Annotated in this window: 43 protein-coding genes; 13 read left to right on the top strand and 30 right to left on the bottom strand. The window is 63.9% G+C overall.

Features of this window, described 5'->3' with window-relative positions; translation table 11 throughout:
- Window positions 1-121: 121 nt before the first annotated feature.
- On the bottom strand, window positions 122-493 hold the full coding sequence (locus tag VF34_RS05305) for a hypothetical protein (protein ID WP_155289521.1): 372 nt from the start codon (window positions 491-493) through the stop codon (window positions 122-124).
- A 474-nt stretch (window positions 494-967) separates the two neighbouring features.
- Between VF34_RS05305 and VF34_RS05300 the strand changes: the two genes are divergently transcribed.
- A complete protein-coding gene (locus VF34_RS05300; protein WP_045841005.1) occupies window positions 968-1,549 on the top strand; it encodes a GNAT family N-acetyltransferase in 582 nt (193 codons plus the stop codon).
- Here VF34_RS05300 and VF34_RS05295 read toward each other — a convergent pair.
- From VF34_RS05295 to VF34_RS25490, 3 genes are all read right to left on the bottom strand, one after another.
- Complete coding sequence (locus tag VF34_RS05295) at window positions 1,522-1,824, bottom strand: WhiB family transcriptional regulator (protein ID WP_045841004.1); 303 nt, start codon at window positions 1,822-1,824, stop codon at window positions 1,522-1,524. The two genes, VF34_RS05300 and VF34_RS05295, sit on opposite strands and share 28 nt — an antisense overlap.
- 227 nt (window positions 1,825-2,051) lie before the next feature.
- Window positions 2,052-2,906: an IS3 family transposase gene (locus VF34_RS25495; protein ID WP_032373666.1), complete on the bottom strand. Its 855-nt coding sequence runs from the start codon at window positions 2,904-2,906 to the stop codon at window positions 2,052-2,054.
- Window positions 2,903-3,388, bottom strand: coding sequence for a helix-turn-helix domain-containing protein (locus VF34_RS25490; protein WP_032373665.1), 486 nt, complete (start codon window positions 3,386-3,388; stop codon window positions 2,903-2,905). Before VF34_RS25490 ends, VF34_RS25495 begins: the two co-directional genes overlap by 4 nt.
- Before the next feature lie 248 nt (window positions 3,389-3,636).
- Here VF34_RS25490 and VF34_RS05280 point away from each other — a divergent pair, with 248 nt between their 5' ends.
- On the top strand, window positions 3,637-4,530 hold the full coding sequence (locus VF34_RS05280; protein WP_032375050.1) for a glucose 1-dehydrogenase: 894 nt from the start codon (window positions 3,637-3,639) through the stop codon (window positions 4,528-4,530).
- A 79-nt stretch (window positions 4,531-4,609) separates the two neighbouring features.
- Here the strand turns inward: VF34_RS05280 and VF34_RS05275 are convergent, their stop codons facing one another.
- The 6 genes from VF34_RS05275 to VF34_RS05250 form a co-directional block, all read right to left on the bottom strand.
- The gene (locus VF34_RS05275) at window positions 4,610-5,368 is read right to left on the bottom strand and encodes an SDR family oxidoreductase (protein ID WP_027495292.1); all 759 of its coding nucleotides are present in this window, start codon (window positions 5,366-5,368) and stop codon (window positions 4,610-4,612) included.
- 68 nt (window positions 5,369-5,436) lie between these two features.
- Complete coding sequence (locus tag VF34_RS05270; protein WP_032374761.1) at window positions 5,437-6,174, bottom strand: 1-acyl-sn-glycerol-3-phosphate acyltransferase; 738 nt, start codon at window positions 6,172-6,174, stop codon at window positions 5,437-5,439.
- A gap of 57 nt (window positions 6,175-6,231) precedes the next feature.
- A complete protein-coding gene (locus VF34_RS05265; protein WP_032374760.1) occupies window positions 6,232-6,624 on the bottom strand; it encodes a hypothetical protein in 393 nt (130 codons plus the stop codon).
- 186 nt (window positions 6,625-6,810) lie between these two features.
- Window positions 6,811-7,566, bottom strand: coding sequence for an ABC transporter permease (locus VF34_RS05260; protein WP_045841003.1), 756 nt, complete (start codon window positions 7,564-7,566; stop codon window positions 6,811-6,813).
- On the bottom strand, window positions 7,563-8,546 hold the full coding sequence (locus VF34_RS05255) for an ATP-binding cassette domain-containing protein (protein ID WP_032374758.1): 984 nt from the start codon (window positions 8,544-8,546) through the stop codon (window positions 7,563-7,565). The genes VF34_RS05260 and VF34_RS05255 overlap by 4 nt, the downstream gene beginning before the upstream one ends.
- 96 nt (window positions 8,547-8,642) lie before the next feature.
- Window positions 8,643-9,608, bottom strand: coding sequence for a lysophospholipid acyltransferase family protein (locus VF34_RS05250; protein WP_094718981.1), 966 nt, complete (start codon window positions 9,606-9,608; stop codon window positions 8,643-8,645).
- 116 nt (window positions 9,609-9,724) lie between these two features.
- Here VF34_RS05250 and VF34_RS05245 point away from each other — a divergent pair, with 116 nt between their 5' ends.
- Window positions 9,725-11,128 carry a GntP family permease gene (locus VF34_RS05245; RefSeq protein WP_032374757.1) on the top strand — a complete coding sequence of 468 codons (1,404 nt, stop codon included), beginning with the start codon at window positions 9,725-9,727 and terminating at the stop codon, window positions 11,126-11,128.
- A 19-nt stretch (window positions 11,129-11,147) separates the two neighbouring features.
- Here VF34_RS05245 and VF34_RS05240 read toward each other — a convergent pair whose 3' ends face one another.
- The 5 genes from VF34_RS05240 to VF34_RS05225 form a co-directional block, all read right to left on the bottom strand.
- A complete protein-coding gene (locus tag VF34_RS05240; RefSeq protein WP_032369542.1) occupies window positions 11,148-11,852 on the bottom strand; it encodes a M50 family metallopeptidase in 705 nt (234 codons plus the stop codon).
- Between the two features lie 112 nt (window positions 11,853-11,964).
- Window positions 11,965-12,921: an acyl-ACP desaturase gene (locus VF34_RS05235; protein ID WP_045841002.1), complete on the bottom strand. Its 957-nt coding sequence runs from the start codon at window positions 12,919-12,921 to the stop codon at window positions 11,965-11,967.
- 130 nt (window positions 12,922-13,051) lie between these two features.
- Window positions 13,052-13,528, bottom strand: a complete 477-nt coding sequence (locus VF34_RS05230; RefSeq protein WP_045841001.1) for a GtrA family protein — start codon at window positions 13,526-13,528, stop codon at window positions 13,052-13,054.
- A 95-nt stretch (window positions 13,529-13,623) separates the two neighbouring features.
- Entirely contained in the window at window positions 13,624-13,791 is a 168-nt protein-coding gene (locus VF34_RS25195; RefSeq protein ID WP_197077433.1) for a hypothetical protein, read from the bottom strand.
- Between the two features lie 83 nt (window positions 13,792-13,874).
- Window positions 13,875-15,260 carry a maltokinase N-terminal cap-like domain-containing protein gene (locus VF34_RS05225; RefSeq protein ID WP_045841000.1) on the bottom strand — a complete coding sequence of 462 codons (1,386 nt, stop codon included), beginning with the start codon at window positions 15,258-15,260 and terminating at the stop codon, window positions 13,875-13,877.
- 156 nt (window positions 15,261-15,416) lie between these two features.
- Between VF34_RS05225 and VF34_RS05220 the strand changes: the two genes are divergently transcribed.
- Window positions 15,417-16,181 (top strand): pirin family protein, encoded by a 765-nt coding sequence (locus VF34_RS05220; RefSeq protein WP_032382365.1) that lies wholly within the window; start codon window positions 15,417-15,419, stop codon window positions 16,179-16,181.
- Between the two features lie 111 nt (window positions 16,182-16,292).
- Window positions 16,293-16,766 (top strand): DUF4190 domain-containing protein, encoded by a 474-nt coding sequence (locus tag VF34_RS05215; RefSeq protein ID WP_228139326.1) that lies wholly within the window; start codon window positions 16,293-16,295, stop codon window positions 16,764-16,766.
- Window positions 16,767-16,782: 16 nt separating this feature from the next.
- On the opposite strand, the gene VF34_RS05210 is transcribed toward VF34_RS05215, so the two are convergent.
- Genes VF34_RS05210 through VF34_RS05200 form a run of 3 tightly spaced genes read right to left on the bottom strand, consistent with a single transcriptional unit; the run spans window position 16,783 to window position 19,861 of the window.
- Complete coding sequence (locus VF34_RS05210) at window positions 16,783-18,366, bottom strand: ABC transporter permease (RefSeq protein ID WP_045840999.1); 1,584 nt, start codon at window positions 18,364-18,366, stop codon at window positions 16,783-16,785.
- Entirely contained in the window at window positions 18,363-19,241 is an 879-nt protein-coding gene (locus tag VF34_RS05205) for an ABC transporter ATP-binding protein (protein WP_045840998.1), read from the bottom strand. Before VF34_RS05205 ends, VF34_RS05210 begins: the two co-directional genes overlap by 4 nt.
- Complete coding sequence (locus tag VF34_RS05200) at window positions 19,238-19,861, bottom strand: TetR/AcrR family transcriptional regulator (RefSeq protein WP_156158492.1); 624 nt, start codon at window positions 19,859-19,861, stop codon at window positions 19,238-19,240. The genes VF34_RS05205 and VF34_RS05200 overlap by 4 nt, the downstream gene beginning before the upstream one ends.
- A gap of 45 nt (window positions 19,862-19,906) precedes the next feature.
- On the opposite strand from VF34_RS05200, the gene VF34_RS05195 reads away from it, so the two are divergent.
- Window positions 19,907-21,865, top strand: a complete 1,959-nt coding sequence (locus VF34_RS05195) for a M13 family metallopeptidase (protein ID WP_045840997.1) — start codon at window positions 19,907-19,909, stop codon at window positions 21,863-21,865.
- A 73-nt stretch (window positions 21,866-21,938) separates the two neighbouring features.
- Window positions 21,939-23,249, top strand: coding sequence for a cytochrome P450 (locus VF34_RS05190; protein WP_027495274.1), 1,311 nt, complete (start codon window positions 21,939-21,941; stop codon window positions 23,247-23,249).
- Here VF34_RS05190 and VF34_RS05185 read toward each other — a convergent pair.
- The 5 genes from VF34_RS05185 to VF34_RS05165 form a co-directional block, all read right to left on the bottom strand.
- On the bottom strand, window positions 23,227-24,309 hold the full coding sequence (locus VF34_RS05185) for an ABC transporter ATP-binding protein (RefSeq protein WP_045840996.1): 1,083 nt from the start codon (window positions 24,307-24,309) through the stop codon (window positions 23,227-23,229). The genes VF34_RS05190 and VF34_RS05185 overlap by 23 nt on opposite strands.
- Window positions 24,309-25,634 carry an ABC transporter substrate-binding protein gene (locus VF34_RS05180; protein WP_045840995.1) on the bottom strand — a complete coding sequence of 442 codons (1,326 nt, stop codon included), beginning with the start codon at window positions 25,632-25,634 and terminating at the stop codon, window positions 24,309-24,311. The genes VF34_RS05185 and VF34_RS05180 overlap by 1 nt, the downstream gene beginning before the upstream one ends.
- 27 nt (window positions 25,635-25,661) lie before the next feature.
- Complete coding sequence (locus VF34_RS05175) at window positions 25,662-26,552, bottom strand: carbohydrate ABC transporter permease (protein ID WP_045840994.1); 891 nt, start codon at window positions 26,550-26,552, stop codon at window positions 25,662-25,664.
- Window positions 26,549-27,481, bottom strand: coding sequence for a carbohydrate ABC transporter permease (locus tag VF34_RS05170; protein WP_176457186.1), 933 nt, complete (start codon window positions 27,479-27,481; stop codon window positions 26,549-26,551). Before VF34_RS05170 ends, VF34_RS05175 begins: the two co-directional genes overlap by 4 nt.
- 133 nt (window positions 27,482-27,614) lie before the next feature.
- Entirely contained in the window at window positions 27,615-28,529 is a 915-nt protein-coding gene (locus tag VF34_RS05165; RefSeq protein ID WP_045840993.1) for a L,D-transpeptidase, read from the bottom strand.
- Between the two features lie 278 nt (window positions 28,530-28,807).
- Here VF34_RS05165 and VF34_RS05160 point away from each other — a divergent pair, with 278 nt between their 5' ends.
- The 4 genes from VF34_RS05160 to VF34_RS05145 are packed head-to-tail and all read left to right on the top strand — an operon-like array spanning window position 28,808 to window position 31,908.
- Window positions 28,808-29,527 carry a glycosyltransferase family 2 protein gene (locus VF34_RS05160; protein ID WP_045840992.1) on the top strand — a complete coding sequence of 240 codons (720 nt, stop codon included), beginning with the start codon at window positions 28,808-28,810 and terminating at the stop codon, window positions 29,525-29,527.
- Window positions 29,524-30,522 carry an acyl-CoA dehydrogenase family protein gene (locus VF34_RS05155; protein ID WP_052061719.1) on the top strand — a complete coding sequence of 333 codons (999 nt, stop codon included), beginning with the start codon at window positions 29,524-29,526 and terminating at the stop codon, window positions 30,520-30,522. The genes VF34_RS05160 and VF34_RS05155 overlap by 4 nt, the downstream gene beginning before the upstream one ends.
- A complete protein-coding gene (locus VF34_RS05150; protein WP_032375658.1) occupies window positions 30,516-31,265 on the top strand; it encodes a PIG-L deacetylase family protein in 750 nt (249 codons plus the stop codon). The genes VF34_RS05155 and VF34_RS05150 overlap by 7 nt, the downstream gene beginning before the upstream one ends.
- 13 nt (window positions 31,266-31,278) lie before the next feature.
- A complete protein-coding gene (locus VF34_RS05145; RefSeq protein WP_032375659.1) occupies window positions 31,279-31,908 on the top strand; it encodes a class I SAM-dependent DNA methyltransferase in 630 nt (209 codons plus the stop codon).
- Window positions 31,909-31,926: 18 nt separating this feature from the next.
- Here the strand turns inward: VF34_RS05145 and VF34_RS05140 are convergent, their stop codons facing one another.
- The 7 genes from VF34_RS05140 to VF34_RS05110 form a co-directional block, all read right to left on the bottom strand.
- Window positions 31,927-32,667 carry a GAF and ANTAR domain-containing protein gene (locus VF34_RS05140; protein WP_082079148.1) on the bottom strand — a complete coding sequence of 247 codons (741 nt, stop codon included), beginning with the start codon at window positions 32,665-32,667 and terminating at the stop codon, window positions 31,927-31,929.
- A 133-nt stretch (window positions 32,668-32,800) separates the two neighbouring features.
- Window positions 32,801-33,823, bottom strand: a complete 1,023-nt coding sequence (locus tag VF34_RS05135; protein WP_032375660.1) for a zinc-binding metallopeptidase family protein — start codon at window positions 33,821-33,823, stop codon at window positions 32,801-32,803.
- A 122-nt stretch (window positions 33,824-33,945) separates the two neighbouring features.
- Window positions 33,946-34,611, bottom strand: coding sequence for a PAQR family membrane homeostasis protein TrhA (gene trhA / locus VF34_RS05130; protein ID WP_032375661.1), 666 nt, complete (start codon window positions 34,609-34,611; stop codon window positions 33,946-33,948).
- A 544-nt stretch (window positions 34,612-35,155) separates the two neighbouring features.
- On the bottom strand, window positions 35,156-35,938 hold the full coding sequence (locus VF34_RS05125; RefSeq protein ID WP_196249617.1) for an alpha/beta fold hydrolase: 783 nt from the start codon (window positions 35,936-35,938) through the stop codon (window positions 35,156-35,158).
- A gap of 294 nt (window positions 35,939-36,232) precedes the next feature.
- Entirely contained in the window at window positions 36,233-37,579 is a 1,347-nt protein-coding gene (locus VF34_RS05120) for a lipase family protein (protein ID WP_032375680.1), read from the bottom strand.
- 101 nt (window positions 37,580-37,680) lie between these two features.
- Complete coding sequence (locus VF34_RS05115; RefSeq protein ID WP_308102637.1) at window positions 37,681-38,616, bottom strand: MBL fold metallo-hydrolase; 936 nt, start codon at window positions 38,614-38,616, stop codon at window positions 37,681-37,683.
- Window positions 38,613-40,277: an FAD-binding dehydrogenase gene (locus tag VF34_RS05110; protein ID WP_032375682.1), complete on the bottom strand. Its 1,665-nt coding sequence runs from the start codon at window positions 40,275-40,277 to the stop codon at window positions 38,613-38,615. Before VF34_RS05110 ends, VF34_RS05115 begins: the two co-directional genes overlap by 4 nt.
- A 224-nt stretch (window positions 40,278-40,501) precedes the next feature.
- Here VF34_RS05110 and VF34_RS05105 point away from each other — a divergent pair, with 224 nt between their 5' ends.
- Together VF34_RS05105 and VF34_RS05100 are read left to right on the top strand one after the other, a co-directional pair.
- Entirely contained in the window at window positions 40,502-41,131 is a 630-nt protein-coding gene (locus VF34_RS05105; RefSeq protein WP_032375683.1) for a TetR/AcrR family transcriptional regulator, read from the top strand.
- A gap of 437 nt (window positions 41,132-41,568) precedes the next feature.
- Window positions 41,569-42,852 (top strand): lipase family protein, encoded by a 1,284-nt coding sequence (locus VF34_RS05100; protein WP_052061718.1) that lies wholly within the window; start codon window positions 41,569-41,571, stop codon window positions 42,850-42,852.
- Window positions 42,853-42,910 lie beyond the last annotated feature (58 nt).

Raw genomic sequence — 42,910 nt, 5'->3', positions numbered from 1 at the left:
CCCCCCCGCCTGCGACTGAGCGTGCAAGAGCGTCGAGCGACGCAATGGAGATACTGCCCTAGTGCGCGATCCGCCACCGAAATTGTGAGATCAGTAGCTCGCAGTACCGCGGAATCGGAAGTCATACAACATTGAGAAGCTCGTTGATCTCCGCGACGCGTTCATTCAGCGCATCACCCTCACTCCGCACACGGAGTACCACGGCAATCGTGTCTCTCAATGTCACTGAAACTGAGGGCTTTTGGTCCCTGACATCAATCGAGACGGCAATTGGCAAGTTACGCCGCCCGAGAGCTAGCGATGTTCCCAACATTCGGTAAATGGCTATGTTGCCGGCGTCGATCCGGGCTGACGTCTCGCTTACACGCGTCACTTTCCCGTCCAGAGGCTCCAGCACAGCAATGATGCGATCTATCGAGGTGCCTTGTGGTATCCGCGACCCGACCTTGATCGGGGCAGGAATTTGCGATGAATTGATCAGTGGTGCTGCCATCTCGCATCCTCTCGCTTGTACACCCCGCCGCCAACACATCGGCCGTTGTCATTGCCCACCACGCAACCGTTTTCGTGGAGTGGAAGGCGAATGTGCCTGGCGACAGAAGCGGGCGTTTGCGGTTGCGGCTGAATAGGTTCAGCCGAGGCTCATTGCACTCCCGCCATGGCCAGTGCGGGAACGGCAACCCCGATTAATACTCCCCCGATAGCTCGTCTGACCTGCATGTTTACTCCTCGAGAAACATGAGTTGTTTCGTGCTTCTGGACGCTTCGAACATAAAACGGCACATACGTCCAAGACAAGGGTTTGAGCCAAAATAGTTCGCCAAGGTATCGAAAGTTTGAAACCTGAAGCACATCGCTTGCCGCTCAACTCCCGTTTCGGCTTCGACTCGAGCGGCGTTGTGCTCGACCTAATCGTGGACCGAGAATGAAAGGCTGATCGGCGGGAAAGAGTGGAAAGGTCTCGCCAATGACTATGACAAGTGCCCCGTGGCGTCATCCCCAGCCCCACCTGTCACGACTTCGCCTGGACGCAATTCCCGCGGAGATGCTGCACGCCTTGGCCGCGGGACAGTCGATTCCCGCATCACACCACTGTGTTTCGCCCTATCTCGCCGGGGTCGAATGCCGCAGCCTGTGGCGGAGGAGAAGCGAGCAGATCATCGACATCCCCGGTGATGCATCGTGGATCACGCGGCTGATGGTCGACCCGAACGTCGCCATGCCAGTCGGCGTGGCCGGCTTCCACGGAGCTCCCGACGAGACGGGGATGGTGGAGATCGGGTACCGAGTCGATCCTGAGTTTCGTCGACGAGGCCATGCCAGACGTTCGGTAGAAACCCTTCTCGCCGTTGCACGGCAACACAAGGAGGTGCGTAGTGTTCGCGCCACAGTCAGCCCGAACAACACGCCCTCGCTGGCCCTCATCGAGAGCTTCGCGTTCATCGAAGTGGGTGAGCAATGGGATGACGAGGACGGCCTTGAGATCGTCTACGAAGTCTCCGCAGCACCGGTACAGCAGGATCAAGCGGTACGAACGGCTCCGCGGTAGAAGTCTGCGCGATCGTGTGCAGACATTCCGCCCCACACGCCGTACGGCTCGTTCGCTTCGAGTGCGTGCTGACGGCATTGCTCCAGCACCGGGCACCGGCCGCAGACCTGCTTGGCGGTTTTCTCCCGAGTGGCGCGGGCACGGCCTCGCTCCCCTTCGGGATGTAAGAACACGGACGAGTCGAGACCACGACACAGACCGTCGAGTTGCCAGTCCCAGACATCTGCATTGGGAACGGGAAGTTGGACCGGCCTGGCGGGTGCGCCTCGCACCATGAGCTGTCTCCTCACTGAAAAGTGAACAAGCTCACCTTCTCGCATTCGTCGTACTTTTACAAGTCCTTTCGGTCATTCGTAGTACTTAAAATCAAGCGCGCTTGCTTGGAATATGCACTTACCGGACACTCCGCCCCGGACCTCTGCCCTGTTTCGGCCCCCGGGTGTGGATCAATGTCCCATTGCCGTGCACTGGACCCCGTGGGTTGGACCGGTTAATGGAAATCCTAGGCTGCGAGGGCCTGGGCTCGGTATTGCACCGGGCTCAGGCCGTCGAGTCGTAGCGAGATGCGGTCGTTGTTGAACCAGTCGATGTAGTCCTCGATCGCGGTGTGCAAGGCGTCGAGGTTCAGGTATCGGACGTGATGAAACATCTCCTCTTTGAGGTGACCGAAGAAGTTCTCGATGATCGCATTGTCGTAACAGTTCGCTTTGCGGGACATCGATTGGATGGCTCCCGCATCGGCCAGCAACCGCCGCCACGACGAGTGCTGATAGTGAAAACCCTGATCCGAGTGCACAATTGGATAATCCTGTTCGCCGAGGGTGCCCAACGCGGCCCGCAAAGAACGGTTGGTGAACTCCGTCGTCGGGGACCGACCGATCGAATACGAGATGATCTGGCGGTCGAACAGATCCATCACCGGCGACAGATACAACTTCGCCTCCCCGACCCGGAACTCGGTGACATCGGTGACCCACTTCTGATTCGGGGCCGCCGCCGTGAACTGACGGTCGAGGATGTTCGCCGCGACCGCCCCGACCTGACCCTGATACGAGACATACCGTCGACGGCGCCGCACACGGCACGCCAACCCGAGCTCACGCATCACCGCGAGCACGGTCTTCTTCGCCACCCGCCACCCCGCGTCGACGAGGACTCGGTGCACGCGTCGATGCCCGTAGCGTCGGTGGTTTTTCTCGAACGCCCTGGTCACCGCCGCTTTCAACGCAGCCTTCGGATCGGGCCTGCGTAACTGCGCTTGACGGTAGAAGAACGTCGACCGAGCCAACCCGGCGACGTCGAGTAACACATCGAGACGGTACTGCGCCTTGAGGGCGATGACAGCGAGAACCTTCACCGTCGTCCCTGTTCCCTCAAGGCCCGCAATTTTCCCAGGTACGCCACCTGCGTGCGCAGCCGCTCGTTCTCCTCACGGAGGCGGTCCAGTTCGCTGGCCTCCCCGGGATCAACTCCCGGTGCCGGTCGACGTCCCGCCCGCTTCGGCCGTAGCGCCTCGTCGCCGTCGCGGCGGTATCCGCGGACCCAGGGCTCGATGATCTTCGCCGACGACAGTCCGTACTCGCGAGCGAGCTCGATCTTGTTCTCGCCAGCCAAAACACGTTGCACCACAGCAAGTTTGAACTCGAACGAGAAGTGTTGTCGATCCGGTTTCTCCACCAACGCATTCCTCCCTCGAACCCGCCAACGGTCGTAGAGCAAGATCACTGGGCCCGCCCCGCCACCGACCTTCGCAGCAGCCGAGACGGCACCGACACCATCCTCGAACAACGCTACCGCCGCGACCCGCTGATCCTCGGTAAGTGAACTTCGTGCACGCATACAAAACTCCCCGGTAGTCGGAACTGAATTACTCAGTCCAACTTCCGGGGAGCTGTGCAAGCTACTCCAAGTAGCTGAATGCCGCATTCATCCGTTGGTGGGGATGGTGTGGAACTTGGGGGATGGCGTGGACCAGGGAGAGACCCGACTCAGTTTGTTTGCGGGCGACTCTGGGCATTCGGCGTGAACACGGAATCGAGCAGCAGGTTCCCCACGCAACGAATACCAGGTTCGGAGACGACCCCATCGTGAGTGATCAGTACACCTTCACCAATCCCGTCACGCAGTACCGCCAGGACGGATTCCCTGAGCAGCACCAGGATCCGCCCGGTCTCGCTGCCGATCTACAACCCCTGGCCGACCACGGCGAGCAGACGTACCGCGGGTCCGGACGGCTGACCGGCCGTAAGGCCCTGATCACCGGTGCCGACTCCGGCATCGGGCGTGCGGCCGCCATCGCCATCGCCCGCGAGGGTGCCGACGTAGTCCTGAACTATCTGCCGTCGGAGGAGAAGGACGCGCAGGACGTCGCCCAGCTGGTTCGCGACGCCGGTCGCACCGCCGTCCTGGCACCGGCAGATCTCACCGACGAGAAAGCTGCGCGTGCCCTCGTGCATACCGCCGTCGACGAGCTCGGCGGCCTGGACCTGTTGATCAACGTTGCAGGCAAGCAGCAGTTCGTCGAGGATCTGGCGGATCTCACGTCGGAGCAGTTCGACCAGACCTTCAAAACCAATGTGTACGCACTGTTCTGGATCATTCAGGAAGCGGTGCCGCACATGCCTGCCGGCTCGACGATCGTGAACACCAGCTCCATCCAGGCGTACACCCCCTCGCCCGGACTGGTGGATTACGCGACGACGAAGATGGCCATCAACACCATCAGCAAGGCTCTCGCGCAGCAGTTGGCACCGAAGGGGATTCGGGTCAATGTCGTTGCACCGGGCCCATTCTGGACTCCACTGCAGGCCGCGGGCGGGCAGCCGACGTCGGCACTGCCGGAATTCGGCAAGGAAACCCCACTGGGCCGGGCCGGTCAGCCGGCCGAGATCGCCGGCGCGTACGTGTACCTGTCCTCAGCGGAATCGGGATACGTCACCGGCGACACCCTCAACGTCAACGGCGGAATGCCGACGCCGTAGTCGCCTTCGCGCTCTGCGTGAATGGACCATTCACACCCGTCTGGGCTCGTGAATGGTCCATTCACGCGTTCGGGAGACGTCAGTCCTTCGGGCCACCGGCTGCGTAGACGACCTGACCCGAGATGAAGCCGGCACCCTCGCTGACGAAGAACGACGCCAGGTGGGCGATATCGTCGGGATGTCCGACGCGATTGACCGGGATCTGCGACGCCGCAGCAGCTTTGAAGTCGTCGAACGACATTCCGACCCGCTCGGCGGTGGCTGCCGTCATCTCTGTTTCGATGAATCCGGGGGCGATGGCGTTGGCGGTGACGCCGAACTTGCCGAGCTCGATGGCGAGAGTCTTGGTGAATCCCTGCATGCCGGCCTTGGCCGCGGAGTAGTTTGCCTGGCCGCGATTGCCCAGGGCCGAGGTGCTCGACAGGTTGACGATGCGGCCCCACTTGGCGTCGATCATGTGCTTCTGCACTGCACGCGTCATCAGGAACGAGCCGCGCAGGTGTACGCCGAGCACGGAATCCCAGTCCTGCACCGTCATCTTGAACAGGAGGTTGTCGCGGGTGATGCCAGCGTTGTTGATCAGTACGGTCGGTGCACCGAACTCGCTCGCGATGCGGTCGACTGCAGTCTGCACCGACTCCTCGTCGGCCACGTTCGCGCCGATGGCCACGGCCTGCCCGCCTGCGGACTCGATCGCACCGACGGTGTCGCTGCATGCGGCCTCGTCGAGGTCGACCACCGCGACGCCGAAACCGTCCTTGGCCAGTCGCTTGGCCACTGCTGCACCGATGCCCCGGGCACTACCGGTAACGATGGCCGTCTTGATCTGATCGCTCACGAATATCTCCTGACACAACGCCGAATCGAATTATCTGTCATCTGTTTCTACCAACCCCGGCGGCGCAGTCAGTACGCAGCCACCGCTCCGTCGAGTGCTTTCTGCATTCCCCCTGCCACCACCCGGGTGATGTCGATCGGTTTCTGGGGCAGATCGGTGATGGGCGTATCGAAGTAGACGCTCGCCTGCTTCACTTTCGCCGAGCCGGGGCCGTAACTCAGTCCGATGCAGATCAACGTCGGCTCGACGCCGAGTTTGCGGGCCCGCATCGCGATGTGGCCGATTCCGCTGCCGACGTGTTGCACCGTCGTCGGGTCCTCGAGGTTGCAGGTGCCTTCCGGGAACACCGCGAGGTCGTCGCCGCGCTTCATTCTTTCGGCACTGATGTCCATCATGCGGTTGCCTGCCGCGCTGACTGCCCGCATCCCGTGATTCTTGCCGCGAAAGACGGGAATGCCGCCCATCATGTCGATTCGCTTGCGCTGCTTGGGGTCCTGGAACAATTCGTCCTTCGCGAGCACTCTGGTGCGCCCGATCACCGGACGCAGCGGCGACGCCCAGGCCGCCGCTGCGAGGGTGTAGGGATCACTCTCGGTGAGGTGATTGACCGCGATGAGCAGACGCGTGTTGTCGTACACCAGACGCCGCAGCTCCTCCTGGGCACCGTCGGAGTACGACACCCGCGGGCGGAAGCGTCGGGCGAGGGCGGCGTACGCCAGCCTCGCAACCTGACGATTCTGCTGATGACGCAGATAGAAGTCGTACACCGTCTCGTCGTTCTCGAGAATTACCGCAGGCCGCTCCATGAGCCGAGCCTAATGGTTCGAGCTGTGCCGCCGAGGCCGAGGCCTCATTCATACCGCCTACCCCATGATCGCCTTGTATTCGGTGAAGATCGGCGCGTACTCGGGGCCGCAGTTCGCGATCGACCAGTCTGTGAGAAGGGTGAGGTTCTCGAACACTCCATTCATTGCGTCGAAGTCGCCGGCCGCACCCTTGGCGTCGGCCACTTCAATGGCCTGCAGCCACGCCAACGGTTCCGGTGGGGCAACGGCTTGCAGCTCCGACTGGGTCACCGGGGCCTTCGCAGCGAGTTCTTCGGCAATGGATTCGGCCGTTTCGACACCACCGGCCTCTACCTCCCGCAGGTTGGTCAGACCCTGCGCCACCTGTGTGGCGTACAGCGTGCAGAAGTCCGACCCACCCGAATCCACTTCCACCGACTCCACGGATTCTGCGGCCGACGGCTCAGCCATGGTGGACGGGCTCTCTTCAGTGGACGAACACCCCGCGAGAGCGAAGAGAATTACCGCGCATCCCAAAGTCGATCGACTGTTCATCGGCGTTGCACTCCTCGTGAACCCTGCCTGGACGACCGCCAGTCTGCGCCTGTGTGCTCGGTTGTGCAGCGCTGTGAGCACCGCGAACGGTTCGAGCCTGCCTCACACCCGCGAGGAACCCATTGCCCGGATCCCGACGGCAAGTCCGACCGCCGCAGTGGCCGCGGCTGCGACGACACCTGCCATCACCGTCGAACTCGCGAAGTCTCCGGCGAACAGTGCACGTTCGGCGTCGACGAGATATCCGAGCGGGTTGATGTTCACCAGGAACTGCATCCACACCGGTGCGGCCGTCAGCGGCAACATCGTGCCCGAGAGGATCAGCAGCGGGAACATCAACGTCTGCTGAATGGACCAGAACACCCAATCCTGTCCGCGCACAGCCAAAGCCAACGCGTAGGACAGCGCGCCGAGCCCGACGCCGAACACCCCGAGCAGCACGATTCCCACAGCGGCACCGATCGGATTCACGGACAACCCCAGCGGCAATGCGACCAGAACGATCAACACGGCCTGCGCAGCGAGCGGCACCATTTCCTTGAACGCCCGCCCGACGAGCAGGGCAGATCGCGGCAACGGGGTCACCAACATTCGCTCGTGAGAACCCTGCTGCAACTCGGCCAGCAGATTGGAGCCCGTCATGGAAGTGCCGAAGATGGTGATCATCGCGAGAACACCCGGCACGAACCAGTCCCAGACACTTCCGTCGCCGAGACCGGGGACATCGGTGAGCAGTGGGCCGAACAGAGCGAGCAGGATCAGCGGTTGGACGAGACTGAAGATGACGGTGAACGGATCGCGCACCATCGGCCGCAATTCCCGACCCATCACCAGAGTGCTTCCGGAGAGAACGTTCATCGGAGTTCTCCTGCCACGCTCGCGTTGTCGAGGGCTGCGGCACTTTCCCGAAGACTACGGCCGGTCAGTCCGAGGAACACGTCGTCGAGAGTCGGTCGGGTCATGTCCGCAGTATGGACGCGGATACCGTGTAACTCGCTCCGCCGCACCACTTCCGGGAGAACGACTTCGGCGCGTCCGACACGCAGGTTCAGCCGCGAACCGGATCTCGTGACGTCTCTGATGCCGTCGATGCCGGCGAGAAGCGGAAGGAGCGCCGACGCGTCGGACACGGTGAGAACGATCAGATCGCCTGCCAGTTCCGATTTCAGCGACGCGGCGGTGTCGTCGGCGATGACGGTTCCGCGGTCGACGACGATGACCCGCTCGGCCATCGAATCGGCCTCGTCGAGGTAGTGGGTGGTCAGAACGATGGTCGTGCCCATCTCGCGTCGTAGCCGGAGGATGTGACCCCACAGGTTGGCCCGACTCTGCGGGTCCATTCCGGTGGTCGGCTCGTCGAGGAACAACAGTGCCGGTCGGTGCACCAGCCCCAGGGCGATATCGAGTCGGCGACGCTGTCCGCCGGAGAGCGTCGAGACGGTGCGCGAGCGCAGTTCGCCGAGCTCGAGTGCGTCGATCAATTCGTCTGCGCGAGTTCGTGATCGCTGACGAGTCATGCCGTAGCACAGGCCTTGCACGACGAGTTCGTCACGCACGCGCTGGTTGTGTCCCGCGCCGTTTCCCTGCCCCACATAGCCGAGACTGCGCCGGACACTGTCCCGGTCCCTGCCCACGTCGAACCCCGCGATCCGGGCCGAACCCGACGTCGGTGCCAGCAGCGTGGTGAGCATTCGCAGCGTGGTCGACTTGCCTGCACCGTTGGGGCCGAGGAGAGCGACCAGTTCTCCCTCACCGATCGTCAGATCGATGCCGCGCACCGCCTCCACGGTCTTCTTGCCCTGCCGAAAAGTCTTGGTCAATCCCGATGTTTCGATCATCTCGTGCGCCCCTCGTCGTATCGGTGAATCCGTACGAGAGGAGACGCTAGAAACGATCGCGGTCAGCTACGGTCCGCGATGCTCGGCGCGAGCGAACTAGCCGAACACCGGGAACTTGCGCTTGCTGGCGAGCTCGTCCATGCCGGCCTGAATACTGGCGCGGACCTCGTCGTATTTCGCGTCGACGTAGGCCTCGTCGTCACAGCGCGACGGATCGTGGTCGAGCTCGACCGGAGGCATGAACCGGGTTCGGATCTTGGCCGGCAACGGAATCTGCGGCAGCGCGGCAGGCGCGATGATCCACGGCAGCGAGATGGCGATGGGAAAGACCTTCAGGCGCGCAAACCTGTCCAGTCCGAGCGCTTTTGCGAGCTTGTCGCCTCGAATGAGCACCGGCATGGCGTCGGCCCCGCCCACGGTCGCCACCGGCACGATGGGCACACCCATCCGGATCGCAAGCTTGACGAAACCGGTACGACCACCCAGTGTCGCCTCGTCACGCTTGCTCCACGGACGCAGCGAATCGACCTCACCACCGGGCCACACGATCACGTCTCGGCCCTCGGCCAATGCGGTCGACATCGAGTCCGGAGCCGCCGGCAACACACCCATGGATCGAAAGACCTTGCCGATCAACGGAAATGCCATCAGCGCGTCGTGCGCAGTGCCGTGCAGGATTCGCTTGTCGCCGAAATGCCGCCACCACTGCGCACCCACCGTCCACGCGTCCCACACGAACGGCGCACCCGAATGCACTCCGACGACCAGAACCGGCGACTCGGGAATCGTCTCCCAACCGTCGATCTCCATCCGGAAGTAGCGATCCATCACCCCGTTCCAGAGCTTCTGCTGACGGTCCATCGCCACGGTGTTCTGATCGTCGAGATCCCAATTTCCTGCACGGTCGGCGACCACGGACCCGAGGCCCCCCGACGCCTTCTCGCGTCGCTCCTTCATCTTCAGCCGAGCCGCTGCGGCATAGCGCTGCGCTTGCTCGCGTAGAGCGTCCTTCGAAGGCTTGTCGGAGCTGTCCCCACCCACTACGTGATCCCCATCACTCATACCCGCACGGTACTCCACCACGAACTCCAGGTCCGACGACCGTGCTCGGTATCCCCGCGCGGGCACCGAGCTGTCCGTTATGGTCGAATCTCCAGCCGAGTGAACGAGGTACACAGATGGATCCGATCGAACCGGCGTACGGGACGACTCCCCTACTCCTGATCGCCGCAGCAGCCGTCGCAGTTCTGCTGTTCCTGATCATGAAGGTGAAACTGCACGCCTTCGTCTCGCTGGTTCTGGTCAGCGCCGTCACCGCCGTCGCAGCGGGCATTCCACTGGCAGACGTGCCGTCGGCATTGCTCTCGGGCTTCAGTTCCACCCTCGGTTCGGTCGCTCTACTCGTCGCCCTGGGTGTGATGGTCGGCAGACTGCTCGAAATCACCGGTGGCGCTCAAGTATTGGCCGATACCCTGATCAACCGATTCGGAGCCAAGCGCGCACCGCTCGCCCTCGGTGTCGCCGCGCTGATCTTCGGCTTCCCCATCTTCTTCGACGCCGGACTCGTCGTCTTCCTACCGATCATCTTCACAGTCGCCAAGCGCTTCGGCGGGTCGGTGCTGCTGTACGCGCTGCCGACCGCAGGCGCGTTCGCCGCGATGCACGCCATCGTTCCCCCGCACCCCGGCCCCGTCGCCGCCACGGAACTCCTCGGCGGAGATATCGGTTCGGTGCTTCTCGTCGGAGTTCCCGTCGCCGTCGTCTCCTGGTTCGTCGGCTCCTACCTCGTCGGTACCCAGCTCGGCAAACGATTCGTCACCGCGCCTGCCGACCTCTTCGCAGCCGGGTCGCAGAACTCCGAAGAACACGACAAGGAGATGGCCGCACTCCGCGACCCCGCCCCCAAGTTCGCTGCGGTGCTGCTCATCCTGCTGACGCCGTTGGTCCTCATCTCGCTCAACACCGTCGTCAACACGCTGACCACCTCGGGTGTGCTGACCGGAGACGAAACCTGGGCAGCGGCCCTGACTCTCATCGGTCAGACGCCCATCGCGCTGCTCATCACCTTGCTGCTGGCTCTGTTCATCCTCGCGCCGGGACGCTTCCCCGTCGCCGACGGTGCCAAGTACATGGATCAGGCCCTCGGGCCGATCTGCTCGATCATCCTGATCACCGGTGCCGGCGGCATGTTCGGCGGAGTACTTCGGGCCAGTGGCATCGGCCAGTCTCTGACCGCCTCGTTGTCCGATCTCGGACTGCCGATCCTGTTGCAGGCCTTCCTGATCGCCACCGCGCTACGCGTGGCGCAGGGTTCGGCCACCGTCGCCTTGACCACCACCGCCGGGCTGATCTCGGTCCAGGTCGCCGAGCTCGATCTGAGCAATTTCAAGATCGCGCTGTTGGTGTTCGCACTGGCTGCCGGAGCCACCGTGCTCTCCCACGTCAACGACTCCGGCTTCTGGCTCGTCAGCCGCTTCTTCGGCATGGACGAGAAAACCACCCTCAAGACCTGGACGGTCATGGAAACGACACTGGGACTGGCGATATTCGCCCTCGCATCACTGCTGTGGGTGGTGTTCTAGCGCTTCATCCAAGCCGCCGTCACTGCACCGGAACGAGGATTCTCCACGCCCCCAGTGCGAGTGCGCCGACGGTGACGACGAGGAACAGTCCGACCCAGACGATGCCGGGCAGGAAGGTCAGCCGAGCCAGCTGATCGGCGTCGGAGTCCCGCGCCCGTCCGGCACTTCGGGATTTCTGCAGTTCGAGAACGGGGCGCGGACCGGCGATCAGCAGGAAGAACGTGATGAAGTACGCCGCAGCGACCTGTTGTTCCCCGGTACCCCACCAGGACACGACGAACAGCAGCCCTCCGACGGTGACGAGAGACAGCAGTCCGTAGATGTTGCGAATCATCAACAGCATCAACGCAATCGAGATGATGCCGATCCACAGCACGGCCGAGGCTCGCTGTGTACCCAGCACCAGAGCGGCTCCGAGTCCGAGAAGCGACGGCCCGACATAGCCCGCGAAAGTCATGGCGATGACCCCGAGACCGGTGGGCTTGCCCTTGGAGATCGCGACGCCGGACGTATCCGAATGCAGCCGAAGACCCATCAACTGACGCCCGGTGATCAACGCGACGAACAGGTGCGCACCCTCGTGCGCGATGGTCACCACGTTGCGTGCAATCCGCCAGGTCTGCGGCAACACGACGATGACGAGCGCCGCCAGGGCAGCCACTTGGACGATCCACACGGGTGGATCAGGACTCACCGCGGAAATGCGGTCCCAGAATTCGTTCACACCACAGTATGCGGCTTCGCCGCAGTGGTGCGGCTATGTGCCGCTGGGGGCACATGGGAGTGGAGCCTGCGGAACGATCCGCAGGCCTTGTCGCACCACTGCCGCAGGCACCTCAGGACGCGCGCGCCTCGGCCTTGGCGCGTTCGCGGGCCAGCGAGCGATCTCGCATCTCCTCGAACTTGGTGGCCTGACGTTCGAGGTCTTCGAGGAACGCGGCGAGTTCCTCGCGCTTGTTCTCACCGCGTGCGGTGAAGTCGTTGCGCTCGAACACTTGCCACTTGCGCAGCACGGGCCAGACGACGTCTTCGAGGTGCTGACGCAGGTCGTAGATGCCGTGCTTGGCCATCAACACACCGTTGCGGCGGAAGTTCGGCATGCCTGCACCGGGCATGACGAAGTTCGTCACGATGTCCGAGACGGCCTGCAACGTCTGATCCGGCGAGATGTCCATCGCTGCGCCGGTGATGTTGCGGTAGAAGATCACGTGCAGGTTCTCGTCGGCGGCGATGCGCTGGAGCATGCGGTCGGCGATCGGGTCGTCACAGACCTTGCCGGTGTTGCGGTGCGAGACACGGGTCGCGAGTTCCTGGAATGTCACGTACGCCACCGAGTGCAACAGACCGACCCCTGCGCCGGCGGGCGACGCGTAGCCGTTGGTCATGTGGATCATGCGGGCTTCTTCGAGGGCGACGGGATCGACGCCGCGGGTGACGACGAGGTAGTCGCGCATGACGATGCCGTGACGGTTCTCTTCGGCGGTCCAGCGGCCGACCCACGTTCCCCAGGCACCGTCCTGGGAGAAGTTCTCGGCGATCTCACGGTGGTAGGACGGCAGATTGTCCTCGGTGAGCAGGTTGGTGATCATCGCGGCCTGCGCGACGTCGGAGAGCTTGGACTGCCCCGGGTCGTAGTCCGTACCGCCGAGGGCGGCGAAGTTACGGCCTTCGTCCCACGGCACGTAGTCGTGGGGATGCCATTCGCGCGCCATCGAAATGTGACGGTTCACGTTGTCCTCGGCAGTGGGCACCAGCTCCTGCAGAAGCTCGAGCTGTGTCAGATCCCTGGCCATTCGACATGCCTCCTCGCATTGACGTCAGCTCACGAGCCTAGGTCGATACGGGCGACTATCACGAAGCCTCGCCGAAACTCTGTTACAGGTAGCAACCGATCTTCGAGACCGGTCGTGCTCTGTCACAGCATCACGAATGAGCCGCTTCCATCCCGGGGAGGCTCGGCGAACGGAATACCCATCCGCGAAGGGCGAGGAATCGAGCGGCACCGACCAGACCGCTGACGGCGATCACAGCCAGAACTTGCACGTACGTGGCGGCGGCGGGAACGAGGAGGTGGACTGCGGCCAACGCGGCGGTACTCAGACCCAGCCCGATCAGTGCGAGTCCTCCCGCTTCCCACTGGGTCTGGAACCAGCCGACGCGGTCGGCGGCGTGGAAGGTGTGGCGACGGTGCAACTCATTGGCGAGAACGGTGCTCGCCGACGCTCCCGCCAGATTGGCGGGGAAAGACCCGAACGACGCGAGAGCGACGAACAGCAGTGCATAGACGCCGTTGCTCGATACCCCGACGATCACGAAACGAGCGAACTGGGCCGGCACAGTCTCACCGAACAGGCGCGCCCTGCAGTCGGGCTCCGTAGGCGCTGACAGTGCTGTGCTCACGAGGTCTCCAGTTGTAGAACCGGAAGCGTCGACCGACGCTTCGAATCGATACAACTCCGCGTCTGCGCGAATCGGTGCCAGAGGTGACCGAGGTCTCAGACCTTCGAGGAACTTTCTTCCCGTTCACGCTTCTTGCGACCGAGGTCGATGTTCAGCTTGTCGGGCTTGATCGACGCGACGAACAACACCGCGACGAGCACGACCACGACCACGATGGTGATGACTACCACCACGATGCCGAAAATTGCCAAAATACCGTTCATGTCCTGCCTCCCGTGTCAGGCAATACGGTACTTGTCGTAGACGGGCCGGTCCACGCCCGCCCCTACAGCCCGTTTCCCGGCCGTCAGCTGACCAACCGTTCGACCGCGCGCATCGGCAGAGAGAGCCAGGTCGGTCGATTGCGCGCTTCGTACAGAACCTCGTAGACCGCTTTGTCCAGTTCGTATGCGCGCAGCAGATCGGCTTCGTCGCGTGGATCGTGGCCGGCCACCGATGCGTACCCATCGAAGAAGGCCGTGATGCTCCGCGCAGCCCACTGCTCGGCGCGTTCCCGTCTAGCCGGGTCCTCCGGCAGGTCGACGAGGAGGTGGTTGGCGGCATAGTCGAACGACCGCAGCATTCCCGCGACGTCGCGCAAAGCACTGTCCATTTGTCTGCGCTCGTCCAGCGTCTTGGCCGGCTCTCCCTCGAAATCGATGAGCAGCCACCGTTCGGGGGTCCCCAATACCTGCCCTAGATGCAGATCGCCGTGAATGCGTTGGACGGTGGTACTGCTCGACGCCTCTGCCCGTGAGATCAGGGCCGTCGCGGCGGGGATGTACTGGGCGATCTCCGGAACCACTCGCGCTACTCCGGAGATGCGCTCGAGGATCTCTTCGACGGCCGTTGATTCCACGGAACGTTCGGCGGTACCCATAACCGAAGCGAGGTCGTGGTGTACCTGCGCGACGGCAGCGCCGAGTCGATACGCGTGGGGAGCGAAATCGGCGGACAAATCCTCGATCGGTGTGTCGGGGGAATCGAACACCTCGCGCACGCTGGCCAGCGCAGTGGTCCATCCCTCGGCAGAATTCGCGGCGAAGTCCTGGATCATCCCCAGCGTGGTCGTCTCACCGCCGACCTGGGCTTCGAGCCACCCTCGCAGCGGTGCCACGTTGACGCTGCCGGCCTCGGCCAGCGCACGGTGCAACTCGACGTCCGGACTGATTCCGGGCGGTACCTGACGAAACAGCTTGAGCAGCAGCAGATCACCGAGGATCACCGACGTGTTGGACTGCTCAGCACCCAGAACCCGACCGCGCATGCCCTGCGGCACGCTCGAACCGCCGACGACCTTGAATTCGATACTGCCCGTGGGGTTCTCATCGGAGAACGCGTCACCGTACAGGGCGATGATCTCCGGATCACGTAACCCGTCGAACACTGCCACCTCACCGGGCACCGGCAACAGCCACGGGCGTAGTTCCTCGGGTACCTCGGTGCGGAAACCGAGGGGCACCTGATAGGTCTGGGTCACCGACGTGCCGTCTTGGACGAGGTCCACCTCGACCAGCAGGTGCTCGGCGGCGAAATGCGGCTCGTCGTGCAGTACGTCCCGAGCGACGATCCGCACGGCACCCACCGTCGAACCCTTTGCGCCGAACCATCGTTGACCTGGCAACCACGACACCAGTGCGTCCTCGAGCAAGTGTCGAACAGCGTGTGCCGCGCTCGAGCTGGAACCGACCATGAGTATCTCTCGCCGCCTTCGGGGAGTTGCAGAGCGTGTGACCGTACCGTGTCCGAACCTACCCACTCGGGGCCGCCGTCACACCCCGGCGGCAAAGACACCCGAACGTTATGCAGGTCGTACGCCGGTGCATCGACATGCTCGTACAGTGGGGACATGTCCGCTCCACTGACCGCCCACATCGACGTGCATCGTGCCGGTGATCGACTGAAAACCCGTGTGTCCTGGCTCGACTCGAAGCACTCGTTCTCTTTCGGTCAGCACTACGACCCCGAGAACACCCACCACGGCCTGTTGTTGGTGAACAACGACGACATCGTCACCGCCGGGCAGGGATTCGAGACGCATCCGCACCGCGACACGGAAATCATCACGTGGGTGGTGCAGGGCTCTCTGGTGCATCAGGATTCGATCGGGCACTCCGGCATCATCTATCCCGGACTGGCGCAACGGATGAGTGCGGGCAAAGGCATCATGCACTCGGAGAAGAACGACTCCTGGAGTATCGACGGCAATCGGCACACCGAACCCGTCCGCTTCGTACAGATGTGGGTGATGCCCGACAGCCCCGGCACCGCACCGGGCTACGAGCAACTCGAGATCGACGACGAACTGCTGCGCGGCGGACTCGTCACCGTCGCGTCGGGAATGAACCGACACCGTGGTCAGGCGGCCATCGGCATCGGCCAGAAATCGGCCGCGTTGCACGCTGCGCGACTGACACCGGATTCGACCGTGACCGTTCCCGACGCACCGTTCGTGCACGTGTTCGTGGTCCGCGGCACCGTCTCGATGGAGGGTGTCGGAGAACTGTACGAGGGTGACGCGGTACGCATGAGTTCCACTGGCGGACAGCGAATTACAGCCTCGGAACCAGCCGAGATCCTGATCTGGGAGATGCACTCGCGACTGGGCGGCTGACAGGAACGCTCGATGACAAGTTGATCACGGGGGCACGTGGCGTCTGCGCGCACGACTGAGATCTGCATACACTCCGAGCGTTCACGATCGCCGATCTCGGAGGTATCAGACGTGTCGAATGACTATCCCCCGCCCGGAAACTACCCTTCACCCGGCGAGTACCCCCAGCAGGGTGGATATCAGCAGGGTGGATACGAGCAACAGCCGGTAGCGCCGAAGAACACCATCGGCACAGTGGCTCTGGTTCTCGCGATTCTCGGTGTGCTGTTCTCCTGGACCATCGTCGGCGGCATTGTTCTCGGCCTGATCGCGATCGTCCTCGGCTTCATCGGTCGGTCGAGGTACAAGAAGCGCGTCGCCACCAACGGCACCGTGTCTCTCATCGCGATCATTCTCGGTTTCGTGGCGGCGGCTTTGTCGATCGTTCTCGTCGTCGTCGGCGTCGGCCTGTTCAATGCAGTCGGTGGACAGGACTTCACCGACTGCATGACCAACGCAGGCAGCGATACTGCAGCGCAACAGCAATGCGCCGACGAATTCCAGCAGAACGTCGAGAACCAGTACGGCGACTCGACACCGAACTGAGTCGCGGCCGATTCACTCAGCCGCGGACGTCCCGTCGGCGCAGCGCGATGCTTCCGGCACCGCCTGCGGCGGCGGCGACAGCGACGAGCCACAGCGAGGGCAGCACCGAGAACTCTCCACCCGGCAGCTTGGGCAGGTGGGTGAACGGCGAGATGTCCTGTGACCACTGGGGCAGCCCGACCACCGCCCCGATCTGCCCCAGGGCAACGAAGCCGCCGAGGACCGCCCACAGGACGGTCGCGAATCGAGGGACAGCGCCGAACAATGCCACGCCGATGGCCGTCACCACCCACACGGCCGGGAGCTGAGCCAGAGCGCCGACCACGGCGGACGGCAGTTCGCGCGACATGTCGCCGGTTGCCGACCCGTACGTCAGCCCGATGGTGTGGCCGACAACCAGCAGTAGCCACACCGGGCCGAGGACGGCGAAGAGTAGATACCCCGCCGCCCACCGACGGCGCGACATACCGGTGGCCAGCACGATCTCGGCCAGACCCGACTCTTCCTCGCTGTGCAGACGTAGCACGGCCGACGCGGAATAGGCCGCCACCATGATGCCGACCATGCTCAGCACGACGGCGATGAACGACTGTTCGATCGTGGTGCCGCCGAACTTGCCCAGTGCGTCGCTGATGGCGGCGCTGCTGCCGAGTTGATCGCCGATGCCGTCCGTGGACGATCCGATCGCGATACCGAACAGGGCGAGGCCGACGGTCCAGACGACGGTGGTTCCGCGAGAGAGTCGCCACGCGAGGGCGACGGGACCGGACAGTGACGGAACGGCAGCCACCCGGCCGCGGCGTTCGGCCCGCAGACCACTGCCGAGATCGCGTCGATTCGCTGCCACGAACGCTGCGGCGACGAACGCCGTAGCGGTCGCCAGCGACAGCAACAGCGGCCACCACCGTTCGTCGGCGAACGGTCGCACCTGCGCCGACCACCCGATCGGCGAGAACCACGACAGGGTTCCCGAACCGATGTCTCCGATCGCTCTGAGAACGAACGCTGCGGCCAACACGCCGAGGGCATAGCCGCGAGCCGCGCGAGCCCCGGACGCCACCTGTGCTGCCAGCCCCGCGCAGCCGACGAACACGGCACCGACGACGACGATCGAGGCCCCGAACGCGACGCTCCCGGCCACCGGCAGACCGAATGCCCACAGCGAGACGAACGACAGCATTCCCGTCGCCACCACGCCGCCGCCCGCCAGCAGCACGGCCGCTGTCAGTCCTGCGAATCTGCCCACTGCAGTCGACCCGACCAGCTCGACACGGCCCGCGTCCTCCTCACCGCGGGTATGCCGAACGACAGTGAGGATCGCCGCCAACGGAACGAGGGTCAGCATCAGTCCGGCGCGCCACGACACCAGGGCACCGAGGTCGCTACCGAAGATCGGCCCCACGAGAGCCGCTTGCGCCGGCACTGCCTCGGTGCTGAGATAGAACGCTCGACGGTCTGCCGCCGTCGGATACAGCCCCTCGAAGCTGACCGCGTACAGCAGCGGGAGCGCTCCGAGCAGAACGACCCAGATCGGCAACACGAGTCGGTCGCGGCGTAGATACAACCGCAGCAATGCCGCTGTGCCGCTCAGGCTGTTCATGCGTAGTACCTGAGGAACAGCTCTTCGAGAGTCGGCGCGGAGCTGATCATGCTCTGCACGCCTGCGTCGGCCAGGACGTGCATCACCGCAGCGAGCGCCTCGTTCTCCACCGTGCAGGTAATTGTGGACCCGTCCACGGTCACCCCACTGACCCCGGTGAGCCTGTCGAGATCGCCGGGTACTCGATCCACAGTGATGGTCATCGTCGTGCGGGTGAGGTGCCGCATCGACGCCAGGGTCCCGGTGTCCACCGTGCGCCCGTCCCGGACGATGGTGACCGAACTGCACAACGCATCCACCTCGGACAGGATGTGCGAGGACAGCAGCACCGTGACTCCGCGTCGCGCAGCATCTTTCACGCATTCGGCGAACTGCTGCTCCATCAGCGGATCGAGACCGGAAGTCGGCTCGTCGAGGAGCAGCAGCTCCACGTTCGATGCCAGGGCCGAGATCAGAGCGACCTTCTGGCGATTGCCTTTCGAATAGGTGCGACTCCGCTTTCCTGGGTCGAGGGAGAACCGTTCGATCAGCTCGGCCCGGCGGCCGGAGTCGATACCGCCGCGCATCCTGGCGAGCAGATCGATCACCTCCCCGCCGGTCAACGACGGCCACAGCGTCACATCTCCGGGAACGTAGGCCAGCCGTCGATGCAGTGCGACGCCGTCGGCCCACGGATCACCGCCGAGCAACCGGACCGTCCCCGACGTCGCGCGCACGAGACCGAGCAGGACGCGGATCGTGGTCGATTTACCCGACCCGTTGGGGCCGAGAAAGCCGTGCACATCACCGGTCTCGACGTGCAGGTTCAGGCCGTCGAGGGCCCGGACCGAACCGAACATCTTCACCAGATCGTCGACTGCGATGGCGTCGGTCATTGCTCGGCCTCCAGATAGGTGTCCAAGATTCGGGAATCGGTGAACAATCCATCGGTGTACAGCTCGAGTGCCGGCAACATGACCTCGTCACCGAGCGCGCTCAGAGCCGCACGGAAATCGACGTCCGGGCCGGCCATCTGCACGTACAACAGCAGACCACCCACGTTCTGGCGCGTCAGGAACCGGGCGCGCGCCGCGGGGTCGCGGCTGGGTGTGAATCGGCCGTCGCGCACTCCGTCGTCGAGGTACCGGACCGCGTCGTCGACCATGTGCTCGAACAACTCTCGGGCCAGCGCTCCGCCCGAGGAGAAGCTGCGCACGATGTAGGCGACGAGCGGTGCGTACTCGTCGATGCGAGCAAGCTGTTCCATCACCCCGGTAGGACCGGCCGAGGCGGCCTTCGATTCGCGGATCGTACGCAGGACGTACTCGTCGCACGCCGCGCGAAGTCCGTCCTTGGACCCGAAGTGGTGGTTGAGCAGCCCGGGTGAGACGCCGGCGGCGCTGGCGATGGACCGCACACCGGCGGTGAAACCCTGCACGCCGAAGACGTCGATCGCGGTGTCGCGGATCCGCGCGCGAGTGGTCAGATCCTCGGATGCTGAACGCATGTACAGCATATTAAACACCCGTTCAATCGAGCGCAAGAGTGTAAAGATGGATACATGACTTCAGTAGTGAACTCGGGCATCGATCTCAGCTACCAGGACGAGAACACACGCGCGCAGGACGACCTCTTCGTGCACGTCAACGGCAAATGGCTGGAGGACTACAGCATTCCCGCCGACCGCGCCGTCGACGGTGCGTTCCGGACGTTGTACGACCGCGCCGAGGTCGATGTACAGACCATCATCGAAGAATCGGCGGCCGCGAATCCGCCCGCCGGTAGCGACGCACAGAAGATCGGCGACCTGTTCTCGAGCTTCATGGACGCCGACCGGGCCGAACAGCTCGGCACCACCCCGATCGCCGACGAGCTCGCCGCCGTTGCCGATGCGACCGACTTGGTCACGCTCGCAGGCGTTCTCGGCTCTCTGCAACGCACCGGAGTCGGCGGCGGTATCGCTCACTACGTCGACACCGACGCCAAGCGATCCGACCGCTACCTGGTGCACTTCAGCCAGTCCGGAATCGGCTTGCCCGACGAGTCGTACTACCGCCAGGACGAGTATGCCGACATCCGCGCGAGCTACATCGCGCACATCGCGAAGATGTTCGCGCTCAGCGGCGTCGAATACGACGCACAGACGGTGTTCGATCTCGAGCACAAGATCGCCGCGGGCCACTGGGACGTCGTCGCCCGGCGCGACGCCGAGAAGAGCTACAACCTCGTCCAGTTCGACACTCTGGTGCAGAACGAGCCCGGATTCAATTGGACCGCATGGATTTCCGGCCTCGGCGGCACCACCGAACAGTTCGCCGAGATCGTCGTGCGCCAGCCACCGTTCGTCAACACGTTCGTGTCCCTGTGGACGTCGGAGGACATCGAGACGTGGAAGGCGTGGCTCGCGTGGCGCGTCGTCCATGCTCGGGCTCCGTTCCTGACCAGCGCACTCGTCGACGAGAACTTCGCGTTCTACGGAACGACGCTGACCGGAACCGAGGAGAACCGCGAGCGCTGGAAGCGCGGCGTCTCGCTCGTACAGGACGTCCTCGGCGAGGCCGTCGGCAAGCTCTACGTCGAACGCCACTTCCAGGCGGACTCGAAGGCACGCATGCAGGTGCTCGTCGACAACCTCACCGAGGCCTACCGCCGCAACATCTCCGAACTCGAATGGATGAGCCTGGAGACGCGCCGCAAAGCCTTGGACAAGCTGGACAAGTTCACTCCCAAGATCGGCTACCCCGACCGCTGGCGCGACTACTCGAGCGTCGACATCACCGCCGACGATCTGCTCGGCAACTACCGCCGCGGCTACGAAGCCGACTATCAGCGTGATCTCGACAAGCTCGGAGGACCGGTCGATCGCGACGAATGGTTCATGACGCCGCAGACCGTCAACGCCTACTACAACCCCGGGATGAACGAAATCGTCTTCCCCGCAGCCATTCTGCAGCCGCCGTTCTTCGACGCCGAGGCCGACGACGCAGCCAACTACGGCGGGATCGGAGCCGTCATCGGGCACGAGATCGGGCACGGATTCGACGACCAGGGTGCCAAATACGACGGCGACGGCAACATGGTGGATTGGTGGACCGACAGCGACCGCACCGAATTCGGTAAGCGCACCACAGCCCTGATCGAGCAGTACAACGAATTCGAGCCGAAGGCACTGCCCGGCCACAAGGTCAACGGCGAATTCACCATCGGTGAGAACATCGGCGATCTGGGTGGCCTGTCCATCGCCGTCGCCGCCTACGAGATCTCGCTCGAGGGCAAGGACGCACCGGTGCTCGACGGCCTGACCGGGTTGCAGCGCGTGTTCTTCGGCTGGTCGCAGGTATGGCGCACCAAGGCACGAGACGCCGAAGCGATCCGTCGTCTCGCCGTCGATCCGCACTCGCCGCCGGAGTTCCGGTGCAACGGAGTCGTGCGCAATCTGGACAGTTTTCACGAAGCGTTCGACGTTCAGCCCGGTGATGCGCTGTACTTGGACCCGGGGAAGCGCGTCAAGATCTGGTAGCACGTGAGTGGAACTTCGTAGTCTGCTACGAGAAACCACTCACATAGGGCGGGACAACGGGGAGGACAGTCGGATGAGGGAATTCGTACGGTGGATCGCGGCACACGGGGTCATCAGGTTCGGAGCCAAGCGTGCTGCGGCCGCCGGTGACCGGCAGGCCATGCTGGTCGCCGATCCCGCGACGCGGGCAAATCCGACGCCGGTGTACGAGGAACTTCGGGCGACGGCACCGCTGGTGAAGACTCGGATCTCCAACATCACCGTGCATCACCGGGTGGCGTTCGCGCTGCTGCGCTCCGACGATTTTCGGGTCACCCAGCTGGGCGGCACGCTGCCGGCACCGCTGAAGTGGGTGGAACGCCACACCCGCTCCGGTGCCCTGCATCCGATCCTTCCGCCGTCCCTGCTGTCGGTCGAGCCGCCCGATCACACCCGCTACCGCAAGCTGGTGTCCTCGGTCTTCACCGCCCGGGCGGTCGCGCAGATGCGAGATCAGGTGCAGGAAACCGCGGACGCGCTACTCGACGAATTGTCCGACGGCAGCCCTGTCGTCGACATCGTCGACCGATACTGCGCTCGCCTTCCCGTCGCAGTCATCGGCCGCATCCTCGGCGTTCCGGAGAAGGACAATCAGCGCGTCCTCGAATTCGGCGAAATGGCGGCACCCAGCCTCGACATCGGTATCTCGTGGAGCCAGTTCAAGCAGGTGGAGCGTGGCCTCATCGGTTTCGACGCGTGGCTCTCGCAGCACATCGCCGAACTTCGCCTCAACCCCGGCGACGACCTGATGAGCCAACTGATCGCCGCCGAGGACGAGGGCATCGGCCTGAACGACGAAGAGCTCAGGGCTACAGCAGGATTGGTATTGGCGGCCGGGTTCGAGACAACCGTCAATCTGCTCGGCAGCGGCATCCAACTCCTGCTCGATCATCCGGATCAACTGGCTGTGCTGCAACAGGATCCATCGCACTGGCCCACCGCGATCGACGAGATGTTGCGGATGGAATCTCCCGTTCAGCTGACAGCTCGGGCGGCCAAGCACGACGTCGTCGTCGAGGGTGTGCCGATCACGAAGGACTCACTGGTCGTCCTCGTGCTGGCCGGTGCCAACCGCGATCCGCTGGTGTTCGAGGACCCCGACCGGTTCGACGTCACCCGCGACAACGCGGGTAAGCACCTGTCGTTCTCCGGCGGACGCCACTACTGCCTGGGCGCAGCGCTGGCGAAGGCAGAGTCGGAGGTGGGTCTGAAGACGTTGTTCGACAGGTTCCCCCACCTGCGTTCGGCAGGCGAGGGAACCCGTCGCGACACGCGCGTATTGCATGGGTGGGCAACACTTCCGGTGGATCTGGGTGAACCCGTCAGGACAACCGCAGGCCGGTAGCGGAGTCGAAGAAGAACAGTTCGTCGAGCACCGGCTTCAACCGGACGGTCTCGGCGAGGGCGACCGACAGCTTGCGATCCACCCTCACCGAAATACGTCCCGGGGGCGTCGTCCACTGACCGTCGGCGTTGGGCGCCGAGGCGTACACGAACGACTCCGCACCCAATTCCTCGATCAATTCGACGGTGAGCCGGAGTCCACCCGCATGTTCGCCGACGAGCTCCCACGATTCCGGCCGAACCCCGACGACGACGCGGTTGCCCGCCGACGACGGAACAGGGATCCGAACGTCTCCGAGGACCGCAGCGCCCTCGTGCACGGGAGCGTCGACGAGGTTCATGCCGAGAGACCCGATGAACCCGGCGACGAAGGTGTTGACGGGGTTGTCGTACAGCTCCCGCGGTGCGGCGATCTGCTGTAACTTGCCGTCCCGCAACACCGCAACCCGGTCACCCATTGTCATCGCCTCGACCTGATCATGGGTGACGTACACGGTCGTGGTACCCAATCGCTTCTGCAGTCCGGCGATCTGGGCCCTCGTCGACACTCGCAATTTGGCGTCGAGGTTGGATAGCGGCTCGTCCATGCAGAACACCTTGGGTTGACGAACGATTGCTCGCCCCATGGCCACTCGCTGCCGCTGCCCACCGGAGAGCTTGCCGGGCTTGCGACCCAGCAGTGGCTCGAGTTCGAGCATCCTCGCCGCGTCCAATACGCGAGCCGCTGTGTCGGCCTTGCTCATTCCCGCGTTTCGCAGTGCGAAGCCCATGTTGTCGCCGACGGTCATGTTGGGGTACAGCGCGTAGTTCTGGAACACCATCGCGACGTCCCTCGCCCGTGGGGCGAGCGAGGTGACGTCCACTCCGCCGATGTCTATGTGGCCGCTCTCGACGGATTCGAGGCCGGCCAACATCCGCAGACTTGTCGACTTTCCACATCCGGACGGTCCCACCAGCACGATGAACTCGCCGTCCGCTATGTCGAGTTCGAGCGTGTCGACAGCGAGAGAGTCCGCGCCCGGGTACCTGTGCGAGACACCCGCATAGTGAACGGTCGCCATTACTTCGGCAGCTTCGGGGTGATCTGACGGTCGATGATCTGCTGCAATTGATCCGAGACGGACGCGAATGTCGTTGCGACGTCGGCATTCTGCAGAGCGATCTGCTCGAGACCGCTACCGATGATCTTGTCGCCGCCGGGCACGAACACGCGGGCAGCGTCCTGGGATCGGGTACGCGCCAACTGGTCGACGGCTGTCTTCGCGTTCGGGTTGGCCTCGAGGAACGCGATTTCCGACGGGTCCTGCTGCGCCGACTTGCGGACCGGCATGTACCCGGTGTTCTGCGAGAAGTACGCAGTGTTGGCACCGTTGGTCACGAAATCGATGAACTTGAGCGCGTTCACCTTGCGCTCGTCGGAGATCTTGGCCGGGATGGCCAGACCCGCGCCGCCGGTGGGGCATCCGGGCGCACCGTCGGTGGCCGGCAGGAAGGCCGTACCGAAATCGAACGCGGCACCCTTGGTGATGGTGGACAGGTCTCCGGTGGAGGCGATCGTGGAGGCGAGGATGCCCGCGGCGAAGTCGTTGGCAATGTCGTTGGAGACCGCCGCGTACTTCTTGGTGTGGATCATGTCCTGCAGGAACTTGCCTGCCGCAATGGTATTGGGATCGTCGAACTTAAGCTCGAACTGATCGGAGTACGATCCGCCGAACGTCCAGATCGGTCCCTCGAACGTCCACCCGAGATAGTCGACGGCGTTGCCCCAGCCATGGGCGAGCTTGCCGTTTCCGACGACGGCCTGGATGCGCGGGCCCCACTCGTCGAATTCCTGCCACGTGGCCGGTCCGCGATCGGGCAGGCCGGCTGCCGACCAGACAGCCTTGTTGTAGTAGAACAGCGGGGTCGAGCGAGCGTACGGCAGAGCCCAGTGGCTCCCGTTCCAGTTGTAATCGGCAAGAAGTGAATCCACGTAATCCGACTGGTCGACCCCGGCCGCGGAGAAGTGCTTGTCGAGGGGCTCGATCGCACCGGTGAGTGCGTAGTTGAACCACCAGACATCCGAGAGTACGACGACGTCGGGAACATCGTTGCCCGAGAGCGCCGCATTGAACTTCTGCGACACCTCCTCGTAGTTCTTGCCGCCGTCGATGAGATTGACCGTCAGTCCGGGGTTCTGCGCCTGGAACCGCGAAATCAGCTCCTTCTCGAACTCCTGGGACTTGCCCGGGTGGTTCGACCAGAAGTTGATGGTGTTCGCATCGCCTTCGACACCGCCGCCGCCGGACGAGCCCGATCCGGGACCGCTGCACGCTGCGAGGGCTGCGGCGGCCGCAGCCGCACCGGTGAGCGTGAGGAAGCCACGCCGATTGATGATGTGTGCCATGGTGTCGACTCCTGATAGTGAGGTGAATCAGCCCTTGACCGCACCGGAGGTGAGGCCCTTGATCATGTGGCGCTGCAGGACGAGGAAGACGAGAAGAATCGGCAGAATGGTGAGCACTGTCGCGGCCATGACCGCTCCCCAGTTGGTGTAGCCCTCACTGTTCTGCAGCAGCGTCAAGCCGACCGGGAGCGGAGCAACCGACGAGTCGTCGGACATCAGGAACGGCCAGAGGTATTCGTTCCATTCGGTGACGATGGTGATGATCGCGAACGCCACCATCGTCGGACCCGACAGCGGCAGGATGACGCGGAACATCAACCGCACCGGATCCGCGCCGTCCATGCGCGCGGCCTCGATGATCTCCGGCGGCAGCGACAGGAAGTGGTTACGCATCAGGAAGGTACCGAATGCAACGCCGGCCAGCGGAATGATGATCCCCTGAAACGAGTTTCGCCAACCGAGCTCGGAGATGAGCGAGTAGTTGGAGATGACCGTGATCTGATTGGGCACCATCAGCGCGGCAATGATGACGAGGAAGACGACGTTCTTGCCCGGGAAGCGCAGGAAGACCAGGCCGTACGCACTGAGCACACCGAGGATGAACTTGATCGACGCGACCGCCGTGGTGATGACGATCGAGTTGCGCAGGTACGTGAAGAACGGCACCTCCGTCGTCGCCTCGTCGTAGTTCTGGGGATGAAAGCTGCTGGGCCACCACGTGACCGGCTGAACGTAGATGTCCGGGCGGTCCTTGAACGAGGTGACCAGAATCCAGAACAGTGGCAGGCCGATCATCAGCAGGACGGCAACCATCGCCGCGTAGCCGAGGACATTCGCGCTGCGACGCGTGCGCTGCGGGTCCCGACCGAGCGAAGGCTTGTCCGGCACTGCAGCATCGGGCTTGCTCACCAAGGTCATCGCTGATCGTCCCGATCCATGATTCGTACCTGTACGAGAGTGACGATCAACAACACGAGGAACAGGATCGTCGCGACGGTCGCCCCGTAGCCGGCCCGGAAGTTGCGGAACGTTTCCTCGTAGACCTGGTAGACCATCGTGGTGGTTCCGGTGCCCAGTGGGCCACCGCGCGTCATGACATTGATGATGTCGAAGACCTGAAGGGAGTTGAGCAACACCGTGATCGAGAGGAAGAACGTCGTCGGACGCAGTTGCGGCAGAAGCACTTTGCGGAACGTGGTCCAGCGGCCGGCCTGGTCGATCTCGGCCGCTTCCATCAATTCCTTGCGCACACCCTGCAGCGCCGCGAGATAGATGACGAAGGTGTAGCCCAGGTTCTTCCACAAGTAGGTGACGGTGATCATGACCATCGCCCATTTCGGATCCTGATAGAAATCCGGGACCGCACCGAGGCCGAATCTGCGCATCAGGTCCTGCACGAGCCCGAAGTTGGGATCGAAGACGAACTGGAATGCGATACCGATCGCGGCACCGGAGATCACGTAGGGCGCGAACACCGCGGAGCGAACGAAGTTGCGGCCCCGCAGTTTACGATCGAGCAGCAGCGCGAGAATCAGGCCGAGCACCAACGAGCCGACGACCGCGGCCACGGTGAACACGACGGTGTTGCCGACGATCTGCCACGTGTCGTCGCGGGAGGCCCACTCGCGGTAGTTCTCGAATCCGACGAACGTGGACGTGGGCGAGGACAGGTTCCAGTCGAAGAACGAGAACTGGAAGTTCTCCACCAACGGGCGGTACGTGAACACCGCCAACAGAACCAGGTTGGGGCCCACGAGAATCAGGAACAGTGCGTAATCGGTCCACGGCCGCGAGAAGAAGCTCTTCTTGCCTGCCGTGGGCAGCACTCGTTCGGTTGTCGCACTCACCGCGAGGACTGTGCTCAGTCGCGGCTAACGAATGGTGAACGCGGCCCCAACTGGTGCCGTCACGCAGACCAACCTATGTGAGTGGAACTTCGTAGCAGGGGTCGAAGTTCCACTCACATGCGGCGAAGCCGCTCTAGCGGTTCCAGTCTCCGAGGCCGTCGGATCCGCTGAGGGTGCCGCCGTCGGTGTTGACGACGATGACGGGGTCGCCCTTCTGGGCGTTCTCGAAGAACCACTTGCCGTCTTCGGTGCTGACGTTGAGGCAGCCGTGCGAGGAGTTGGAGTAGCCCTGCTGCGACTCGGACCACGGTGCGGCGTGGACGAAGATGCCGCTGTAGGAGATGCGCGTGGCGTACTCGACGTACGTGCGGTAGCCCTCGTCGGAATCCACCGGCACCCCGTAGGTGGAGGAGTCCATGTACATGTCGCGGAAGCGCTCGCCGACGATGTAGGTGCCGTTCGGGGTTTCGTGGCCGACCTTGCCCATGGAGGTGGGCATCGTGCGAACGACCTCGCCGTTGCGGGTGACGGTGATCTGCTTGGTGTTGTCGTCGGCCGTGGTGATGATCGAGTCGCCGGTGGAGAACTCGGCTTTCGCTCCGCCTGCTTCGACGGTCACCTGGGTGTGCGCCGGGTAGAACTCGTTGGGCAGCCACCGCACCTGGGTGTCGTTGATCCAGTAGAAGTGGCCTTCGACGGACGGGTTCGTGGTGACGCGGATGGCGCGTAGTGCGGCGTCGCGATCTCCGATGGCCTCGTCGAAGCGGATCGCGATGGGTTGCGCCACTCCGACGACCTCGCCGCCGGACGGGCTGATGCTGGGATCGGCGAAGTTCGCGGGTGCCAACGGGGCCACCCGCTGCTGCGGGGCGGGTGCCGGTGCCGCCGGGTCCGAGGATCCGGGCACGCCGGGGATCGACACGTCGGGGCCGCCCGGCCACAGCGGAGCCGCCTGGGCAGACCCGAATGCTGCAGAGGCTGCGAGCGCCGTACCTGCGAGAATTGCCCCGATGCGGGCGAACCTGCGTGTGCGAACCTGTGTTGCCATGTGACCCGACCATCCTTCGTACTGCGTCGTGATGCCCAGTAGCAGTGCTGCCGCGGGGCAACGCCCATTAACACATACCACCCGGACTTTTGCTAATCGGATATTGCCGAAAACGACGACGGAATCCACGGATACGAGTAGCTTCCCGCCACCCGAGCCCCTTCTTCGAGCCGTAGGTGTCGATCGTCTGCGAACGGGTATGTCGCATGCAACGTACTCCGTCCAGCCACCGGCGGTTCCGCAACGGGCTCGAGGCCCGGTGTCCGAAAGGGTGGCTCGTGACTGTCGATACCAGCACTCCAGTCCGTCGCATCGTCGTCGTCGTGCCCGCACACGACGAACAGGATCTGCTCGACGCCTGCTTGGATGCCCTGGCGAAGGCCGCACGTCGGGTCGCCGACGTCGCCCCGGTGACGGTATCCACGACGGTCGTTCTCGACGCGTGCACGGACGATTCGGCGCGTGTCGCGGCGCGTCACCCGTCGGTCTCGGTCGTGACGGTGGCCCATCGCAACGTGGGAGCCGCGCGGGCGGCCGGATTCGCAGCGGACCTCAACGGCGGTCTGGGCCGCGCCGACACGTGGTACGCCACCACCGACGCCGACTCGACGGTGGGCGAGCAGTGGCTGGTGGGGCATCTGCGGCACGCCGCCGAGGGTGCCCGGGCCGTGGTCGGGACGGTGTCGGTGCGATTCGAGGACCACATCGTCGACAACGAAGCACTGCGCTCCTCCTATGACGCTCAGTACGTCGACGAGGCGGGCCATCCCCACGTCCACGGCGCCAACCTGGGTGTTGGCGCGACGGACTACTGGGCGGTCGGCGGGTTCGCGCCGCTCGCCACCGGCGAGGATCACGACCTGGTCCGTCGTCTGGAGCTCGGCGGCACCGTGTGCCGCAGGGTGTGTGACATTCCGGTCGATACTTCGGGCCGCCTGCGCGGCAGAGCCCCCGACGGTATGGCCGGCTTCCTTCGTTCTCTGGAGCCTTCTGCATGACCGACACCGGATTCGTCGACACCCCCGATCGCACCACCGATCTCGAGTCGGCGTTGCGCGCGCAGTTTCTCGCGTTCGAGGCGGATGGGCGGTTGGATCTGGCTCTCCCCGGCTCGGGAAACACAGACCACCGGTGGCAGTCGCTGGCTGCGCTGGGTCGGCACGACACCGTTCTGGGCCGCTGGGCCGAGGCACACACCGATGCGATCGCGATTCTGCACGAGCTCGACGGCCCGACGCCCGAGCGCGGCCAGATCTGGGGCGTGTGGGCTGCGGAACCCCCGGCTCCGATTCTCGAAGCGGTACGCAGCGATTCGGGGTGGCTCCTGTCCGGGACCAAGCCGTGGTGTTCGGGGGCGTCCGTCTGCACCCACGCACTCGTGACCGCTCGCGTCGACGGCGAGCCGCGATTGTTCGCAGTGGATCTGACGCATCCGGGTGCTGCCCCGGTGCCGAACACGTGGCATGCCGTCGGAATGCGCGAGAGCGACTCGGGCTCGGTGGCATTCGATCGTGTCCCCGCGGTCGTGGTCGGTGGTCCGACGGACTACCTGACCAGGCCGGGCTTCTGGCATGGCGCGATCGGAGTGTCGGCCGTCTGGTTCGGTAGCGCCTGCGCGGTGGCCGACACCCTGCATGCGGCCGTGCGCTCGCGCCCCGACCCACATCGCGCAGCTCACCTCGGTGCCATCGCATCGGCTCTCGGAGCCGCGTCGAGTGCCCTGACGACCGCGGCGGCCGAGGTCGACGCAGATCCGTTCGACCGCTCCGGCCGCGCTCGGATCCGTGCTCGCATCGTGCGCGCCGTCGTCGAGGATGCCGCAACGCAGTGCATCGACCGCGTCGGGCGAGCGCTCGGTGCCGGCCCGCTGTGCGCAGATGCGGAGCATGCTCGACGCGTTGCCGACCTCACCGTCTATCTGCGACAGAGCCACGCCGAACGCGACCTCGAAGCCCTCGGACACGACATCGCACAGGAAGACAACCCTTGGTAGAGAACGTATTCGACGCCGAAGTCGACCTCGGTACCGCCGAATCGGACTGGCTGTCCGCAGATTGGTCCATTCCCGGTCTGCACTGGAGCGACGTCGTCACCATGGTCGTCGTGGCACCCCATCCCGACGACGAAGTACTGGGCGTCGGCGGGTTGCTGTCGATGGCCGCAGCTGCGGGCGTCGACGTGCGGGTCGTCGCGGTCACCGACGGCGACGGTTCGCATCCGGGATCTCCGACGGTGTCGGCCGAGGACCTGCGCGCCCTGCGGCCCGTCGAGTCCGAGCGTGCCCTCGCCGAACTGGGCATCGTTCAGCCGCCGACGCGGCTGCAGTTCACCGACGGCGAGGTCGAAAAGCACGAGGACGCTCTGGCCCGCGCGCTGGTACCGCTGCTCGACGCCACTCCGGGTACCTGGTGCCTGACGCCGTGGCGCGGGGACGGCCACCCCGATCACGAAGCCACGGCGCGTGCCTGCCTCACCGCGGCCGCCGTCGTGGGGATACCGGTGGTGGAATATCCGATCTGGATGTGGCACTGGGCAACTCCCGAACACCGGGCGGTGCCGTGGTCACGCAGTCGCCGCATCGACCTGCCCGCGCACGCCGTCGAGGCGAAACGGGCGTCGATCGAGCGTTTCGAATCTCAGATTCGACCGCTGTCCGATCACCCGGCGGATCGCGCAGTGTTGCCACCGCACATCCTGACGCGGTTCCGACGTCCGTTCGAAGTCGTCTTCGCATGAGTAGGCTGTCCGCATGAGCTTGAGTCCGGAATACTTCCGCGATGTGTATGCCGCGCACGAGGATCCGTTCATGCTCGACAGCAAGTGGTACGAGCGTCGCAAGTATGCCCTCACCCTGGCATCGCTGCCCAAGCCGCACTATCGACGCGGCCTCGAACCCGGTTGCTCCATCGGTGTGCTCACCGAACAGCTCGCTGCCCGCTGCGAGCATCTGGTGTCGACCGACGTGGTGCAGAGCGCACTGGATACGGCTCGCGCGCGCGTAGGCGAGAGTGCTGCAGTCGATTTCGCACTGTGGTCCCTCTCCGACGACGTATCTGCGTTACCGAATCCCCACGAGAAGTTCGATCTGATCGTCGTCAGCGAGGTGGGCTATTACCTCGACGACGACGACCTGGCGGCCGCCATGAGCCGCATCGTCGGGCAGCTGGAGGCCGGAGGCACACTGGTGGCCGCGCATTGGCGTCACGACGTGGACGACTATCCCATCTCGGGCGACCGGGTTCACGAGATCATCGCTGCCACAACCGGACTGGCTGCACTGAGCCGCTATCTGGACGAGGACGTGCGGATCGAGGTGTTCATCGCCACCGATGTTCCCGCCGTATCGGTTGCCAGCACCGACGGACTCGACGTGCGATGAGGCCCGAGGCTCCGGTCGCTATTCGGTGGACTTCGCCGCGTCGTCGACCAACTGCACGGCGAGATCGGCCAGTTTGACGTTGGTGTCCTGAGAGAGCTTGGCCAGCAACGCGAATGCCGCCTGCGAATTGAGGTTGTAGCGTTCCATCAGCATGCCCTTGGCCTGCCCGATCAGATCCCGGCTGGTCAGCGCGGCCCTGATCTGCTGTTCTTCCCGGGCGCTGGAGAACGCGATGGCCGCGTGCGCAGCGAACAACGAACCAATGGATTCGGCCTCGGCCGAGAACGCGCCGGTTCGCGTCGAATGCAGGTTGAGTGCGCCGAAGTTGAACCCTTCGACGTAGAGCTGAAAGCAGATCATGCTCTTGACCCCGAGCGCAGACGCTGCATCGGTGAACTGTGGCCAGCGGGTCTCGCTGTCCATGTCGTCGATACGGATGGTCGTCTGTTCGATCGCCGACTCGAGGCACGGCCCCTCGCCCAGCTGCTCCTGAATCTTGTCGCAGTGCCCGGCAATTTCTCCCGACAGAGCGGCGCTGTGCACGAACTTGCCCTGCATGACCGTCGTGATGGATGCGTACTCGGCATTGGGGACCTGAGCGACCGCGGCCTCGGTGATCATGGCCAGGACGCGATCGGGATCGGAATGCTGACACCGCAGCTTCTCGGCCACCTCGGCCAGCCGGCGACTCAGCTGGAAGTCGGTAACCCGTGGGAGGGCGCCCGACGCGTTCAGTGTCTGCTCGCTGATGGTGGTCACCTCGTCCTACTGCTGCACTCTGCCCGCGACTGCACTCTGCCCACTAATGCACAGGGGGCGTACCCGGTATCGGCGGATGCCGACAACACAGGATACGCCCCTGGGCGCTGAGCTCAACGACCGTGAGCGAGGCTCACAGAGCGCTGGGTGCCACCAGAGAGTGCACGAAGCCGATCTTCTTCACGACGGTCGCCGGCAGCACGAACGGGTACAGGTCCTGGTGACCCATCGATCGGTTGATCTGGTTGAGTGCCCACGACAACGGCAGCCACCAGTCGATGATCTGATCGAAGCCGACCTCGCCGGGCAGCGGGCTTTCGAGGGTCGATCCGGCCGGTGCCATCCCGAAGGCCGCGGCCGTGTCGAGGGTGTCGCGGATGTGCAGGTAGTGGGCGAAGGTCTCGGCCCAGTCCTCGGCGGGGTGCATGGTGGCGTAGGACGAGACGTAGGTGTCCTCCCAGCCCTCCGGTGCGCCCTCGCTGTAGTGGCGATCGAGCGCGTCCTGGTAGCTCGAATCCGGATCGCCGAACAGTTCCTCGAACGCCGCGCGGTGTTCACCGTCTCCGACCAGCACCATCTGGTAGTAATGGCCGATCTCGTGACGGAAGTGCCCGACCAGCGTGCGGTAGGGCTCCGACATCTCCACGCGGAGCTGCTCGCGGTGCACGTCGTCGCCCTCGGCGAGGTCCAAGGTGATCAGACCGTTGTTGTGACCGGTCATCACCTGCTGGTTGGCGCTGGAGAGCAGATCGAACATCAGACCCGTGGACGCGTCCTCGTCCCGGCCGACGATCGGGAGGCCCAGCTCGGTGAGCTCGAGGATGACGCGACGCTTGTTGGTCTCCGCGTCCGCGTAGGCGGCCATCGCGTCCAGGTCGTCGTCGGCCGGGCGAGTCCGCGTCAGCCGGCAGGACAGGCAGAGGTCGTCGGAATCGGATGCGTCGACCAGCCAGTTGCAGCGCGCGGTGTTGAGATTGGCACACGTCTTCCAGACGGCACCGTCCACCTCGGCCTCGGAGATGCCGTCTTCCTTGTCCGGGAGCACCAGGAGGGCTCTGCTCGGCAGATGGAAGCCGAGTGCGCTCGAGCAGCTCAGACACAGTGAGTTCTCGAACGACAGCTTCTGTCCGCACTTGCGGCAGATGAAATCACGCATGGATGTTCCTTAGTGGCTGTCAGTTTCAGAAGACGACTGCACAATGTCAGAAGTGCACTGCACTAGCCAACTTTACCCACTGCTCGACCGCGCACAAGGCTAGGCGCAGAGCAAGCGCACGCTTAGAACATTACGAGCCCAACTGCTACGAGGTGGCAGATCGCTGCTAGCACAGTGGCAGCGTGAAAGAACTCATGGTGGCCAAATGTGTTGGGCCATGGGTTGGGCCATTTAGTCGCGTACAGGATTGCGCCCGCGCTATAGAGCATGCCGCTCACGAGAAGTAACAGGAACGGCGCATGGCCAACGTGCTCGATGAGCGTCGGCGCGACGGGGACTACGGCGCTGCCGAGAATCATGTACAGCGGCACGCCGACCCAACTCGGTGACTGCGGCCAGAGCATTTTGAGGGCGACGCCGCCGAGCGCGCCGAGCCAGACGACGATCAGCAGTGTGCGTCCGGTGTCGGAGGGGAGTCCGAGTACCACGAGCGGTGTGTAACTGCCGGCAATGAATAAAAAAATCATCGAATGGTCGGCGCGCTTCATCCATGTGCGGCTTGTCGTCGTGGCCCAGTGGATTCGATGGTATGCAGCGCTCACGCCGAACACCCCGCACACGGAGACGGCATACACGGCGCTTGCCACACCGGCGGTGCCGGACACCAGGCTGAACGCCACTGTGACGAGAATGATTGCGACCACGACCGCGACGCCGAACGCGTAGAGATGGATCCATCCGCGCATGCGAGGCTTGACCGGTAGCTCGTCGATGCCGAACATCGTCATTCGATGACCTCCGTCGCTGGGTAACCTACGTGACCGTAGGTTCACGTATTGTACCGATGAGTAGCTTTCGGCGTGAACCTCGCTGGATCGGTTCGCCGCCAGGTCATGTCGGGTTCGAAAGAAGCCCCGGAGGTCGGTCAGCAGCTTGTGGCGCGCGGGGTCGGGCGTCGAGCACGTCGAGCACGTCGACCACACGCGAGCGATCGTGACCCATGTACGGCTCCGGCAAGGGCGAACCGTGGTCGATGTGGAGCATGCGGATCGAGGGCCTCTTGGTAGGACTATGGACTGGGTAGTGGGCAGTGGGCAGTGGCGGATATCGACGTAGTCGTCTGAATGCAGCAGTGGATCACCAACTCGGTCGACGGTCGACCAGCGAGACACAAGAGCGACAACGGAGACGGTGTCGCTCTTAGACAACGTCTCGCGCCGCCGCGAGTGACGTCGGCCTGCGCCTAGGCTTCCCTGTCGTTACCTCATCCAGCGACTCACAGCCGAGCACGTCCGATTGCTGAACTCGCTCGTGCAAGGTGAGTCGTCGAGGTCAAGCACGCGAGGCCCGGCGCAGGACGGCGCTGACTTCGTCCGGCTGCTCGACGTTCGGCGAATGACCAGCGTTGTCTATGAGGACTGTGTGAGCACCGGCAGTGGAATACCGCGCCAGCGTCGGTTCCCAATCGTAGAATTTGTCGCCGCGACCGTGAATCACCGTTACCGGTTTGTCGATGGTCCGGACAAGGGAGTCGAGTGGCTTGTTCTGCAGGCGTCGGCGGCGATCGATCAACACGGTTCGATACATGGCCGCGCTTGTGGCTGTGAAGTCGTGGAACGATTGTTGTGGGTTGTTGAATCCCGTGCGGGCGTCGAAGCCGTCGGCGAATGCGTGGTGCCCGATCCGGGATACGAGCGCAGGGACCGCGCACACACGTGCAAGTTGCGCGAACCATCGGATGGTCATGACCGCGTTCCCGGCGGGAAAGTGGCCGGATTCCAGGTCGGGGGCCTGGTTGATCAGGACCACCCGAGTGATGCGGGACGACGATTCAGCCGCTTCCAGTGCGACGTCACTGCCGAAGGAGTGCCCCACGATTGTGGCGTCCGTCAGGCCGAGAGCCTCGAGAATGTCGATCACCGCCCGTGCTTGGAAGTTCGCGTCGAGAAATCGATCTCCACCCGTGCAGCCGTGTCCGAACAGATCCACTCGAATGAGGCGGTAGTCGGACGCGAGAGAGGCCACGACGCGGTCGAACCAGTGAACGGATCCGGCGAATCCATGGATCAGAACGATTGCCGGTCCGTGAGTCGGCCCGTCGACTCGAGCGTGCATCGGACCCATGGTCGTCAAAAACATCCGGCCGGAAACTTGACGCGCTCTCACATGACCTCCGTTGTAAATTCGTTCAGTACTGCGCCTGCCGATTAGTTCACGTCCAGGCGGCCGGGCGATCGTAAAAAGTGTCGGAACGCGCTGTCCGACTGGACTGCCGCGCCTTGTTCGACGGCACTTGCCCGGCCCGGGATGGCAGGCGAACGGATTGCAATTAGTCCGGGTCCGCAAGCTCACGCATCGACACGTCAGCGGCAACTCCTCTGCAGCGGTGCAGGTCGTTGCGGCGGCTTGTCAGCGCGATGCGTGTTGTTGAGGTGCCAGTGAGTTTCCGGGGGCGATGCGCCCGCAATTCGTCGGTGCCGGCTTGTCGGAGAAGCGGTCGATCAGCCATTCGACGGCACCCGGGAGCCACAGTGCGGCTCCAGGAATGTGGCTGATGGTGTCGTATTCGTCGTATTGCACGCTCACACCTGCGGCGCAGTACTTGTTCATCAAGGCGCGAACGTCGCCGGCGACCATGATGCCGTCGCCGGGCCCGGTGCCGATCGGGCCCGGTTGGGTGCCTTCGAGAATTCCGTTGGATGCTTGCGCGACGAACATCGGGACGGTCGGGACGGCGGCTTGACCCATGTTGATCTTGTTGACCACGTCGACGTACTCGGGGATTGTGTTCGGGTCAGCGTATTGCGGCTTGACCAGGTCGGTCCACCGCAATCCGGGGTACTGCAGAAGGACGTTGAGGATGGAAGCATCGTTGAGCTTTGCCATGATCTCGCGGCCGTAGTCGTTGATGTACGGGTCGAAGTCGATACCGTATGCACGTCCGATGCCGACGATGGCCATTCCGACCACTCCGCCCCAGCTGATGCTGCCGCTGGCGTATCGAAGATTGTTCGCTGGGTTGACCAGCAAGCCGCCCTGGGCTGCGCCGAGCAAGTTGTCCGCGATTTCGGGTGCGTAGTCGGCCGCCATGATCGACGCCCAATTAGTGGCGATGGCGCCACCCGAGTATCCGAGCAGTCCGATACGGGAATTGTCGGTGACGCCGCTGCCCGGCACCTGTTGGGCGGCTCGCAACGAGTCCAGAGTCATCATTCCGTATTCGGGCCCTGCTGCGAAGTCTGCTGTGGGGCCTTGGGTATCGGCGAGGACGACGGTGTAACCGAGAGCCAGAAAGGGTGCGATGACAGCGCCCTCCCCGGATGCGGCAGCGCCGCCGACGTCTACGTTCCGCCCGCTCGGTGTCAGCGACAGCAGGGGCGTGTTGCCGGCGATAGCTCGGGATGGGCCGTCGTCGGGGTTGAGTGAGTCGTATGCCGATTGGTAGGAGATGACCTTGTCGGGTTGGGCGTTCGGGGGCCGCAGCACCGAGGTGACGTTGGCGGACGGTCGCCCCTGCGCATCGGTGGACCGATACAGGATCTGCATTGCATCAAGAGGCGTAGCTACGTTGAGCAGGTGGTACGGGAGAGTGCGCACACCGAGTACGGAGCCGGGCGGGTAACTCTCGAGTGGGGCCGCACCGGTGTAGCGGAAGAATGCATCATCGACCGGCTGCGCGGACACCGCCGCTGCGCCGTGGGTGAGGGCGGCGGCGGCGAGGCTGACGATCAGGAGCGAACGAGTTCTGCGGAGCACGGTGTCACCTGTCTGTTGAGCTGGTAGTGGACGGCGCACTGCGTTGTCGTGGCCGGGGAGGGTTGTCGAACACACGATGCGGTTCGCGTGCGCCGCTGGATCTATCGAGTGGCCCACGGGTCCGTTCGCCGCCACAGGGTGGGTAGTTCGACGAGGTGTACACCGTCACGCCGGGCGCAATCGGACAGTGTCCTCAACGAGGCGTCGAGGTCATCGAACGTGTACGGAAGCGCCCGCAGTGGTGCGGTCAAGGGTCTGAAGAAGTCGTCCCAGTGGGTGAGGACCACAGTGTGTGCGCCCACTGCTGCGACCGTCTCGGACCAGTATTTTTCGATGAAGTTGCGAGACTGGTGACCGAGTTGCCCGACGGCCAGGTATGCGACGTCGGCTGTGCGACCCGCGAGCATGTTCGACCGGAAGCCTGCACTGCTGTGCACGAGCGCGGTCTGACCGCTTCTGTTGTGGGCGACGAGGATCGACCATGCCGCACCGCACTTGTACGCTTTGACCCGAACGGGTTGAGCGAGAGCGCGACCGACCGTCCCGCGCATCCGGTTCGGGGCCGAGTGCTCTGATTCGACGAACGTCAGAGTGTAATGCCCCAGCTCCAGTTCATCGCCTGGTTGAGCCGTGGCGATCCGGCTCGGATGTAGCTCGGCTCCGCGACCGATCAGTGCGGTCGATTCATCCCCGACGAGCACCGCGCCGGTGCGTTGCGCGACGTGGGCCGAATCGAGAGCGTGGTCGTAGTGGCAATGTGCGCAGACCACCGCATCGAGAGTGTCGATACCTGCTCGTTTGAGGGCGTAGTCGACCCGAGCGGGGTCCGTTCGCAGCGGTGTCAGCAGCGTCCGCGTCATCGATGGGCGGGAGAAGAATCCGTCGGTCAGGATGGCTGACTCGCCGTCGTCGAAGAGCAGGGTGGTGACGCCGAGGAATGACACGGTGACCGCAGAGTCGGGCGACGACGATGCTGCCGGGGCCATTGCCTCGTGTGCGCGCAGGTTGGGTCGACCCCATCGCAGTCGCATCGTCATGCCTGCTTGGCGAGGGCTCGGCCGGCTTGCCGTCCGCTGAAGATACAGCCGCCGAGAAAGGTGCCTTCGAGGGAGCGGTAGCCGTGTACACCGCCGCCGCCGAAGCCGGCGATTTCCCCTGCTGCCCACAATCCCGGCACTGCCGTACCGCCGGTACTCAACACGCGCCCATCGAGGTCGGTTTGTATGCCGCCCAGTGTTTTTCGGGTGATGATGTTAAGTCGCACCGCGATCAACGGCCCGGACTTGGGGTCGAGGATCTTGTGCAGGGACGCTGTTCGCGCGAGTCGTTCACCACGCGAGCGACGCGAGTTGTGGATTGCAGATATCTGCAAATCCTTGGTGAACGGGTTCTCGGTTTCGCGGTCGCGGGCCACGATCTGACGTTCCAGCTCGACTCGGTCGATCAGATCGTCCCCGGTAATCTTGTTCATCCCGTCGACGAGTTCGGCGAGGGTATCGGCGACGACGAAGTCCTCACCGTGCTTCTTGAACGCCTCCACCGGTCCACTTGCGCCCGGCAGGACCCGCCCGAGCACCAACTTGAGGTTTTTGCCGGTGATGTCAGGGTTCTGCTCAGATCCCGACAGGGCGAACTCTTTCTCGATGATCTTCTGGGTGAGCACGAACCACGAGTAGTCGAATCCACTGTCCTGAATGGCTTTCAAGGTTCCGAGGGTGTCGAATCCTGGGAAGTTCGGTACGGGAAACCGCTGGCCGCGGGCATCGAACCACATTGACGACGGACCGGGAATGATCCGAATCCCGTGATTTTTCCAGATGGAATCCCAATTTTTGATGCCCTCGGTGTAGTGCCACATTCGGTCCTTGTTGACCAGGCGCCCACCGGAGCGTTCGGTGATGCCGAGCATGCGGCCGTCGACGTGCTCGGGGACTCCGGAAATCATCGACGCCGGGGCCGCACCGAGCCGCGCAGGCCAGTTCTCCCGCACCAGATCGTGATTTCCGCCGATACCACCCGCAGTGACCAGCACCGCTCCTGCATGTAGTTCGAAATCGTCGACTTCGGCGCGGCTGCTGCCTGCGCCGCGCTCGGATGCGCTGGGTTCGAGAATTGCGCCCCGGACTCCGTCGACGACGCCATTGGTCGTAGTCAACTCGTCGACGCGGTGACGGAACCCGAACTGCACCACACCCTTGTCTGCGGCCTCGCGAACACGTTTCTCGAAAGGCGCGAGGACACCGGGACCGGTTCCCCAGGTCAGGTGGAATCGTGGAACCGAATTACCATGACCCTCGGCCAAATAACCTCCGCGCTCGGCCCAGCCCACGATCGGAACCCACCGCACGCCTTGGGCGTGCAGCCAGGATCGTTTCTCGCCCGCCGCGAAGTCCACATACGCCCGTGCCCACTGGCCGCCCCAATAGTCTTCACCAGCGGGATCGTCGATACCGCGATCGAACGTGGCACTGCCCATCCAGTCCTGCCACGCCAACTCCGCGGAGTCCTTGATACCCATTCGCCGCTGCTCGGGGGTATCGACCATGAACAGACCTCCGAGGGACCAAAATGCCTGCCCCCCCAGGTTCTGCTCGGGCTCTTGATCGAGTAGCAACACCCGCTTGCCTGCATCGGCTAGTTCCGCTGTCGCCACCAGGCCTGCCAGTCCTGCTCCGACCACGATTACATCGGCGTCCATCATCTGCGTTCTTGTCCTTCTCACGGTCCTGGGATGCGAGTCAGGCAACAACTCGGCTACAACGTTTCGTCCACTACGGGTTGCCCAGCTCGCGCGCAGGCTTCACTCGAAGCCCTCGCCCGTGGGCGTGGTGCTGCGAGCGGCGACCCCGTTCGATACAGTAACGCATTCAATACATGAACGTACGGAAAACAGAGATGCATCGCGTTCGCTACGCTGCCTACATGGCCCTCACCACCGGACCGGTGAAACGACGGCGACCTCAGACCCGCCAGCGGCTACTCGATGCCGCATTGGAGGTGTATGCGGAACGAGGATTCGGTAACAGCAGTGTCGAACATGTGTGCGAGCGCGCTGGCTTCACCCGGGGTGCTTTCTATTCCAATTTCACCTCCCTGGAGGAGCTGTTCCTTGCGATGTGGGAGCAGCGGTCGACTCAAATGCTGGCCGACGTCGAGGCGTTGCTCTCCTCCCCCGGTAAGCAACCACGGGTCGACTCACTAGGCGACATCGTCGAATGCGTTTTAGCGGTGGTGCCAATTGACGACAAGTGGTATCGGGTCAACGCCGAGTTCACCGCCCACGCGCTGCGCAACCCCTCACTCAAACGGGTGATTATCGCGCGGGAGCAAGGGATTCTCGCCACACTGATGCCATTACTCGACCAGTTACTCGACCAGCTCGGGCTCGTGATCACCGACCGAGCGGCGTTGGGACCAGCTTTGGTCGCTGCACACGACGGCACCCTGGTGCAGTGTCTGATCGAAGACGATGCCAAGGCGGCCTGCGTGCGGCGTGCAGAGTTGTTCACCGTACTGGTCGGGCATTACACAGCCCAGGTTCAAGAGGAATAAGTCGGTCAGCGTTTCTGTGGCCGAAAACCGTGCTGCGCGTCCAGAACACACAGATTGTGGACGTCGTTTCACTGCAACTGCAGTCGGCCGTGGTGATGAGAGGCACCACAGCGGGGGCTCCACCTTCGGGTCGACGTATTCGAAGATGAGGGGAGAACGATCGCGGCCAAAACGGACCTGAGATCGGTCGATTCGGCGATTATGCTGAGCAATACGCCGCAGGCACGTACCGTGGCCCCTGCCTCGCACCCGATCAGGGTCCGGCATTCCAGTTCCGACCAGGAACAGCCATTCCACAACAGCCGCGCCGCGCCCCGCCCCGCCGAGGGCGGCCACGCAGCGGGCCGCATACCGAACAAGGACACACAGTGATCATTCGAATTGTGCGGACGTCGAACGTAAGTCGCCGCCTCATGATATTCGGCCTAACGATACTCATGGCACTTGCCTCGACCGCGCTGTGGGGGACCGCCCATGCCGGTGCCGATGCGCCGCCGCCGGAATTCTACGTTCCGCCTGCAGGTTTCGAAGACTCAGCGCCCGGAACAGTGCTCCGATCCAGAGCAACCCCGGTCGCCCTGTTCGGACTCCCCGTACCGGTGGGGGTCACGGCGTGGCAGCTTCTGTACCGCACCACCGACGAACAGGGGGCACCCAGCACCACGGTCACCACCGTCCTGGCTCCGCCCGAAGGGACCTCGACGCATCGACTGTTGTCCTACCAGGTGTTCGAGGACGCCACCGCACCGCAGTGTGCACCGTCGAGGAACCTGTCCACTAACCCCGCCCTGGACGGGGTCACGGCGATCTCGGCGGGCCTCGCCCTGGTGCAGTCCGCTCTGTATCGGGGCTGGACGGTGTCGATACCCGACCACGGCGGGCCACTGTCCGAATTCGGAGCCACGGTCGAGCCGGGTCGTGCAGTGCTCGACGGTATTCGAGCAGCGCGGGACTTCGCCCCACTGGGTCTCCCCGAATCGGTACCCGTGGGCGCCGCCGGATACTCCGGCGGCGCGCTCGCCACAGGATGGGCCACTGAGGAACACGCGACGTACGCCCCGGAGATCAACCTCGTCGGCGCAGCAATGGGCGGTACACCAGTCGATCTCGCCGAATCGCCGTACAACCTCGACGGTTCCGCCCAGGCAGGAACGGGACTGTTCATCGTCTCCGGACTTCGCAACACCTACCCCGATCTGAAAGCACGACTGGACCCGTACCTCACACCGCTGGGCCGCACGACCCTCGATGCCATGGCCACTGCATGCTCGACATCGAACCAGCTCACGAACATCGCCCGACAGTACGACACCTTGTTCACCGAACCTTTCGCATCGGTGTGGGGCAAACCTGAGATTCGCACCGTACTGGACCGCGCCCGCCTCGGTACCACGGCCACTGATGTCCCCCGTCTGCTCTATCACAGCGTGAACGACGAAGCGGTACCCGTGACCGACCTCGACTCGTACGTGCGCGCCGAGTGCGAACGCAGTGCGCGTCTGACCGTCCGACGAGAAGAGCTGGGGCTGCATCTCACCACCGCCGTGTCCGGGCTCGCGCTGAGCATGGACTGGCTCGACACCGTGTCGAGCGAACCCGCACCCGAGCGACCGTATTGCGACATCAGCACTGTTCCCAGTTTCGTGGGAGCTGACCCGGCCGCGACTGTGCAAAGCGTCGACGAGACCGTGCGGAGCCTGCTAGGACTTCCCCGAAAGTGAGCAGACGCCGTACGGCGGTGACGACGATTGGCGCGCTACATCTTCTGCACTGAGAATG

It is taken from the genome of Rhodococcus sp. PML026, from assembly GCF_000963615.1.
Lineage (GTDB): Bacteria > Actinomycetota > Actinomycetes > Mycobacteriales > Mycobacteriaceae > Rhodococcoides > Rhodococcoides fascians.
The sequence above is the reverse complement of the archived record's forward strand: the minus strand, read 5'-3'. Positions and strand labels throughout refer to the sequence as shown.

Bases quoted from the DNA above. Each gene is read 5' to 3' on its own strand.
- VF34_RS05200 (WP_156158492.1), bottom strand. From the start codon at position 19,861: ATGCTGTACATGCGTTCAGCATCCGAGGATCTGACCACTCGCGCGCGG.
- VF34_RS05165 (WP_045840993.1), bottom strand. From the start codon at position 28,529: ATGGCAACACAGGTTCGCACACGCAGGTTCGCCCGCATCGGGGCAATT.
- VF34_RS05115 (WP_308102637.1), bottom strand. From the start codon at position 38,616: ATGACGATGCGACTGCGATGGGGTCGACCCAACCTGCGCGCACACGAG.
- VF34_RS05260 (WP_045841003.1), bottom strand. From the start codon at position 7,566: ATGAACGTTCTCTCCGGAAGCACTCTGGTGATGGGTCGGGAATTGCGG.
- VF34_RS05125 (WP_196249617.1), bottom strand. From the start codon at position 35,938: ATGCACGCTCGAGTCGACGGGCCGACTCACGGACCGGCAATCGTTCTG.
- VF34_RS05255 (WP_032374758.1), bottom strand. From the start codon at position 8,546: ATGATCGAAACATCGGGATTGACCAAGACTTTTCGGCAGGGCAAGAAG.
- VF34_RS05250 (WP_094718981.1), bottom strand. From the start codon at position 9,608: ATGAGTGATGGGGATCACGTAGTGGGTGGGGACAGCTCCGACAAGCCT.
- VF34_RS05270 (WP_032374761.1), bottom strand. From the start codon at position 6,174: ATGGAGCGGCCTGCGGTAATTCTCGAGAACGACGAGACGGTGTACGAC.
- VF34_RS05220 (WP_032382365.1), top strand. From the start codon at position 15,417: ATGTCCGCTCCACTGACCGCCCACATCGACGTGCATCGTGCCGGTGAT.
- VF34_RS05185 (WP_045840996.1), bottom strand. From the start codon at position 24,309: ATGGCGACCGTTCACTATGCGGGTGTCTCGCACAGGTACCCGGGCGCG.
- VF34_RS05110 (WP_032375682.1), bottom strand. From the start codon at position 40,277: ATGGACGCCGATGTAATCGTGGTCGGAGCAGGACTGGCAGGCCTGGTG.
- VF34_RS25195 (WP_197077433.1), bottom strand. From the start codon at position 13,791: ATGAACGGTATTTTGGCAATTTTCGGCATCGTGGTGGTAGTCATCACC.
- VF34_RS05195 (WP_045840997.1), top strand. From the start codon at position 19,907: ATGACTTCAGTAGTGAACTCGGGCATCGATCTCAGCTACCAGGACGAG.
- VF34_RS05180 (WP_045840995.1), bottom strand. From the start codon at position 25,634: ATGGCACACATCATCAATCGGCGTGGCTTCCTCACGCTCACCGGTGCG.
- VF34_RS05135 (WP_032375660.1), bottom strand. From the start codon at position 33,823: ATGCGTGATTTCATCTGCCGCAAGTGCGGACAGAAGCTGTCGTTCGAG.
- VF34_RS05300 (WP_045841005.1), top strand. From the start codon at position 968: ATGACTATGACAAGTGCCCCGTGGCGTCATCCCCAGCCCCACCTGTCA.
- VF34_RS25490 (WP_032373665.1), bottom strand. From the start codon at position 3,388: ATGCGTGCACGAAGTTCACTTACCGAGGATCAGCGGGTCGCGGCGGTA.
- trhA (WP_032375661.1), bottom strand. From the start codon at position 34,611: ATGACGATGTTCGGCATCGACGAGCTACCGGTCAAGCCTCGCATGCGC.
- VF34_RS05225 (WP_045841000.1), bottom strand. From the start codon at position 15,260: ATGGTCGGTTCCAGCTCGAGCGCGGCACACGCTGTTCGACACTTGCTC.
- VF34_RS05205 (WP_045840998.1), bottom strand. From the start codon at position 19,241: ATGACCGACGCCATCGCAGTCGACGATCTGGTGAAGATGTTCGGTTCG.
- VF34_RS05100 (WP_052061718.1), top strand. From the start codon at position 41,569: ATGGCACTTGCCTCGACCGCGCTGTGGGGGACCGCCCATGCCGGTGCC.
- VF34_RS05145 (WP_032375659.1), top strand. From the start codon at position 31,279: ATGAGCTTGAGTCCGGAATACTTCCGCGATGTGTATGCCGCGCACGAG.
- VF34_RS05295 (WP_045841004.1), bottom strand. From the start codon at position 1,824: ATGGTGCGAGGCGCACCCGCCAGGCCGGTCCAACTTCCCGTTCCCAAT.
- VF34_RS05265 (WP_032374760.1), bottom strand. From the start codon at position 6,624: ATGGCTGAGCCGTCGGCCGCAGAATCCGTGGAGTCGGTGGAAGTGGAT.
- VF34_RS05175 (WP_045840994.1), bottom strand. From the start codon at position 26,552: ATGACCTTGGTGAGCAAGCCCGATGCTGCAGTGCCGGACAAGCCTTCG.
- VF34_RS05305 (WP_155289521.1), bottom strand. From the start codon at position 493: ATGGCAGCACCACTGATCAATTCATCGCAAATTCCTGCCCCGATCAAG.
- VF34_RS05245 (WP_032374757.1), top strand. From the start codon at position 9,725: ATGGATCCGATCGAACCGGCGTACGGGACGACTCCCCTACTCCTGATC.
- VF34_RS05155 (WP_052061719.1), top strand. From the start codon at position 29,524: ATGACCGACACCGGATTCGTCGACACCCCCGATCGCACCACCGATCTC.
- VF34_RS05210 (WP_045840999.1), bottom strand. From the start codon at position 18,366: ATGAACAGCCTGAGCGGCACAGCGGCATTGCTGCGGTTGTATCTACGC.
- VF34_RS05105 (WP_032375683.1), top strand. From the start codon at position 40,502: ATGGCCCTCACCACCGGACCGGTGAAACGACGGCGACCTCAGACCCGC.
- VF34_RS05235 (WP_045841002.1), bottom strand. From the start codon at position 12,921: ATGGCCAGGGATCTGACACAGCTCGAGCTTCTGCAGGAGCTGGTGCCC.
- VF34_RS05190 (WP_027495274.1), top strand. From the start codon at position 21,939: ATGAGGGAATTCGTACGGTGGATCGCGGCACACGGGGTCATCAGGTTC.